Origin of the sequence: uncultured Bradyrhizobium sp. (assembly GCF_947648125.1) — a bacterium.
Lineage (GTDB): Bacteria > Pseudomonadota > Alphaproteobacteria > Rhizobiales > Xanthobacteraceae > Bradyrhizobium.
In genome coordinates, this window is the sequence record NZ_CANSMR010000002.1 from 449436 (window position 1) to 505146 (window position 55711).

Here is a 55711-nt window from a genome sequence, read left to right on the forward strand (position 1 = left end):
GCATTGAGCAGTTGCGCCTTGCGCTGCTGGTAGCCGGTCTGCCCGGTGATATCGCGGAGGAATTTCCGGCGGTAGCTCATCTTCGTGATCGGAAACGGCGCCGACAGTACGAGATCCGGATCGTCCTCCTGCTGCGTCCTTGCATGATGCTGCAAATGATAGCGGCGATAGCCGCGGGTTTCCGCGAAGATCGGATAGGCGCAGAACCACTGGCTCAGCGCGAGGTTGGTCTTCTCGTTCGCGGAGAGACAGCCATGCGCACCATCATGCATCAGGATGGCAAGCCCGAGCTGGCGCGAGCCGATGATCGCGACTGCAAGCAGATAGGTCAGCGGATTGGGCCACCACGCGACCAGCGCGATCGCGCCCAGGATCAGCGCCCAAGCGTGCACGATCAGGGCCGCGCCCTTCCATGTCGTGCGTTGCCGGACGGCGACCAGTTCGTCCTCGGTGAGGAAATCCCGGGCACGCATGCGTAGTGCGGTCATGAGCTGGTCTCCCCGTCCGTCGAGGGTGAAGTGTCGCGATCGCCGACCAGGCGCAGCCGCGATCCATCATTCGTCGATGTCGTGGTTGCCTGCTCGCCGAGTGCGCGCAGCAATTCGCGGCACATCTCCTCGGACGCGCGGCCCATCGCAAAACCTTCGACGATCACGCCGATCGCAATCGCCCAGAACCGCCGTGAGCTCTCTTCGGGGGCGCGCAGTGAACGCCAGCCATGCCGCTCGACCTGGCCGGCATAGGCGCGCGCGCCCTCGCTGTGCAGACGCTCGATGGTGCGCTCGACCAAAGGCGCGAGGTCCTGCCGGCGCCGCGTCAGCGTCAGGGCCTCGGCGAAGAAGGCGACTGTGTCGGTCGCGGTCACGGTCTCGGCCAAGGCGTGGGTGTAATCCCGCGGTGTGTGGGCCTTCAGGGCGGCCTGCTCGGTCGCGCGCGCGAGGTAAAGCATGTCGCGGCTGGCGGCTTCGACGAACAGCGCTTCCTTGGTGCGGAAGTAGTAGGTGATCTGGCTCGGAAAGGCGTCTGCGGCGGCGGCGATGTCGGAGATCGACGTGCCCGAGAGCCCGCGCTCCTTGAACAGGCGGCTGGCAGCATCGAGCAGCAGCGAGCGCATCTTGCGCCCCGCCGATCGTGTCGCGCGGACCGCGTGTTTCGGATCGGGCGCAGGCATGCCGCTGGTCTCCGAACCCATAGATCATCCTCCCTGAGATGTTTGTATGACATACAAACAAAGAAATCAACAGGAAATGGCCGAAAGTTGCGCCAAACGGCCTGGAGGGCTACGACCCCTCGCAAATCCGCAAGGCCGAGACCCCTCCGCGGACCCTTGCCTTCGCGACCAAAATCCGTATAAAGCGCCCCATTCGTGGGCTCCGGCCGGGAGCTGAACGGACGGTCTCAGCAAATTCACCCGTTGATTTTGATGTGGCAGGGCCAGTCGGCCCGTCGTCCCGTGCTCCCGCCTTCTGAGCAGCTCGAGTCCTTTCCGAAGGTCTCGAAGGGCTTGTCGCCGGAAACCACGCCAACACAGGAAAGGACAACCATGCCTCTTTATGAGCATGTTTTTCTCGCGCGTCAGGATGCGAGCACCCAGCAGGTGGATGAACTGACGGCCCAGATGACGGGTATCGTCGAACAGGGCGGCGGCAAGGTCACCAAGACCGAGAGCTGGGGCGTGCGCTCCCTCACCTACCGCATGAACAAGAACCGCAAGGCGCATTTCGTGCTGATGAACATCGACGCACCGTCGGCTGTCGTCACCGAGATCGAGCGCCAGGAGCGGATCAGCGAAGACGTTATCCGCTACCTCACCGTGCGCGTCGAAGAGCACGAGGAAGGCCCGTCCGCGATGATGCGCAAGGCCGACCGTGACCGCGAGCGCGATGACCGTGGCGGTGGCTTCCGCGGCGACCGCGAAGGCGGCTTCCGTGGTGATCGCGATGGCGGCGGCTTCCGCGGCGATCGTGGCCCGCGCCGTCCGCGCGAAGAAGAAGCTGCGACCGAGGAGTAATGAATCATGGCTGATGCTGGTGCCCGCCGTCCGTTTTTCCGTCGTCGCAAGTCCTGCCCGTTCACGGGCGCGAATGCGCCGAAGATCGACTACAAGGATTCCAAGCTGCTGATGCGTTACGTGTCCGAGCGCGGCAAGATCGTGCCGAGCCGCATCACGGCCGTGTCCGCCAAGAAGCAGCGTGAGCTCGCCCGCGCCATCAAGCGCGCGCGCTTCCTCGGCCTGCTGCCCTACGTCATTCGCTAACCGTTTCCGGCCGGCGGCACGCGCCGCCGGCCGCTCATTCTCATAAGGCTTCCGGGTCGTCCGGTCGCCGATGGTTGGGGTTCTCGAAGTAGAACCCCTAACCGCTCAAAGGGGGCGGGACAGCTGATGATCGCGATACTCATTGTTGCACTTGCCGCCGGCGCCGCGTCGGCGCTGATGTTCGCCTCGATCAGTTCGGGCGCGTTGATCTCGTTGCTGCTGTACTCTCTTGCGCCGCTGCCGTTGATGGTGTCGGCACTCGCTTGGGGACCGCTTGCCGCCGCCATCGGCGGCGTCGCTGCCGCCTCCGTTCTCGGCGCGATCTTCGGGCTTCCCTATGGCATCGCGTTTGCCATGATGGTCGCCCTGCCCGGCTGGTGGCTCGGCCACCTCGCGCTGCTCGGACGGCCGATCGCAGGCGCAGCCGGTGAAAGCGCTCCCCAGCAGCCACCTGCGCTCGAATGGTATCCCGTCGGCCGTATCCTGCTTTGGATCGCAACCTTCGCCATCATCACCACGACCGCGGCGCTGCTCACGCTCGGCTCGGATGCCGACACAGTCACCGGTGCTTTGCGGCGCGGTCTGCTAAAGGTGCTGAGCGCCGGCGAAGGGCTGCCCAGCAGTGAGATCGAACGATTGGTCGACATGCTGGTGATCCTTGCGCCCCTCGCCGCAACGATCCTCGCGATGGTCACGCTGACGCTGAACCTGTGGCTCGCCGGCAAGATCACGCAAACCTCGGGGCGGTTGAACCGACCGTGGCCGGATTTCCGCACCACCGCGCTCCCCGCCATGACGCTGGTCGCGTTGCTGGTGGCGGTCGCCGTCAGCTTCGTCGGCGGCATGCTTGCGCTGCTGGCGCAGATCGTCACCGCGGCGCTCGTCATCGCCTATGCGCTGGTCGGCTTCGCCGTGCTGCACACCCTGACGCTGTCGCTCGCCAATCGCGGCTTCTGGCTCGGCGGCATCTACGCCGTCGTTGTCATGTTCGGCTGGCCGATCATCGCAATCTTCGCGCTCGGCATTGCGGACGCCGTGTTCGGATTGCGCCAGCGCTATCTGCAAACCAGACCGCCGCCTTTGCCTGCGGCCTGACATTCAATCCAACCACTCAACCCGATACTTAGCCTCTAAAGGAGAACGAAGATGGAAGTCATTCTGTTGGAACGCGTTGCCAAGCTTGGTCAGATGGGCGAAGTCGTGCGCGTCAAGGACGGGTTCGCCCGCAACTTCTTGCTGAAGCGCGGCAAGGCGCTGCGCGCCACCGAGGCGAACCGCGCCAAGTATGACGGCATGAAGGCCGAGCTCGAGGCCAACAACATCAAGGCCAAGGGCGAGGCAGCCGTGGTCGCCGAGAAGATCGACGGCCGCGACATCATCATCATCCGCCAGGCCTCCGAGTCCGGCCAGCTGTTCGGCTCGGTCACGGTGCGCGACATCGTCGTTGCGCTGGCCGCCGACGGCATCACGGTTGCCCGTCCGCAGGTCTGGCTCGACTCGCCGATCAAGGTGATCGGCCAGCAGAAGGTGACCATCGCCGTTCACCCCGAAGTCGAGACCAGCGTCACCGTGACGGTCGCCCGTTCCGCTGAAGAGGCCGAGCGGATCAAGCGCGGCGAGGACATCTCGACCCGCCAGGAAGACCAGGACGCTGCCGCCGAGGCGCTCGCCGCCGCCGGCGAATTCTTCGATCCGGAAGCGCAGCACGACGACGAGGCTGCGCCGGCTCCGGCTGCCGAAGAGAAGTAAGCTTCTCGCCATCGTCCAACCGACTAGACGCTACGAAGCCCGGCCCCATCAGGCCGGGCTTTGGATTCGTGCCGCCGCCTGATCGTCGAGCATCGCGATCGACGCCAGTGCGGTTGCGGTATGCTTCTCCTTGCCGTCGATGATGCAGAACACGTCGGCCGCAACGACGGCGACCTGACGCCCCGGCTTGATCACGCGGGCGCGACAGATCAAGCGATCGCCCGACGCCGGTGACAGCAGGTTCAGCTTGTACTCGGCCGTCAGCGCCGGCTGGCCACGCGACGTCGCCGCCGCAATCGTGGTGGCGTTGTCGACCAGAAACGCCGTCACCCCGCCGTGGAACAGGCCGTGCTGCTGCAATAGTTCAGGCCGGCGGTCGACCGCGAGCGTGCACGCGCCGCGCGACAGCTCGGCCACTTCGGCGCCGACAAGACCCATGAAGCCCTGACGGCCGACATTGTCGCGAATTCGCGTCGCGATCGGCGCAAAGTCCGGATCGGCCTCGTTCATGACATCTCTCCTGCTCGCTCCGGCGCCACCACCGCGCGGATCGCGCAGGCGATCAGCGTCTCGACCTGTTCGCGCGGATCGCCGTGATGGCGGCCCGACAGATAGGCGCGGCAAAAGATCTGCGCCGGCCCGATGATCTGGCTGAAGAACAGTGTCGCGCTCATCGGCAGCAACTCGCCGCGCGCAAGCAGTGGCGCGCGCCAGCGCTCGATGCCGTCGGTGAGCCGCGCGTTCTCGGTGCGCTGCGCGCCACGCACCTCCTCGCCCCATTCGCTGCGCGAAATCTCGAACAGGAAGCGCGCCTCGCGCCTGAAGGTCACGACCCAATCGAGATGGGCGCGGATCAGCCGCGCAACGCCCTCACCGGCGCCGTGCGTCTCGTTGACCGCGGTGATGATCGCGGCGTGATAGGCCTGCAGGATCTCCAGGAACAGGGTTCCGGCGAGCTCTTTCTTCGAGGTGAAGAAATGGAAGAAGCTGCCGTTCGACGCGCGAGCGCGGGAGCGGATCTCGGCCACCGTCGCGCCCTCGAAACCGTCGCGGTCGAACACCGCCAGTCCCGCCGCCAACAGGTCTTCGCGCGCCGTGCTCACCCTTGCTCCCTTCGTGACTAGATCAATACTCTAGAGCTACACTCTAGCGCCAGTCAAACGATAACGCCGGACCTCACGGCCCGGCGTTGACGATTACTTCGAGGTCGGCGCTTCCGGCGGACCGGAGCCCGGTGTCGTCGGGGGCGGCGGAGGTGGCACGGCCGCAGTTACCGGTGGCGCGGCGGGCGTCGGTGCGGGAGATGCGGCAGCAGCGGGCTCAGGCGCCGGCGAAGCGGCCGGAGCCGCGGGTGTGACTTGTGGAACCGGGTCCGATCGCACGGCAACCGGCTCGCTGCCTGAGCTGCTCTTAGGCGCATCGACCTTGGCGGTGTCGGGCTGCTGCCCCTTCTCTTCGCGCTTGACGGTTGTCTGAGCTTTGGAGTCGTCGCCCGCCGCCTCGCCCTTGGGCGCCTCGTCCGACTTCGGCTCCTCGACCGGCTTGCCGCGACGGCCGTGCTTCTGGCGCGCCGGCCTGCCTTCGCCCGCGGCCTGCGGGGTCTGGCCGTCGTCCGGCCTGGCACCATCAGGCGCCTCGCTCGGACGCGCCATGCGCCGGACGCGGTGGGCCGGACGCGCTTCGGGATTCAAACCGTCGGCATCTGGCTTTGCAGCTTCCTTGGCCCCTTCCTGTGGCGCCGCACCCTGACGCTGCCGGCGCGACGGGCGCTCGGCCGGCTGCTCCGGAGACTGGTTCGCCTCCTGCCTGGCGTCCCGGCCCTTGGCCCCTCGGGGGTTATCCTTGGCCTGGTAGCGCGGATCGTTGGCGCCGTTCGAGATCAGATAGGACGCCAGCACGCCGGCCATGTCGCTCGACGTCGTGTAGTGCTGGCGCAGGAAGCCCGGCAGCGAACCGGCCGGCACGGTCTTCAAAAGACCGCGCGGGCTCTTGTGGCAGGCCGTGCAGGTATTGGCGAAGATCTGGGAGGGGCTTTTGCCGGCCTCGAGGTTTTGCGCCTGCGCTGATACGGCCGACAGGCAGCCAATCAGAAGCGTCACCGTCGCCAGACTGAGGGCTCGGCTCAACATTCCTTAAGTCTCCAGATTCCGGAAAAATCGCCGCCAGCGCCTGATGGATCGGCCGCGGCGGTCACCTTTTAGCCGATTATCGCGCGAATGGAAGCGCGCGCGTGACGCATCCACGCAATTGTCACATTTTGGAATATCGGCTTTGAGCACAACGCAATAGCGTGATCCAATTCCCTGCCTATCTTTAGGTCGGGGACACATTGGAGTGATCAGCTCCGGTGGTGTCAGTGTGCAGCTTGCCGTTCCGTTGGTGCTTCGATGGACCGATTGTTGCGATTTTTCTTGGGGCGCTTCATCCGCCGCGGTTCGATCACGTTCACGACCGCGAGCGGCGCCAAATTCACCTGTGGTGACGGCACGGGCATTCCGGTCGCCGCACGGTTCATGACCAGGGCCGCAGAACTGCGCATTCTGGTCGATCCCGAGCTTTACCTCGGCGAAGCCTTCATGGACGGCACGTTCGTGGTGGAGCAAGGCACCATCGCCGATGTGCTGGCTGTCCTGATGGGCCAGGCGGCCATGTTACCGAACTTTGCCAGGCTGCAGGCCTGGGTTCGCTTCCTCGGGCGGCGCGCCCAGCAGCTCAATGTGCGCGGCCGGTCCCGGAGCAATGTCGCCCGCCATTACGACCTCGACGGCCGCCTGTATTCCCTGTTCCTCGATGCGGACAAGCAATACAGCTGCGCCTATTTCGAGACGCCGGACGCCACGCTGGACGACGCCCAGCTCGCCAAGAAGCGCCACCTCGCCGCAAAACTCCTGATCAAGCCCGGCCACCGCGTCCTCGACATCGGTTCCGGCTGGGGCGGGCTCGGGCTTTATCTCGCCGAGATGAGCGGCGCCGACGTCACCGGCGTCACGCTGTCGACCGAGCAGCTGCAGATCGCCAACGCCCGGGCGGCGGAGAAGAACCTGACGCATTCGGCGCGCTTCCTGCTGCAGGACTACCGCGACATCCCCGGCCCGTTCGACCGCATCGTCTCGGTCGGCATGTTCGAGCATGTCGGGGTCGCGTTTTACGAAACCTTCTTCAAGCGCTGCGCCGAACTCCTGAGCGATGACGGCGTCATGCTGCTGCATTCGATCGGCCGCTCGACCGGCCCCGACGTCACCAGCCCCTGGATCCGGAAATACATCTTCCCCGGCGGCTACATTCCGGCGCTCTCCGAAGTCATGCCGGCGATCGAGAAGGCCGGATTGCTGATCTGCGACATGGAGATCCTGCGCCTGCACTATGCGGAGACCCTGAAGGCGTGGCGAGACCGCTTCATGGCGCGACGCGAGGAGGCCGTGCGGCTCTACGACGAGGCCTTTGCCCGGATGTGGGAATTCTATCTGGCGGCCTCGGAGATGTCGTTCCGCGTGCAGAACATGATGAACTTCCAGCTGCAACTGACCAAGCGCCAAGGCATCGTGCCGATGACCCGCGACTATATCGGCCGTGAGGAAGGTCGCCTCCGGCTCAAGGAAGCCGGCGCCACAAAACCCCGGCTGCAACTCGCCGGCGAATAGCTCTGAAAGCGCGGGACCGCTAGTTGCACAGGCTGTAGGCCGAGCCGCAATGGGCGAAGGTCGGCGCCGGGCGCGCCAAGTGAGCCGCGACGGCCGAAATCAGGCTGATATCGCAGGGAACGTTCCGGACCTCCGGACGCGCCGCCTGCTCCATGGCATCGACAAGCGACGCCAGCCAGCGGCGGTCCATGCCACCTGCCCGGCCAATCCTTGGTCGCGCTGTCTGAAACTCCCGAGCCATCGTCGCCGTATCTTTCCTGAGCGGAGACAACCCGGAATCCGCCGGGTCGTTCCCGCGAACCTGCCGCAAAGAAAATGCGCCAGATGTGATCTGCTTCACAGAGGTCTGTTCCGGGCTGTCGTAGTGGTCCGGAATGACCCGAGAACCGCACCAGACGATGTTGGACCCGCAGCGCGACCTCGTGACCGACTACGCCCTGATCGCAACCGGCGTGGCGGCCGCCTTGATCGCGCTGGCTTTCCTCATCCTGGTCTGAGGAACCGAGGCCAGCACCGACCTCGCTGCTGGTTGGGCGCGGCAGCCCGGAAAAAGGTTCAGGCCGCGTCAGATTTTTGCCAACGACATCGCTGACCGGCCGGACGACGCCGGTTTTCGACCGAATCCCCGTCAAGCGGAATGCATCCGGCGGTGGCGGATTCACACCTCGTGTTGTGTGAATCGTGCATAAGAAACATCCGTCCTTTCGCTTCGTGCCGGGCTGGCGCTTGATCGCGGCCCCACAGCCGAAAATCTCAGTAACGACGAAATCAGAAGAATAAGCTCGTCCATGGCCTTGATTGATTCGAACGTTCACAAGCTCGCGCCCGACGCCGCGTCCCCGACCTATCGGAACGCGCCGCACAACATCGAAGCGGAACAGGGGCTGCTGGGCGCGATACTGGTCAACAACGACGCCTTCTACCGGGTCTCCGATTTCCTGGAGCCGAAGCACTTCTTCGAAGCCATCCACCAGCAGATCTATGAAACCGCCGGCAGTCTGATCCGGATGGGCAAGGTCGCGAATCCCGTGACCTTGAAGACGTTCCTGCCTGCCGAGCTCGACCTGGGCGGCATGACGGTCAGCCAATACCTCGCTCGCCTCGCCGCCGAAGCGACCACCATCATCAATGCGCAGGATTACGGGCGTACCGTCTATGATCTCAGCCTGCGCCGCAACCTGATCCAGATCGGCGAGGAGATCGTCAACGTCGCCTACGACGCACCGGTCGATTTTGCCCCGCGCGCGCAGATCGAGGACGCCGAACGGCAGCTCTACAGCCTGGCCGAAACCGGCCGCTACGACGGTGGCTTCCAGCGCTTTGCGGATGCACTCACGGTCGCCGTCGACATGGCGGCCAAGGCGTTCCAGCGCGACGGCAAACTGTCCGGCATTTCGACGGGGCTGCGCGACCTAGACACCAAGATGGGGGGATTGCAGCCAAGCGACCTGATCGTGCTCGCCGGCCGTCCCGGCATGGGCAAGACCTCGCTCGCCACCAACATCGCCTACAATATTGCCAGGGCCTATGTCCCCGAGGTGCAGGCCGATGGCACCACCAAGGCGATCAACGGCGGCGCGGTCGGCTTCTTCTCCTGCGAAATGAGCGGTGAACAGCTCGCCACCCGTATTCTCGCCGAACGTACCGGCATCCCCTCCAGCCACATCCGCCGCGGCGGCATTTCCGAGCTCGATTTCGAGAAGATCCGCGACTGCTCGATCGAGTTGCAGTCGCTGCCGTTCTACGTCGACGAAACCGGTGGTCTCTCGATCTCGCAGCTCACCGCGCGCGCCCGCCGCCTCAAGCGGCAGAAGGGGCTCGACCTGATCGTGATCGACTACATCCAGCTGTTGCAGGGCTCGGGCAAGCGCGGCAACGACAACCGCGTGCAGGAAATCACCGAGATCACCACCAATCTGAAAGCGCTGGCGAAGGAGCTCAACGTCCCCGTGATCGCGCTGTCGCAGCTGTCGCGCCAGGTCGAAAACCGCGACGACAAGCGGCCGCAACTTTCCGACCTGCGTGAATCCGGTTCGATCGAGCAGGACGCCGACGTCGTGATGTTCGTGTACCGCGAGGAATACTATCTCGCGAACAAGGAACCGCGGCCCGGCACCCCGGAGCACGCGACCTGGCAAGCCGAAATGGAGCGCGCGCTCGGCAAGGCCGAAGTCATCATCGGCAAGCAGCGCCACGGTCCGACCGGCACCGTCGAACTACACTTCGAAGCCAGCGTCACCCGGTTCGGCGACCTCGCATCGGACGGATTGGTCCCGGATCGCCCGCCCTCCTACTAATGGCGGGGCACGGTTGAAGGCCGCTGGTCCCGCTTGTACAACTGAGCCATGAACATCGTGACCGACGCGAAATCGCAGCTGACGCCCGAAGCCAGTTTGCTGGCGGCCCATCCGGCCGCCACCGGCATCCTCACCGTCGACCTCGACGCCATCATCGCCAACTGGCGCAAGCTCGAGAAGACCGCGGTCCCGGCGGAATGCGCCGCCGTGGTCAAGGCCAACGCCTATGGTTGCGGCGCCGAGCAGGTGTCGCGGGCGCTGGCCAAGGCCGGCTGCAAGACCTTCTTCGTCGCCACCGTCGAGGAGGCCGCCGTTGTGCGCGCGGCTGTTCCGCAGGCGACCGTGTATGCGCTCGGCGGCTTCTTCCAGCAGACCGGCGACGCCTACGCCAAAATCGACTGCAAGCCTGTGATCGGCGATCTGAACGAACTCGCCGAATGGGACGTGTTCTGCCGCCGCTCCGGCTGGTCCGGCGGCGCCGCCATCCATATCGACACCGGCATGAACCGGCTCGGGCTGACGGTCAGCGAAGCGCAGGGCATCATCCCGCGGATCAATGCCGGCGATCACGGCATCACGCTGGTGATGAGCCACCTGGTCTCCGCCGAACTGCTCAACAATCCCGCCAACGCCAGACAGCTTGCGAGTTTCCGGGAGATCGCGAGCCTGTTCACCGGCGTGCCGGCCTCGCTCGCGAACTCCTCCGGCGTGTTCCTCGGCGCGCAATTCCAGTTCGAGATGGTGCGGCCGGGCTGCGCGCTCTATGGCGTCAACCCGACGCCGGAGGCCGACAACCCGATGCAGCAGGTGGTCGACCTCAAGGCGCGCATCGTGCAGATCCGCAACATCGATCGCGGCGAGACCGTCGGCTATGGCGGCACCTGGACCGCGCGCCGGCCGACTCGGCTCGCGATCGTCTCCGCCGGTTATGCCGACGGCTATTTCCGCGCCGCCAGCGCCAATGACGGCACCCGCGGTGCCGAGGTCGTGGTCGCCGGCAAGCGCTGCCCGATCGCCGGCCGCGTCTCGATGGATCTGATCGCGGTCGACGTCACCGATCTCGACAAGAATGCCGTGCGGCGCGGCCACATGGTGACGCTGATCGGCGAAGGCATCACAGTCGACGAGGTCGCGCATCATTTCGGCACCATCGGCTATGAGGTGCTGACCAGCCTCGGCCGCCGTTTCGTGCGCATCTACAAGGGCGGCGATGCCGTCGCGGCGAGCAGCGAGACCGTCGCCGAGAAGAGCGAGCCGGCCGCGGCGCAAGCGGAGCCGCCGACCTTGCCGACGGCGCCCGCTGCGCCACCGCCTTTGCCCTCCGCACCGTCCGCTTGACGCAATGCATCGTCGCGATTGCGCATGAAGATCGCGACCTTCAACATCAACAACGTCAATCGCCGGCTACCGAACCTGCTGCGCTGGCTGAAGACCGCGAAGCCCGACGTCGTCAGCCTGCAGGAGCTCAAGGCCAGCGACGCCGAGTTTCCCGCGGCCGCGATCGAGAAGGCCGGTTACAGTGCCGTGTGGCAGGGACAGAAGACCTGGAACGGCGTCGCCATCCTCGCGCGCAAGGCCGAGCCGGTCTTGATCCGCACCGCCCTGCCCGGAGATCGGGACGACCATGAGGCGCGCTACATCGAGGCCGCGGTGCGCGGCATCGTCGTCACCAGCCTTTACCTGCCGAACGGCAATCCGCAGCCCGGCCCGAAATTCGACTACAAGCTGGCTTGGTTCAAGCGGCTGCGCGCCCACGCCGCCAAGCTGCTCAAGCAGCACGTCCCCGTGGTACTCGCCGGCGACTACAACGTCGCGCCGACGCCCTTCGACATCTATCCGACCCGCTCCTGGGACAAGGACGCGCTGATCCAGCCGAAGAGCCGCGCCGCGTTCAAGGCGCTGGTCGATCAGGGCTGGTGCGATGCGCTCCGCACGCTGCATCCGGATCGTCAGATGTTCACCTTCTGGGACTACAAGCGCCAGCGCTGGCCGCGCGATGCAGGCCTCCGGCTCGATCACCTGCTGCTCAGCCCCGACGTCGCGGCGCGGCTCGCGAAGGCCGGCGTCGACCGGGACGTTCGTGGCGAGGAAGGCGCCAGCGATCATGCGCCGGCGTGGGTGGTTTTGAAGTGATGGGCCGGTCTCACACCTCTTAACAATCAGCACAGGTGGTCGCGACCCGGATCGAATGATGCCGCATACACCACCGTCGTCCTGGCGAAAGCCAGGACCCATAACCACCGAATTTGATTGTGAACGGGATCGTGGCCCCGGCGTCGTGCAACAATTGAGATTTGGGGTAATGGGTCCTGGCTTTCGCCAGGACGACGTCGAATTTGTTGCACGGCGTGCGAGTCAAACATCCGCATTCTCGTGACACGGGAGCCTGCGGTACAAGCGAATGCGGCGGGATGTGGCGGACCGGGTACAGCCGGAGCTGGTGCAAATCGACTAGCCTCACATCGATTTGATTCATGCATTGGGGCTGCCCATGAAGACATATTTCGTCGCCGCATCCATGCTCATGCTCGGCATTGCAAGCGCGTCCGCCGCCGACCTCGCCGCCCGCCCGTACACCAAGGCGCCCCCGATCGTCGCCGCCACCACCGACTGGAGCGGCTTCTATGTCGGCGCCAATGGCGGCGGCGGCTGGAGCCGGAAGTGCTGGGACATCGTGCCCTTCGCCATCACCAATCCGGCGCTTGGCGTCGTGAATTTCACCGGCTCGGAAGGTTGCCACACCGCAAGCGGGGCGACCGCCGGCGGCCAGATCGGTTATCGCTGGCAGCAGGCAGCCTGGGTATTCGGCGTCGAAGCGCAGGGCAATTGGGCCGACCTCTCCGGCTCGAACCCATCCGTCGCCCCGTTGTTCGCAGGCTTCGCCAACCGCTCGAAGATCGATGCCATCGGCCTGTTCACCGGACAGATCGGCTATTCCTGGGGCGCCTTCCTGCTCTACGCAAAGGGCGGAGCGGCCGTCGTGCACGATCGGTACGAGAGCTTCATCACGCCGGCTTTCGGACCCGGCGTGCCGGTCGGATTCATCGCCGACCGCGGCAGCGAGACGCGCTGGGGCGGCGCGATCGGCGCCGGCGCCGAATATGCGATCGCACACAACTGGTCGCTGGCGGTCGAATACGATCATCTGTTCATGGGAACCGACAATGTTCACATGACCTACGATCCTGTTTTCATCGCCCAGCTCAACCATGACGAACGCATCCGCCAGGACGTCGACATGGTGACGGTGCGCGTCAACTACCGCTTCGGCGGCCCGGTCGTCGCGAAGTACTGACGGGCACGCGACGACACGTCCCTGGTTCGAGGCGCCCTTGCGCCGTCTCGAACCATGAGGTCACACTGAGCCTTCGTTGTCGAGACACGCATCCGGCGTGGCTCGGGATCACGTCTCGGAGTGCGCGTGGGCTTCCTGTTCGTCCTCATCGTCGGCCTGGTCGCCGGCACCATCTCAGGCATCGTCGGCACCGGCTCGTCGATCATGCTGATGCCGGTGCTGGTCTATCAGTACGGGCCGAAGCAGGCGGTGCCGATCATGGCGGTCGCCGCCGTGATGGCCAATCTGTCGCGGATCCTGGCCTGGTGGCGCGAGGTCGACTGGCGCGCCTGTGCCGCCTACTCGGTCACGGGCATTCCGGCCGCAGCGCTCGGCGCGCGCACCCTGCTCGCTCTGCCCTCGCGCGCGGTCGATATCGCGATCGGCGTGTTCCTGATCGCGATGGTGCCGGTGCGGCACTGGCTGGCGCAGCACAGACTGAAGGCCAATCTCTGGCATCTCGCAATCGGCGGCGCGCTGATCGGCTATCTCACCGGCATCGTGGTCTCGACCGGCCCGCTCAGCGTGCCGCTGTTCTTGTTTTACGGCCTCAGCAAGGGCGCGTTCCTCGCCACCGAAGCGGCAAGCTCGCTCGGGCTCTATGTCAGCAAGTCGGTGACGTTCGAGCGGTTCGGCGCGCTGACACCTGACATCGCGCTCAAGGGCCTGATCGCCGGCGCCTCGCTCATGGCCGGCGCCTTCATCGCCAAACGCTTCGTGCTGCAGATGAAGCCGGAGTCATTCCGCCTGATCATGGACGGCATCATGCTGGCGGCGGGCACGGCGTTGCTGTGGTCGGCTGCGCTCCACTGACGCCCGCATTTCGTCGAAACAAACCGGCACCATCAAACACGAAGCGGTTTGCGTCCCGGCGACATCCAGGCCGATGCTTCAACATCGGCCTGATCGCGCAACAGCCTAGGCTGTGTATTCGACCCAAGACGAATCGACGAGCACGTAGTCAGCCGGGAACCAATAGTAGTAGTCGGTCAGGTCGTCGTAGACCCAGTAGCCGTAGTAATAGGTGTCAGCTTGCGCGACCTGCATGCCGACAAGGGTTATGCCCGGAGCCGTCTCAGCCAACTTCTGACGCGACCGGACTTTCTTTACTTGCATCCCGACGGCGCTGATGCCCGTGACCTTGCCGTTGTTCACCTCGGCAAGGACGTCGACCTTTTTTCCGGTCGAATGGATCTTGTGCTTGCCATTCTTCTTGATGTTTTCGCCAAGCAGGTCTTTTCCGTTGAGTTGGTGCTTCTCCTTCGCGAAGGCGATGCCAGACGCGCCTGCCGTGGTGGCTGCCGCGATCACTCCGAGTACGTGACGCCGACTAATCATAAACTTGCTCCGTTTGGGAATGGCTCTACGCCGACAACGTCGTCAGGATGCTCCTGCGGGTATTGCGACCCAAGTCACTTTGGTCATTTGCACTGAACCCGCGATGAACCGATCGACCACAGATAAGCTGCAAGGTTTTCAAATTTCCGACGCCGAATCGTGGGGCCTCCCGCACTTTGGCCCGCGCCCCACCACGCGTCGCGCAAACGGACTTCTACGTGACGAATACGAAGATCTTCGCAAGGACGTCGTAATTCTACGGGGGCTTGCGCATCTTGCATTGTGTACTCCGAAAGAGTTTTGTTGAGCGCTCGCCTCCCGTTGTTATCCGGATTGCCTCCATCCGGCGACTGCGCTTATGACAACTTCATTACTTGCACTCGACCGTTTGCGGACAAGAACTTTGCTCCAGCAAGCATCACGGGGTTGATCGACGACCCGGATGCGAATCCCGAGAGTCAGGCGACACATGGTGCGCAATGGAGCGCGCACCTCAGCGGCTGATGTCGGCCTGACGGATTCGGGATCGCAAGTCGAAGCATTGGCAGTCGCGGGTTGTCAGAACCTGCGACAGGCGGGAAAGGCAGGCGCGCGATGCGCAAGATGATGATCACGACCGCGGCGGCCGTCACGTTCGCCATTGCTGGTGCGGCCTTGTGGCCGACAGCAAGGCCCGATGTCGAGCACCTCGGGGACAGCGTTTACGAGACGATCTGGGTCTGGCGAATTCCGGCCTACACGAACAATCCATCCTGGCGCGTTCGCTGGAGCTGGACCGATCCGCTGCGCGCGCAGGCAAGATGCTGCCGAGCTTTGCCGACGGGCTTGGCGCCGCGCGAGAATTCGCCGCTGCTGCTGTCGGGGCGAGACATCCGCGCTTAGCGGCCGGAAAATCGGGCCGCCGCGCATTTGATTCAAATTCGCGCTGTAGTTGAACTTACTTTTTATCCTTAACCAGAAACCCGATCTTTAATTTACATCTGCAAGATGCGGTTTACCTTGTCTCCGCGAACACAGCGGATTCAGGGACAACAACAAGATGCGCCAGTTAAGCCTCACGCTGTCATTGGCCTTCTTTCTCGCAGCACCAGCCTTGAGCGTCGCCGCCGACGATGCGAAACCGAACCAACCGGGTTCGGCTGTCGCCGTTGACCGCGTCGCGTGTTCCCTGCAACCAAAAGCTGAGGAACCGTCCGATCCGTCGTCGACCTCGGCGATCCCTCGCCCAGAAAAATTCGTCGCACGGGACCATTTCAAGGAGAACATCGCCTCGAGCGCGCCGGTGAAAATCTCCTGGCTGGGTGCGACCTTCGCGCAACGCTTCACGAACAAGGTCGAGGACGAGACCGGCGGCGCATCGTTGCAGACCTACGTTCTGAGCGCAGCCTCGAGCGACAAGGAGATCCTGGCCAAACTGGGTCCGAGCCACGAGAGCCGGTTGGCCGACGTCTGGTGCAGGTTGCAGCAGCAACCCAACGGCAACGGCGGCCCGCTCGAGATCAGCGCCAAGCCGAATGTGTTTTATGTTCGCGATATCGCAGGCGAGCTTGGTGCCGTCGACGTGCTCTGGGGCGGCGTCGGATGGGAGATCGGCGCAAGCCCGGTCGGAGACAAGCCGCGATGGCCGGCCGGAACGCGGGTCTTCTCTCGCTGATTCCGTGGTGCCGTCAGGCGTCCTCCGATCATGGACAGCATCCTGGCGGCCAGCGACCCTGCCGCTCGATGTATTCTGAGGCGGCGCGCGGCACTGAGATATTCTGCAACAGAACGTGTTGCCCGCTTGGCGGCCTGGTCCTGCTAGGACTTCGTCGTCTGCTGGGGGCTGCGATCTTGGGCGCTTTGATCTTCGATTTCGACGGCGTGATCGCCGACAGCGAGGCCATCGCCAACACCGTGCTGGCGGAGACCGTCAGCGATCTCGGACACGCCACCACGCTCGATCAGGCGCTCACCCGCTACTCCGGCAAGCGGTGGACCGACGTGATGACCGAAATCGAGGCGGCGATCGGGCGGCCCCTGCCCGCCGACTTCTCCAGCGCGCTCAAGCGCGCCACGCTGGACCGGTTCCGAACCGACCTGAAGGAGGTCGGCGGCGCCAGCGACTTCATCCTGCAGTTTGCTCACATCCCGCGCTGCATTGCGTCGTCCAGCTCGATGGACCGCCTGCAATTGTGCCTTTCGGTGCTGGGACTGGAAGCGGAATTCGACGGCCGCGTCTTCAGCGCCGACATGGTCGCGCGGGGCAAGCCGCATCCGGATATCTTCCTGCTTGCCGCCGCGAAGCTCGGCGCGAAGCCCGGCGAATGCCTGGTCATAGAGGACAGCGCCGGCGGCATCAGGGCGGCCGTCGCAGCCGGCATGACGGCAATCGGCCTGTGCGCCGCGAGCCATATCCGCGACGGTCACCACGCAACGCTGCGTTCGGCGGGCGCGGTGCATCTGGCGAATTCGTGGCGCGAGGTCGAGCACATCGCCCGGCAATTCTTCCAGATGTCGAGGTGATCGATCGAGCATGTCGCTCGTGTCCGGCTTTCCGTGCTAAGCAGCCGTGCATCGTCGACCACGCGACTCACCTGCTCCATGGCCAAATCCACCCTCTCCTTCGTCTGCCAGAACTGCGGCGCGGCGTATAATCGCTGGCAGGGCAAGTGCGACTCCTGCGGCGAGTGGAACACGCTGGCCGAGGAAGACACCACGGGCTCGGTGCCGGTCTCGATCCGCAGCAAGCGCAAGGGGCGGACGTTCGCGCTGGAATCGCTGTCCGGCAAGACCCAGGACGCGCCGCGGCTGTCGTCCGGGGTGGCCGAGCTCGACCGCGTCACCGGCGGTGGCTTTGTCCGCGGCTCGGTGCTGCTGGTCGGCGGCGATCCCGGCATCGGAAAATCAACGCTTCTGACCCAGGCCACCAGCATGATGGCGCGGGCCGGCCACCGCGCGGTCTACATCTCGGGCGAAGAAGCGGTCGCCCAAGTGCGGCTCCGCGCCGAGCGGCTCGGGCTTGCGGACGCGCCGGTGCAGCTCGCCTCCGAGACCTCGGTCGAGGACATCGTCTCGACGCTGTCGGAAGGCGCGGTGCCGCGGCTGATCGTGATCGACTCGATCCAGACCATGTGGACCGACACGGTAGAATCCGCGCCTGGCACGGTGACCCAGGTCCGCGCCTCGGCGCAGGCCCTCATTCGCTTCGCCAAGAAGACAGGGGCAACGATCATCCTGGTCGGGCATGTGACCAAGGACGGCCAGATCGCCGGCCCCCGCGTGGTCGAGCACATGGTCGATGCGGTGCTGTCGTTCGAGGGCGAAGGCTCGCAGCAGTTCCGCATCCTGCGCTCGGCGAAGAACCGCTTTGGCGCGACCGACGAGATCGGCGTGTTCGAGATGACCGGGCTCGGCCTGCGCGAAGTCACCAACCCCTCGGAATTGTTCCTCTCCGAACGCGAACTCGGCAGCCCCGGCACGGCGGTGTTCGCCGGGATCGAGGGCACCCGCCCGGTGCTGGTCGAGTTGCAGGCGCTGGTGGCGCCGACCTCGCTTGGCACCCCGCGCCGTGCCGTGGTCGGCTGGGACCCGAGCCGGCTCTCGATGGTGCTGGCGGTGCTTGAAGCGCATTGCGGCGTCAAATTGTCCGGACATGACGTCTATCTCAATGTCGCGGGCGGCCTGCGCATCCAGGAGCCGGCCGCGGACCTCGCCGCGGCGGCCGCGCTGGTCTCCTCGCTGGTGAATGCGCCCTTGCCGACGGACGCGGTTTATTTCGGCGAAATTTCGCTCTCCGGGGCGATCCGGCCGGTGGCGCAGACCCCGGCCCGGCTGAAGGAGGCCCTCAAGCTCGGTTTCGGCCGCGCCATCCTGCCCGAATCGGCCCGCGGCGATGGTGGCGGAGATAGCGGGCTGGCGCTGAACAGCGTCGGCAATCTGACCACGCTGGTCGCCGAAATTGCGGCGCGCGGGACGCCCAGAGGCGGCCGGGCTGCGCCACGGGACGACCAAGGCGGCTCCAGGGGCGCTGATGCGGTTGAGAAAAATGCCACACCGGCCCGATTCCGTCGCGAGACCAGCTAAAGCAGGCGTGACGTATCAGCCCCCCGCCGCTATACATCCGCCGCGCGGGACAGGTGGTGTTGCGGCCTTGCCGAATGCCCCCGACGCGCCTCAGTTAGGACGGCACCGACTTTGCCGATTCGCGAGCCCTTAACAGCGGACCCAAACGTACCAGCGGACCTGACCAGCCGATGCCCATAACGATACTTGATCTCGTCCTGCTCGGCGTGATGCTGATCTCGGGCCTGCTTGCCATGGTGCGCGGCTTCATGCGCGAGATCCTGTCGATCGCGGCCTGGGGCGCCGCCGCGCTGGTCACGCTGTATGCTTTCTCGAAGCTGCTGCCGACCGCCAAAACTTACTTCAATAACGACACGGTTGCGGCCGTGGTGGTGGTGGCCGGCGTCTTCATCGGCACGCTGATCGTGGTCTCAATCATCACGGTGCGGATCTCAGACATGATCCTGGATTCCCGGATCGGCGCGCTCGACCGCACCCTCGGCTTCCTGTTCGGGCTCGCCCGCGGCCTCCTGATCGTGGTCGTGGCGTTCATGTTCTTCACCTGGCTGGTTCCCGACAAGCAGCGGCCCGATTGGGTCACTGGCGCGAAGTCCCGGGTGGTGCTGCAGGGAACCGGGGATTGGCTGATGTCGCTCTTGCCTGACGACCCCGAGAACACCATCTTAAAGAAGTTCAAGAAGAATAAGCCGGACGACGATTCTGCGGCTGATACCAACGATCAGGCAACGCCGGCGTCGGGCGATGGCTATAGCAAACCTGCGCGTGACAGCTTGAAAAAGCTGATCGAGAAACCCGCGGGCCGATAACTTATTGGGCCCCTTGCGAGAGGCGATGAACGAGATGCAAACCCCTTCCGATCACGCCGCCCAAATGGATCTCGACCTCGGCCCGATCGAAATGCAGGACCATCTTCGACAAGACCATCTCCCACAGGACCACCGGGACGACGATCCCAGATACCACCCCGATCTCGATGGCGACACGCTCCGCGAGGAATGCGGCGTGTTCGGCGTCTTCGGCCACCCTGAGGCCGCCGCGATCACCGCGCTCGGCCTGCACGCCCTGCAACACCGCGGCCAGGAGGCCGCCGGCATCGTCTCCTTCGACGGTGGCCGCTTCCACAGTGAACGTCGCCTCGGCCTGGTCGGCGACGCCTTCTCCCGCCGCGAGGTGATCGAGCGCCTGCCCGGCAATGCCGCGGTCGGCCATGTCCGCTACTCCACCACCGGCGGCACCATCCTGCGCAACGTGCAGCCGCTGTTCGCTGAGCTCAGCGCCGGCGGCTTTGCGGTCGGCCACAACGGCAACCTGACCAACGGCCTGACCCTACGCCGCGAGCTGGTCAAGGGCGGCGCGATGATGCAGTCGACCACCGACACCGAGGTGATCCTGCATCTCGTCGCGCAGTCGAAGCGCACCCACTTCATCGACCGTTTCATCGAGGCGCTGCGCACCATCGAGGGCGCCTATGCGCTGGTCGCGCTGACCAACAAGAAGCTGGTCGGCGCCCGCGATCCGCTCGGCATCCGGCCGTTGGTGCTCGGCGATCTCGACGGCCATCCGATCCTGACCTCGGAGACCTGCGCGCTCGACATGATCGGCGCGAAATATGTCCGCGACATCGAGCCCGGCGAGATCATCGTGTTCGACGAGCGCGGCGCGCACAGCCACAAGCCGTTCCCGCCGAAGCCGGCGCGGCCCTGCATCTTCGAGTACATCTATTTCGCGCGGCCGGATTCGATCGTCGGCGGCCGCTCGGTGTACGACGTGCGCAAGGCGTTCGGCGCCCAGCTCGCGCGCGAAAGCCACCCCGAGGTCGACGTCGTGGTGCCGGTGCCGGATTCCGGCGTGCCCGCCGCGGTTGGCTACAGCCAGTATTCCGGCGTGCCGTTCGAACTCGGCATCATCCGCAACCACTATGTCGGCCGCACCTTCATCCAGCCGACCCAGACCGTGCGCGAGCTCGGCGTGCGCATGAAGCACTCGGCCAACCGCGCCGCGATCGAAGGCAAGCGCATCATCCTGATCGACGACTCGCTGGTGCGCGGCACCACTTCGAAGAAGATCGTGCGCATGATGCGCGATGCCGGCGCCCGCGAGGTCCATTTCCGCCTCGCCTCGCCGCCGATCCTCTATCCCGACTATTACGGCATCGACCTGCCCGACCGTGGCGGCCTGCTCGCCGCGACCCACTCGCTCGAGGAGATGCGCGACATCATCGGCGCCGACTCGCTCGCCTTCCTGTCGATCGACGGTATGTACCGCGCGATGGGCTATGAAGGGCGCGACCCGGCCAGTCCGAGATTCGCCGACCATTGCTTCACCGGCGCCTATCCGACCCATCTCACCGACCAGAGCGAAACCGAGGCCCCGCCGCGCCAGCTCTCACTGCTGGCCGAGGCGAGCTGACGGAGCACACCATGCAGCTGATCATGGGCATCCTCTGTGGGGTGCTGCTGGTCGGCTTCATCGTGTTTGCCTTCCGCCAGGGCATGAAGGTGACGCCCGACAATTCGGGCAACGGCACCAACAGCAGCAATATGGACCAGGGGCCCGGCCCCTAGCCGAAAGCGCAGGAATTCGTCATGGCCGGGCTTGTCCCGGCCATTTCCGTCTGTAATACCCGCCGCAAGATATGGACGGACAGACATGACAGAACCCCTCGCCTCCCGTATTGCCCTCGTGACCGGCGCCTCGCGCGGCATCGGTTATGCGACCGCGGTCGCGCTGGCCAAGGCCGGCGCGCATGTCGTGGCGGTGGCGCGCACGCAGGGCGGGCTGGAAGAGCTCGACGACGAGATCCGCAAGGACGGCGGCAGCGCCACGCTGGTGCCGCTCTCGCTCACCGATTACGACGGCATCGCGCGGCTCGGGCTCGCGCTGCATGAGCGCCACGGCAAGCTCGACATCCTGGTCGGCAACGCCGGCACTGCCGGCCCGTCCTCGCCGCTCGGCCACATCGAACTGAAGCCGTGGAACGACGTGTTCGCGATCAACGTCACCGCCAACTTCCAGCTGATCCGCTGCATGGACCCGCTGCTGCGCCAGTCCGACGCCGGCCGTGCGGTGTTCGTCACATCAGGCGTGGCGCACAAGGCCAACGCCTATCTCGGCCCTTATGCGGCCTCGAAGGCCGCCCTCGATGCGCTGGTGCGCTCCTGGGCCAACGAGACCGCCAATACGGCGCTGCGTGTCAATCTGTTCAGCCCGGGCCCGATCCGCACCCGGATGCGCGCGCAGGTGTTTCCCGGCGAAGACCCGATGACGCTGGATACGCCCGGCATGGCCGCCGAATTCATCGTGCCGATGTGTTCGCCGGAGTGGAGCGAAACCGGCAAGCTCTACGACTACAAGGCGCGCACGTTGCGGAGCTTTCAGCCGCCGGCGTGACCGTATCCCGCCGCCGTCATTGCGAGGAGCGACAGCGACGAAGCAATCCATGCGTCCGCATCCGCGGAAGAATGGATTGCTTCGCTGCGCTCGCAATGACGGTGGTACCCGTTGACACCCTCCGCTCCCCGCGATTGACTGCCCTCCCAGCGGGACGCCCCGCCAAGAAAAATCTCGGGAGGCAACATGACGCCGACGTTCAATCGCGCGCGCTCCATTCTGTCCGGATTGTTTCTCTCCGCCGGCATCGCATCATCAGCCCTTTTCGCTCAGCCAACGCCCGCCAAGGCCGGTGACGTCCCGACCTTCGCGGTCGATGCGTCGTGGCCCAAGCAGCTGCCGAACAACTGGACCATCGGCCAGGTCGGCGGCATCACCGTCGACTGGCAGGGACATATCTGGGTGGTGCACCGCCCGCGCTCGCTGACCGATGGCGAGAAGGCGGCGAGCCTCACCCCGCCGCGCGCGAAATGCTGCGTGGCAGCGCCTCCGGTGCTCGAATTCGATGTCGACGGCAATCTGCTGCGGGCCTGGGGCGGCCCCGGCGACGGCTATCAATGGGTCGGCCGCGAGCACGGCATCGAGGTCGACGAGCGCGGCTTCGTCTGGATCGGCGGCAATGCCGACGACGACAGCGAGATCCTGAAGTTCTCGCTCGACGGCAAATATCTCGGCCAGATCGGCAAGATCGCAGCCCGCACCAACAGCAACGACACCACCCAGCTCGGCCGCCCCGCCGAGATGGCGATCGACAAGGCTGCCAACGAGCTCTACATCGCCGACGGCTACGGCAACCGCCGCGTCATCGTGTACGACGCCACAACGCTGGCCTACAAGCGGCACTGGGGCGGCTATGGCAAGCTGCCCACCGACGACAAGCAGCCGCCTTATGATCCGAGCGCCGCGGTGCAGGAGCAGTTCGGCAATCCCGTGCATTGCATCAAGATCGCCAATGACGGACTGGTCTATGTCTGCGACCGCAGCCAGGACCGCATCCAGGTCTTTCAGAAGAACGGCACCTTCGTGAAGGAATGGTTCTACGAGAAGAACACCCGCGGCGACGGCGCGGTGTTCGATCTCGCGCTGTGGCCCGATCCGAAGCAGACCTATCTGCTCAACGCCGACGGCGCCAACAATGAGATCCGCGTGCTGAAGCGCGACGACGGCAGCGTGGTCGGCACCTTCGGCCATAGCGGCCGCAATGCCGGACAGTTCGCCCTGCTCCACGTCATGGCAGTCGACCAGAAGGGCAACGTCTACACCGGCGAGGTCGAGGGCAAGCGGATCCAGAAATTCAGGCTGACCTCGGATGCGCTCAAGTAAGGATGACGGCCGGATGACGCTTCGACGCAGCTCATCCGGCTTTATGCGGATTGCCGCTCACCAAAGGAAAGGGTAAGCGGGAACGCGAACGACCGGCACAAGGCTCCACAAGAGGGCCGTCCGGAAAAAATTGACAGTGGAGGGAATGTCTCATGACGACGACGCTCGCACGGCGCCACGCCGTGCTTCTCGCTTGCGCTGCACTCGGCCTTGCTACCCCTGCCTTTGCTCAGGACAAGAACGTCAAGATCGGCGTGCTGAACGACATGTCCGGCCTCTATGCCGACATCGGCGGGCCCAATTCGGTGGCCGCGGCCAACATGGCGGTGGAAGATTCCCGCCTGCGCGCCAAGGGCTGGAAGATCGAGGTGGTCAGCGGCGACCACCAGAACAAGCCTGACGTTGGCGTCAACATCGCGCGCAACTGGATCGACAACGAGAAGGTCGACATCATCACCGATACGCCGAACTCCGGCGTCGCGCTGGCGGTGAGCAACCTTGCCAAGGAGAAGAACTCGATCGTGCTCAACTCGGGCGCGGCGACCGCCGATCTCACCGGCAAGGCCTGCAATGCCAACACGATCTCCTACACGTTCGACACCTACATGCTCGCCAACGGCACCGGCAAGGCGCTGACCAAGGCGGGTGGCGACACCTGGTTCTTCCTCACCGCCGATTACGCCTTCGGCCATGCGCTGGAGCGCGACACCTCGGCGGTCGTCACCGCCAACGGCGGCAAGGTGCTCGGCGGCGTCAAGCACCCGCTCAACACTGCGGACTTCTCCTCGTTCCTGCTGCAGGCGCAGGCCTCCAAGGCCAAGATCATCGGCCTCGCCAATGCCGGCGGCGACACCACCAACGCGATCAAGCAGGCATCCGAATTCGGCATCACCGCGGGCGGACAGAAGCTCGCGGCGCTGTTGCTGTTCGTCAACGACGTTCATGCGCTCGGCTTGAAGATCGCCCAGGGCCTCACCTTCACCGAGTCGTTCTACTGGGACATGAACGACCAGACCCGCGCCTGGTCGAAGCGCTTCCAGAAGGTCTCGCCGAAGAACGCGATGCCCTCGATGACGGTCGCCGGCGTCTATGCCGGCGTGCTGCATTACCTGAAGGCGCTGGACGCGATGGGCAGCAATCCGCATGACGGCGCCAAGGTCGTCGCCAAGATGAAGGAAATCCCGACCGACGATCCGCTGTTCGGCAAGGGTCCCTTACGGATCGACGGCCGCCGCATCATCCCGGCCTATCTGTTCGAGGTGAAGAAGCCGGAAGAGTCCAAATACCCCTGGGACTATTACAAGCTGATCGCCACCATCTCGCCGGAAGACGCCGCCAAGCCGCTCGAGGCCAGCGATTGTCCGCTGGTGAAGAAATAAGCGAGCTCTGTAGGGTGGATTAGCCGACTACGTCCGTCGTAGCTCAACGAGCGAAGGCGGAAGGCGTAATCCACCATCTTTTCACGGAACGAAGTCGGCGGGTTACGCCTTCGGCTAACCCGCCCTACTCTTCTTCACTTCGCCGCCGATTTTGCCTTCGCAGCCGTCGGCAGCGATGCCCATTCCCTGTCGGCACGCGGGCCGCCGGGATCGCCGGTCAGGCCGACGAGCTGTCCGGGCTGAACGTCCGACGTCTGCGTCCAGGTCTGGGTCTGGCACAGCAGCTTGAGCAGGCACCCCTTGAGCTTCAGCCGGTCGGACGCGTCGCGCCACAGCGAGACCGAATAGGACTTGCCGTCCTCGGCATTGTAGATGTCGCCATCGAACCGGCCCTCCGGCGACAGCTTCAATCCCAGGATCAGCTGGTGGCCGAGCAGCGCACGCGTTCGCTTGTCGGGATCGGGGTTGAAGCTGTCGCGGAACGGCTGGCCGCGTGGATCGAGCGGATCCTTCATCCACACGATGAAGCCGCAGATGCGGTCGCGCGCAGCACCGCAACGCTCGAGGCGGATGCGTGCGCGCCCGTCTTCGGTCAGCCAAGTGCCGCTCGGATCGCTCGACGCAATCACTTCGGCATGGCCGGTTGAACTCATCAGAATGGCGGCGACCAGGCTGCGCAAGAACAGGCGAACCATGTAATTCATTCGACAGCACCTCTCATTGTCGGGATCGTTGCGGCAGGCGCGACGCGCCTCACTTCAGTTGCGCCATGAAGGCATCGGCGCCCTTGTCGATGCCGGCGGTGGCGGCGGCGAGATCGCCGACGCTGGCCTTGATGTCGTAGGCGTTGGGATATTGCTTGCTGACGTAAGCGCCGAGCAGGCGCGCGGTCGCGCTGTCGAACATCTCGACGGCATAGATCACCGAGCCGGTCATCGTGCCCTCGCCGTCACGCGCGGCCTGCACGCCGTTATAGATCGCGCCGGCCATATCGAAGCGCGACAGCGTGCCGAGCACCGGCGTGTTGGCAACCGCGCCGGTCAGCGTCAGCCGCACGCGAAACGTGTTCGGCCCGCGCGTATTCACCAGCGCGAAGCGGCCGCGCAGCTTGTCGGCGAAGCGGGTCTGCATATAGGCCGCGAGCGTCTCCTTGTCCTTCTCGGACATGTTACCGAACTGATGATCCGCACCGCGATAGATCACGACCGGATCGAGCATCACCTTGTTGTAGCTCCGCCAGTCGACCGGCGGCGCATAGCGATACGGCACACGCCCCGACGAGTCGGACGTGTCAGGCGTCATGTAGGCCGTTGACGCCACCTCCGAATAAGCCACCGGCGTGACGGCGGCACATCCTCCGGCGAGGACGCAAAGCGCCATCGCTCCCAGACCGCGCGCGGCGATCGAGCTCTCCATTCCAATCTCCTCATCCGACCCTAAAGCGGAAGAGCAGCTCGGCCGCAGCCGCGTCCGGGGCTGAAGTGCGGCTGCGGCCGTCACTGCCGATCTGGCTCGCCGTCGCTGGCGCCGCCAGATCTTGCCTCAGTGCGACAACTATAAAACCGACCAGTTGGTTTGTAAAGTTGCAATCGGAGGAACCACGTCAGAAAAATGCGGCGATCGAATTGCCGTGGGAGCTGGTGCGGCCGCTCCGCGAATGGCGGGCTCGCGTTGTCACAAAGCCGCGATATCTCTTGTGCTACCGCACCAATTGCCGGGGGATTTCAGGGGCCCGGTGCCGACCCAACGCCGCTGCCAAGCGATCCATATTCCGCTTGGGCGGCGTTGCGCTTTGGCCCAGCGCCGGAGATTCAGCCGCGCTTGCGCGCCGATGCCGGCTTTGTGGAACGTGCGCCGGCAGGCCGCGGCGATGCCGCGCGGGTCGCCGTCGCCTTGGACGGCTTTGCGGCCGCCGTCGCGCCCTGCTCGATCGCAGTCCACTTGCTGTCGTCGAGCAATCGCTCGAACAGGCGGTCGCGCTCCGCGTCCGTCAGCGACGACAGGCCGAACAACGAGCTCAGCAACAGCCCCCGCGCCGCCGCCCAGCGCAGCAGCGCGAGATCCGGATCGCGCGCCTCGGCCTTCATCAGCGCGATCTTCTTGATGTCGACATCGCGCGGCATCGCCATCAATTCGGGATTCTCGTTCATCGCCGCCAGCAGTGCGAACGCCCCGGCCCGCGGGGTTGAGATCGCTTCCCTGAGCGTTGCGATCTGCGCCGCCAGTTCCGGCTGATCCGTGGTCTCGCGTGCCTTTTCGAGGTAGCGGGTCGAGAACTCCTCGAAATGCGTCATCTGCTGCTCGAGCAAGGCGCGCAGCACCGCTTCCTTGGTGCGGAACTGATGCATCACGCCGCCCTTGCTGAGACCGCTCTCGCGCGCAATCGCGTCCAGCGTCAGGCGTCCCGGACCATCGCGCGTCACGATGGTGATCGCGGCGTCGAGTGCGGCGTTGCGGGAGCGTTCCGAGCGGGAAGGATTATCCATGGGGTACTCAGGAAATGGGAATAGTCAGGAAAGAGTCGCGTGAGAGCACAGTATCTCAGCGGCATCAGTCAATCTCAAGTGTGGCATCCGGTTCTGCCGGGCAGCGCGAACGACGCGCCCGAAATGCCGGCGTCGGCTTCGGGCGGCGTGTCCTAACCAATCGATCATCGGGCTATCCGATCGCTCGCGTGCATGCGCCTTCGGTACCGCGAACCTTCTGCAGCAAGCGGCGGCGCAGGCCGTAGAGGAAACCGTGAGCCATTCGGCCGATCACCCTTTCCCCTCGACCACGCGCGCGGGCGACAGACTCCGCGTCGGCATAACTGGCGGCGACGATCGTGCCGTGCCTGTCACCATCGAGTTTCAGGTCGGTCAGATAGACAAGGCCGCGCGATATCAGCAGCGCCGCCTGCGCGTCGCCGAAGCGGGTCAATTCATCGCAGATATCAACGGCCTCGTCGCTCACCATGCCCTCCTGCCAGAGCGGCCCCGGGCCGAGGCACGCATCCTAATCCTGCATTAGCCTTTATACAAACCAACCGGATGGTTTGTAAATAGGGAAAGATGACGCATGCATGCGGGTCAGGCCGTTTCGGCCACATCAGTCGCCGCCCTGCCCGCACGGAAAACAAACTGGCGTGTCGGATCGGTGCCCTCGCATTCGTCCTCGAAGCATCGATCAGCCAGCACTCGGAGCACGCGAGCGATGACACAGCAGCGCCACACGGCAGAAACCGAAGTCAAAACACTCATTGAGGCCTGGGCGGACGCGGTCCGCAGACACGACTATGCGGGCGTTCTCGCCAATCACGATCAGGACATCGTGATGTTCGACGTGCCGCCGCCGTTCCAGTCACGCGGACTTGATGCGTACAGAAAGACCTGGGACCTGTTCTTCGGCTGCCAACGTTCTTCCTACGCCTTCGATATCGAGGACATCGCGATCACGGCCAGCGATGTCGTGGCCTTTGCCGTTGCGGTGATGCGATGCGGCCCGCCCGACGACACGTTCCAGTTCCGCCTCACGATCGGGTTGCGCAAAGTTGGTGGCGACTGGCGGATCACGCACGAGCACCATTCGGTGCCGGCGACTGATTAAGACGTAGAGTGGGTTAGGCGAAGCCGTAACCCACCGACTTTCTTACCGCGGAGGCAATGGTGGGTTACGCTTCGCTAACCCACCCTACGAAGCTACGCTTTCTTCGCCGCCGTTGCCCGCCAGGCGATGGCGAGCGCGAGCAGCAGCAGCGCGCCCGCCAGATAGAACGGCGCACCGGGCATTTTGATCGGCACGTTGTCGCCGATGAAATACGCAAATGTCAGCGTGAACAGGAACGGGCCGATCAATTCCGACATGCTCTGCACGCTCGATGTCGCGCCCTGCAACTGGCCTTGTTGATCGGCGGCGACGAGCTGCGTCGTCAGTGCCTGCGTCGCGGCGCCCGAGAGGCCCCACAACGCCATCACGGGAATGCCGATCCAGAACAGGTGGCCGGTCGGCGCCGCGCCGAAGATCACAAAGCCCAAGGCGCCGCAGACGAGGCCGAGGAACAGCGCGTTGCGCTCTCCGAGGCGCTGCACGATCGGGCCGATCGCCGCGCCCTGCACGATCATGCCGCAGAGGCCGACCAGCGCGAGCGTCGCGCCGACGGTGCCGGTGTCCCAGCCGTAGCGATAGGTGGCGTAGAGCACGAACACCGAGGGCAGCACGACATGCGCGAGCTGGCCGAAGAACGTCGCCAGCGACAGGCCGGCCAGCGTCGGGTTCGCGCACAGGAAGCGCAGCGCGCCGATCGGATTGGCGCTCTTCCATCTGAACGGCGCGCGCCGCTCGACCGGCAGCGATTCCGGCAGGATGAACAGGCCATAGAGGCCGTTGACGAAGCTCAAACCCGCCGCCGCCCAGAACGGCAGTCGCGGATCGATCTCGCCGAGCAGGCCGCCCAGGGCCGGTCCCATGATGAAGCCCGCGCCGAACGCGACGCCGATCTTGCCGAACATCGCGGCGCGCTGCTCGGGCGCGGTGACGTCGGCGATATAGGCGAACACGGTCGAGATGCTCGACGAAGTGATGCCCGAGATCGCCCGACCGATGAACAGCCAGATCAGGTTCGGCGCCAGCGCCATCAGCACGTAGTCCGCGGCAAGGCCGAAATTTGACAGCAGCACCACCGGCCGGCGGCCGAAGCGATCGGATAGCGCGCCCAGGATCGGCGAGCAGACGAACTGCATCAAGGCCCAGATCGAGCCAAACACGCCGAAGATGCGTGCCGCGTTGGCGGTGTTGTTGTTGACGAAGCCTTCGATCAGCTTGGGCAGGATCGGGATGATGATCCCGAGCGCAAGCATGTCGAGCAGCAGCGTGATGAAGATGAAGATCACGGCGCCGCTGCGTGCCTGCGGAACGGACGCAGGGTCAACTTCAGCGCTCCCGCTCATGACGGGCGCTTGCGCTTGTAGGCGAACGGATTGGCCTTCTCGCGCAGCGTGATCCGGATCGGCGTGCCCGGTAGATCGAAGGTCTCGCGCAGCGAGTTGGTGAGGTAACGCAGATAGGATCTCGGGATCGCGTCGGCGCGCGAGCAGAACAAAACGAAGCTCGGCGGGCGCGCCTTGACTTGCGTGATGTAGTTCAGCTTCAGCCGGCGGCCCGAGACGGCCGGCGGCGGGCTCGCCTGGATCGCCTGCTCGAACCAACGATTGAGCGCCGCGGTCGGCAAGCGCCGGTTCCAGACCGCATAGGCCTCCTGGATCGCCATCATCAGGCGGTCGATGCCCTCGCCCATCAAGCCGGAGACGGCGACGATCGGCGCGCCCTTGACCTGCGGCAGCCAATGGTCGGCATCGGTGCGCAGCTGCGAGATCTGGTTGGGCTTGCGCTCGACGAGGTCCCATTTGTTGACCGCGAGCACGATGGCGCGGCCCTCACGCTCGATCAGGTCGGCGATCCGCAGATCCTGCTCCTCGAACTTGTTCTGCGAGTCCATCATCATCACGACGACTTCGGCGAAGCGCACCGCACGCAACGCATCCGCGACCGAGAGCTTTTCCAGCTTCTCCTCAATCCGCGAGCGGCGGCGCAGGCCGGCGGTATCGAACACGCGGAACTGGCGGCCCTGCCAGGTGATCTCGACCGCGATGGAATCCCGCGTGGTGCCGGCCTCGGGACTGGTCAGCAGCCGCTCCTCGCCGAGCAGATGATTGATCAGCGTCGACTTGCCGGCGTTGGGCCGGCCGACGATGGCAACGCGGATCGGGCGCTGCGCGGCCTCCTCCTCCGAAATGTCCTCGTCATCCTCGACTTCGTCGTCTTCCTCTGACGTCGCGGGCACCAGCGCGCTCAGCGCCTCGTGGAGGTCGCCCATGCCCTCGCCGTGCTCGGCTGAGATCTGCACGGGATCGCCGAGGCCGAGCGCGTAGGATTCCATCGCGCCGATCTCGCCATGCTTGCCCTCGGCCTTGTTGGCGACCAGCACCACCGGCTTGTTGGCCTTGCGGGCGAAGTCGGCGAAGGCACGATCGGTCGGCGTCAGGCCGACGCGGGCGTCGATCACGAACATCAGGGCGTCGGCGAGCTCGATCGCGGTTTCGGTCTGCTCCTGCATCCGCGCCGTCAGCGAGCCCTTGGCGCCCTCGTCGAGCCCCGCGGTGTCGATGATGGTGAAGTCGAGATCGTAAAGCCGCGCCTGACCCTCGCGGCGGTCGCGGGTCACGCCGGGCTCGTCGTCCACCAGCGCGAGCTTCTGGCCGACCAGCCGGTTGAACAGCGTCGACTTTCCGACATTGGGCCGGCCGATAATGGCGATGGTAAAAGACATGGATCATCCCGGCGCCGCGGCGCGGCGCGCGTCTAATGAATTGAAGCAGGAGCCTAAAGCGCGATGCGATTGGGTTGAATAGTCATCGCGCTTTAGGTTCTGGTTTTAGCATGATCTTTCCGGAAAACCGCTTCGCACTTTTCCGGATCATGCTAGCGGCTAAATCCGCCGCTCGGTAGCGGCGCGGGGAACGCGCCGCCGGATTGTTGACTGGTCTGGGTCTGCTGCGCCGGCGCCGCAGGCTGTGCCTGCTGGTCGTCGGCGGGCGGCGCGGTGGTGCGGCGGCGGACGATCTTCTTCGGCTTCGGCTCGGGCGGCAGCGCGGCAGGCGCGCCCTCGTCCGGCGCCGCGGCGTCGGGAGCAGCCGCCTGATCCGCGGCCGGCGCGGCCCGCTTGGTGTGCTTCTTGGCGCCCTTCGGCGCCTCCGGCGGCGGAGCCGGCTGGGCGGCGGCCGCCGCGGCGTTCTGCTGGTCGAGCTGCTCCTGCTGCGAGCCCTTGTACAATTCCTTGGGCACGCCCTGCTCGAGGCCGGGCACGCCTTCCGGGAACACCGGCTTGCGGTCACCGGCCAGCTTCTTCTTGGTGTCGAGGAAGTCGAGCAGGTCGCTCGGGTCGAAATTGGACATGCCGCCACCGCCACAGCCCGCCAGCACGCTGCAAAGCGCTGTCAGAACTGCGGCTGCGATCAGGCGTTGCGAGCGGCGCATGGTCGATCTCTCACTCAAACTCGGGTTTCGCGCCAGATCAGCTTTTAGCGACCGGCGGCAACAGCGCCTGCAGCGCTTCGGCGCGCGACCGCAGGCTCGGCGGCGTCTCGCCGTCATTGGCAATCTGGTCGAGCCACTGCCGCGCGGCGGTGGCATCGTTGGCGCGCCAGGCCGACAGCGCCAGCAGCTCGCGCGCGGAGTGGCGGAACGTCGAGTCCTTCGACGTCGCCATCGCCTCGAGCCGTTGCACCATGTTCGGATAGGTCGTGGTGTCCATCACCATCTGCGCGGCACGGATCCGCGCCAGATCCTGATCGGGGCCACCGACGCTGCGGTCGGCTGCGATCTCGTCATAGAGCTTCGCAGCGGCCGGCTGATCGCGGGTCGCGACCTCGGCGGCCATGCGCAGCCGCGCCAGATTGCGGTAGCCGGACGGCGCCTTGGTGATCAGGTCGGCAAACGCGGCCTCGGCCTCGGCGTGCTTGTTCTGGTCCGACAGTTCGACGGCGCGGTCGAACGCCGCACCGGCCACGGCGGCCTTCTTGCCCTCGAGATATTGGTAGCCACGCCAGCCACCGACGCCCGCGACCACCAGGATCGCCAGCGCGATGATGAAAAGCGAGTACTTGTCCCACAGCTTCTTGAGCTGATCGCGACGGACTTCCTCGTCGACTTCGTCAAATAATTCAGACACTTAAGGCTATCCCATCCCCTCGGGACCGCGAATCTCGGCGGAGCCTGGCCCCTACCTGATCCCCACATCGCGGCGGCGTTACCCTAACGGTGTGGCGGAGGCAAGGCAAAGCAAGGCGGATCAAAGCGTTAACCGGGGAAGTTTGCCATGGGCCGCAACGGGACTGCGTGGGCTCCCTCTCCCGCTTGCGGGGGAGGGTTGGGGTGGGGGTGTCTCCAAGAGTCGGATCAGCGTTAGAACCCCTGCGCCGGGCGAGCCCCCACCCGGATCGCATCTAGCGATGCGATCCAACCTCCCCCGCAAGGGGGAGAGGTGGATCAAGTTCGTGGAAAGCTACGCGCCTAAGTCCGAACTTCGACCAAGCTCTCCCGCAGCTGACGCTTGATCACCTTGCCGTTGGCGTTGCGCGGCAGCGGCTCTGCGGTCAGCGCCATCGTCTCCGGCACCTTGTAGTCCGAGAGACGCTCGGCGCACCAGGCGCGCAGACTCTCCGCATTGACCTCGCCGCGGGTCACGATCACAGCGTGCACGCGCTCGCCGAGCACCGGGCACGGCTTTGCGATGATCGCGCTCTCGACCACGGCCGGATGGCCTGAAAGCACGGACTCGACCTCGGCGGAATAGATCTTCAGGCCGCCGCGGTTGATCATGTCCTTCTGGCGGTCGAACACACGGACGAAGTTGTCGCCATCGACCGACCCGAGATCGCCGGAATGCCAGAACCCGGCGGTAAAGCTCTCGGCGGTCGCGGTCGGATTGTTCCAGTAGCCCTTGATGACGGAAGCGCTGCGGATCCAGAGCTCGCCGATCTCGCCGCGCGGCACCTCGTGGCCATCGGCGCCCATCACCACGATCTCGGCACCGGGACACGGCAGGCCGACGCTGTCGATATGCGCCGCAGTCAATTCACCCGGCATCAAGGTCGAGGGCGACGTGGTCTCGGTCGCGCCGTAGCAATTGGCGAGCTTGAGCCCGGGAATCTTGGCGTCGAGCTTTTCGATGGTCGCAACCGGCATCGGCGCGCCGCCGAACCCGCCGATGCGCCAGCTCGACAGATCGGTGCTGTCGAAATCCGGCTGCATCAGGCAGAGATTGTACATCGCCGGCACCATCACCGTGTAGCTGACCCGCTCGCGCGCCGCGACCTTCAGATATTCCGACGCCTTGAACTCCGGCATGATGATCAGCGCGCCGGCGCAGCGGGCCATGGTGGTGACGTTGGCGACCGCGCCTGTGACATGCGCGAGCGGCACCGCGGCGATCGAGCGATCGGCCCTGGTCAGCTTCAGGCAGGAGGCGAACACCATCGAGGAGTGGATGATGTTGCAATGGGCGAGCATCGCGCCCTTCGGCCGACCGGTGGTGCCTGAGGTATAGAGGATCATCGCGGTGTCCTCTTCCCTCACCTCCGCCGGCGCCTTCGCCGGCGCATTGTCGCGCAAGGCAGCGAATTGCGATGTGCCGTCGTCGCTGACCGGGATGCGATGTGCGAGGTCGGGAATTTCGGCGGCGTCAGGGATGCGGTCGGCAAGCGTGGCCTCGTGGACCAGCAGCTTCGCGCCGCAATCGTTCAGCACATAGGCGATCTCGGGCTTCTGCTGGCGCGTCGAGAGCAGCACCGTGACGAGGCCAGCATGGGCGGCGGCAAACATCGTCAGCACGAACTCGATGCGGTTGCCGAGCAGGATCGCGACGCGGTCGCCGGGGGCAAGGCCGAGCCTGGCAAAGCCCGCCGCGACCTTCGCGGATTGCTCGGCGACCTCGCGCCAGCTCAGGCGCGTCGCGCCGCAAACCAGCGCCTCGCCATCGCCATTCTGTGCGACGGCCTCTGCGATCATCGCCCACAGGCTGGCCGGCCGCTCGGCGAAGACAGGAACGACGCGGTCGCCGAAGCGCGGCTCGAGCCGCATCAGCGGCAATGCGTGTTGCGACCAGTCCATGCGTGCCTCGTCAGCTCTTCTTCATGCCGTAGACGTGCTCCGGCCCCGGAAAGGCGCGGCTCTTCACGTCGCGCGCATAGCCCGCGATCGCTTCCTCGATCGCGGGGCCGAGATTGCCGTAGCGGCGTACGAATTTCGGCGCACGCGGCGACAGGCCGAGCATGTCTTCCAGCACCAGCACCTGGCCGTCGCAGGCAGCGCTGGCGCCGATGCCGATGGTGGGAACAGTGATCGATTGCGTGATCTTGCGCGCCAGCGGCTCGGCGACCGCCTCGACCACGATCGAGAAGGCGCCCGCTTCCGCGATGGCCTTGGCGTCGTTCTCGATCGGCGCCCAGGTCTCCTCCTCGCGGCCCTGCGCGCGGAACGAGCCGAGCGTGTTGATCGATTGCGGCGTCAGGCCGATATGGCCCATCACGGGAATGCCGCGCTCCGACAGGAACGCCACCGTCTCCGCCATCCGCGCGCCGCCCTCGAGCTTGACCGCGCCGCACAGCGTCTCCTTCATGATCCGCACCGCGGACTGGAACGCCTGTTCCTTCGAGCCCTCATAGGAGCCGAACGGCATGTCGACCACGACCAGCGCCTGCTGCGAGCCACGCATCACGGCGCGGCCCTGCAGGATCATCATGTCGAGCGTGACCGGCACCGTGGTCTCGAAGCCATGCATCACGTTGCCGAGGGAATCGCCGACCAGGATGGCGTCGCAATGCCGGTCGATCAGCGCCGCGGTGTGCGCGTGATACGACGTCAGCATCACGATCGGCTCGCCATTCTTGCGGGCGCGCAGATCGGGTGCGGTCTTGCGCTTGATGGCGGATTGAACAGACATAGTCAGGCTCCCATGACAGGCACGCCGATCACGACCGGGTGGAACGCAAACGCCAGCGCCAGGTAGACGATGACACCGACCGCGATCGCGATCAGGTCGTTGGTCGGGCCGCCCACCGGGATCGGCGGCCCACCGGCATCCGCGCGGCGCTTCAGCGAGATGCGGTCATAGACCGCCCAGCCGAGAAACGAGCCGAACAGGATGATCGAGCCGAGATCGCCATTGGCGAGCAGATGCGCGAACGCCCACAGTTTGACGCCCGCCAGCATCGGATGCTTCAGCGTGGTGTAGATACGGCCGCGGATATAGGCGGCCACCACCAGGATCACGGCCGGCAGCATCAGCGCCACCGTGATGTGCTTCAACGCGGTCGGTGGCGTCCAGACGTCGATCCAACCGGTCGCGCGATAGTGGCCGAAGCCCCAGATGATCAGCGCAAGGCCCGCGAACGACACCAGCGAATAGACGCCCTTGTAGGCCCCTTCGCCCATCGTATTCACGATACCGGCGCGTAGGTCGCGCAGGCTGGTCAGCACATGGATGCCGAGGAACAGCACGAGACCCAGGATCATGACGAGCAGTCCCACGATGTTCCTCCCCTGATTGACTAATGCCCTCGCGTAACATCTTCGCCGGTCGGGTGGCAATGCGCCACGCCGGGGCGCGGGTCACGGATTGTCGGCCGGCTTGGCCAGCTCGCGATTGTCGACGTAGCGGATCATGATCGGTCGGCCGGCCAGCGCGCCGCCGAGCCCGCCGGTAAATTTCAGCGGCAGGCAGGCGCCGAGCGAGGCGTTGATCGCGTTGAGGTAGGTCGTGCGGGTATCGGGGGGGATGCCTCGCGTCGCGAATGTCAGGCGCGGCGAACCGATCATCTCGCCGGTCCGCTTGAAGCTGAAGCGCACCGACATCTGCATGCCCTCGCGCGCATCGCCCGCCGGCGGCGGCGCCCAGCAGGAACGCAGCGCGGCAAAGAGATCGCCGATGGTATCGAGATCATGATCGGGCTTGCGGTACTTCTCGGCCTGCCCTTCGGGCGGCACGGTCAGGATCGTGAGCTGGAGATTTTCACCGTACGGATAATCGATCTCGGGCAGGCACGGCCCGTGGTTGAAGACGCTGCAATAGGACGGGATGCAAGGCCCGTAGTCGAGCACGCTGCAAGGCGTGTGTGCGAACGGCACAGGGTTTGTCTGCTGCCGTTGTCGCGCGCCAGCCGTGCCGGCGAAGGCAAAGGCCAGCACGGCAAAAGCGAAGAAGATGAGGACGCGTCGGAGCATGCAGGCGGACCCGGATTGCGCTTCCGGGGGAAAATGGTACCGCGGCCGGACCGCGGCAAGCCGGGCAGTGTTCAATTCCCCGCGCTCGCGCACCACTCTCCTCCGTCATCGCCCGGCCTTGACCGGGCGATCCAGTATTCCAGAGGCGATTGTGGGTTACGGAGAAGCCGCGGCGTACTGGGTCCCCCGGTCGAGCCGGGGGACGACACTGAGTATGTGGCGCTATCCGTATGCCGCGCTACGCCTTCTTCTTCACGTCCTTGACGTTGGAGAAGGTGATGCCCTCGGCGCGCTCGCGGGTGTAGCCGAGATAGAACTCGTTCTTGGCCATGAACACCGGATCGCCGTCGACGTCGTCGGCGATGCCGGAATTGTTGGCGGCGACGAAGGCCTCTAACTTCTTGCGGTCGTCGGACGAGATCCAGCGCGCCAGCGAGAATTCGCTGACCTCGAACTCGACCGGCAGCGAATATTCCGCATCGAGCCGCGCCTTCAGCACGTCGAGCTGCAGCGGGCCGACCACGCCGACCAGCGCCGGCGCGCCATCGCGCGGACGGAACACCTGGACGACGCCCTCCTCCGACATCTGCTGCAAGGCTTCCTTCAGCTTCTTGGCCTTCATCGCATCGGTCAGGCGAACGCGGCGGACGATTTCCGGCGCGAAGCTCGGCACGCCGACGAAGGTCAGATCCTCGCCCTCGGTCAGGGTGTCGCCGATCCGCAAGGTGCCGTGGTTGGGAATGCCGACGACGTCGCCGGCAAACGCCTCGTCCGCCACCGAGCGGTCCTGGGCGAAGAAGAATTGCGGGCTCGACAGGCTCATGTTCTTGCCGGTGCGCACCAGCCTGGCCTTCATGCCGCGGCTGAGCTTGCCGGAGCACAGCCGCGCGAACGCGATGCGGTCGCGGTGGTTTGGATCCATGTTGGCCTGGATCTTGAACACGAACGCGCTCATGCGCGGCTCGGCCGCCTCGACCTTGCGCAGATCGGAATCCTGCGCGCGCGGCGCCGGCGCGAACTTGCCGAGGCCCTCGAGCAAGTCACCGACGCCGAAATTGCGCAGTGCGCTGCCGAAATAGACCGGCGTCAGATGGCCCTCGCGGAAGGCCGCGAGCTCGAACGGCTTGCAGGCTTCCGAAGCGAGCGCGAGCTCATCCCTGACCTCGGCGACGTCGAGATTGGGGTTGCGCTTGCCGAGATCGGCGATGTCGATCTGCTCGGTAGCGCCGGTCTTGGCGCCGCCGCCCTCGAGCAGCCGCACGCCGCCATTGACGACGTCATAGGTGCCGAGGAAGTCGCGGCCGCGGCCGACCGGCCAGGTCATCGGCGTGGTGTCGAGCGCCAGCGTCTTCTCGATCTCATCCAGAAGCTCGAACGTGTCGCGGCTCTCGCGGTCCATCTTGTTGATGAAGGTGATGATCGGGATGTCGCGCAGACGGCACACCTCGAACAGCTTTCGCGTGCGCGCCTCGATGCCTTTGGCGGCGTCGATCACCATGACCGCGGAATCGACCGCGGTCAGCGTGCGATAGGTATCTTCCGAAAAGTCCTCGTGGCCCGGCGTGTCCAGCAGGTTGAACACGAGCTCGTTGAACTCGAAGGTCATCACGGAGGTGACGACCGAGATGCCGCGCTCGCGCTCGATCTTCATCCAGTCCGAGCGCGTGTTGCGCCGCTCGCCCTTGGCCTTGACCTGGCCCGCGAGGTTGATGGCGCCGCCGAACAGCAGCAGCTTTTCCGTCAGCGTGGTCTTGCCGGCGTCCGGGTGCGAGATGATCGCAAAGGTGCGCCGTCGCGCCACTTCCTCTGAAAGCGGCGAGCGGGGCGGCGATTCGGTTGAAACAGCGGTATCAGACATGGCGGGGCAGCGTTTGGCAGGGAAAACGGGCGCAATCAAGGGCGTTTTGTCGCAATGCGGAAGAGCCGCACCACCCACATATAGGCACGGGAAGGACGACCTTCTCCTCACCATACCATCCGCGGGGACGACCCTGCCTTATCCGGAGGGTTCGTTATGGCTTGGGCCATTCTGTTCACCGCAGGCCTGCTCGAGATCGGCTGGGCGATCGGGCTGAAATATACCGAGGGCTTCTCCCGGCTGATGCCGTCGGTGCTGACGCTCGCGGCGATGGCCGGCAGCGTGATCCTGCTCGGCATCGCGCTGAAGACGCTGCCGATTGGAACCGCTTACGCGGTCTGGACCGGGATCGGCGCGGTCGGCACCGCGGCGCTCGGCATCATCCTGCTCGGCGAGCCCGCGACCGCGATGCGGCTTGCCAGCATCGGGCTGATCGTGTCCGGCATCGTCGGGCTGAAGCTGGTCGGTTGATCACTTCTTTTGGACGCGTTTTCTTGACGCGAACCGGCTTCCACTTCGCTCGAAAACGCTATTTGAGAACCTGCACCGCCCAATAGGTCGCGGCCGCGACTGCCGCTGATGCGGGGATCGTGATCACCCAGGCGTAGACGATCGAGCTCGCCACGTTCCAGCGCACGGCGGACAGCCGCCGTGCGGCGCCGACGCCGACGATGGCGCCGGTGATGGTGTGGGTGGTCGATACCGGCACCCCGAGATAGGTCGCGATGAACAGCGTGGCAGCGCCGCCGGTTTCGGCGCAAAAGCCCTGCATCGGCGTCAGCTTGGTGATCCGCAGCCCCATGGTGCGCACGATCCGCCAGCCGCCCATCAGGGTGCCCAGCGCCATCGCGCTTTGGCAGGCCAGCACGACCCAGAACGGAATCTCGAACTTGTCGCCGAGATGACCCTGCGAGTAGAGCAGCACGGCGATAATGCCCATGGTCTTCTGCGCGTCGTTGCCGCCATGGCCGAGCGAATAGAGCGACGCGGAGGCGAATTGCAGGATGCGGAAGGCGCGATCGACCGCGAACGGCGTCGAGCGCACCGAGAGCCAGGACACGATCGCAACCAGCACCAGCGCCAGCAGGAATCCGACCAGCGGCGACAGCACGATGGCGAGCAAGGTCTTGGTGAGCCCGCTCCACACCGCCGCCGAGATCCCTGCTTTCGCCATGCCGGCGCCGACCAGGCCGCCGATCAGCGCGTGCGAGCTCGACGAGGGAATGCCCAGCGCCCAGGTGATCACGTTCCACACGATCGCGCCGACCAGCGCGGCGAAGATCACGGTCGCGTCCACCACCGACGGGTCGATGATCCCGGTACCGATGGTGTTGGCGACGTGCAGGCCGAACACCGCGAAGGCGACGAAGTTGAAGAACGCCGCCCAGAACACCGCATATTGCGGCCGCAGCACGCGGGTCGAGACGATGGTCGCGATCGAGTTCGCGGCATCGTGCAGGCCGTTCAGGAAGTCGAACAGCAGCGCGACCGCAATCAAGATGGTCAGGACTGGAAGACCCAGCGTGGCGTCCACGTGATGTCCCTGCCCTAAACCTGTTCAATCACGATCGAGTTGATCTCGTTGGCGACGTCGTCGAAGCGGTCGGCCACCTTCTCGAGGTGATCGTAGATCTCCGCGCCGACGATGAAGTCCATCGCGTTGGCGTTGCGGTGCTTCAGGAACAATTCCTTGAGCCCGATATCGTGGAGATCGTCGACCCGGCCTTCGAGCTTAGTCAGTTCCTCGGTGATCTGGGTCAGCATCGAGACGTTCCGGCCGATCGCCTGCAACAAAGGCAGTGCGCGGACGACCAGATTGGCGCATTCGACGATCAGCGTGCCGATCTCGCGCATCGGCGGCTCGAACTCGCGCACCTCGAACAGCATCACGGCCTTGGCGGTCGCCTGCATCTGGTCGACCGCGTCGTCCATCGCGGTGATCAGGTTCTTGATGTCGCCGCGGTCGAACGGAGTGATGAAGGTGCGGCGAACCGCGGTCAGGACCTCGCGGGTAACGCTATCGGCGTCGTTCTCGAACTGGTTGACGCGCTGGCAGAAGACCGGGGTCTCCTCGCCGCCCTTCAGCATGTCCTGCAGCGCCAGCGAGCACTTTACCGAGGTCTGGGCGTGTCGGGCGAATAGCTCGAAGAACCGCTCTTCCTTGGGCAGAAAGGCGCGAAACCAGCGCAGCATGTCTCAATTCCATCGTTCCGGGACAGCCCTTTTAGCGACTGTCACAGAACTGTCATAGAGCATCTGGCGGGGAAAATACCCGGAGCGACCGCCCGAATGGGCGGTCGTCCACCGCTAAAGTCGGCCGAAGATCGCGTGCCCTGCCCTACAGCGACCGGCGCAGCAGGTGGGCCAGCTCGCCGACCAGGCCGCGCCGGAACAGCAGCACGCAGGCCACGAAGATCACGCCCTGGATCACCGTCACCCACTGGCCGAAACCGGCGAGATATTGCTGCATAGCGATGATCACGAAGGCGCCGACCACCGGGCCGAAGATGGTGCCGAGGCCGCCGACCAGCGTCATCAGCACGATTTCGCCGGACATCGACCAGTGCACGTCGGTGAGCGAGGCATTCTGCGCCACGAACACCTTCAGCGAGCCGGCAAAGCCCGCCAGCGTGCCCGACAGGATGTAGGCCAGCATCTTGTACTGGTCGGTCTTGTAGCCGAGCGAGATCGCGCGCGGCTCGTTCTCGCGGATCGACTTCAGCACCTCGCCGAACGGCGAGTTGATGGTGCGGTAGATCAGCAGGAAGCCGGCAAGGAATCCGACCAGCACGACATAGTAGAGCACCGTCGGCTTCGACAGGTCGAAGATCCCGAACAAATGGCCCTGCGGAATGCCCTGGATGCCGTCTTCACCGTGGGTGAACGGCGCCTGCAGATAGAGGAAGTAAAGCAGCTGCGACAGCGCCAGCGTGATCATCGAGAAATAGATGCCCTGCCGCTTGATCGAGATGAAGCCGGTGACGAGGCCGAGCAAGGCCGCTGCGGCGGTGCCGACCACGATGCCGAGCTCCGGCGGCAGCCCCCACACCTTCAGCGCATGCGCCGAAACGTAGCCGGCGGTGCCGAGGAACATGGCGTGGCCGAACGACAGCAGGCCGCCATAGCCGATCAGCAAGTTGAAGGCGCAGGCGAGCAGCGCAAAGCACAGCGCCTGCATCACGAAGAAAGGATAGATCCCCGTGAACGGCACCGCGGCCAGCAGCACCGCCATCACGGCGAATACGATCATCTCGTCGCGCATCGCGCGCGGCGTCATCGGAAGTGTATCGTCGGTCAATGCTGACATATCAGGCCGCCCGTCCAGTCAGTCCCGTTGGCTTCACCAGCAACACCACCACCATCAGAACAAACACCACGGTGTTGGAGGCCTCGGGATAAAAATACTTGGTCAGTCCCTCGATCACGCCGAGCGCGAAGCCGGTGATGATCGAGCCCATGATCGAGCCCATGCCGCCGATCACGACCACCGCGAACACCACGATGATGAGATCGGCACCCATCAGCGGGCGGACCTGGTTGATCGGCGCCGACAGCACGCCGGCGAGCGCGGCAAGACCGACGCCGAGCCCGTAGGTCAGCGTGATCATGCGCGGCACGTTGATGCCGAAGGCCCGCACCAGCGTCGGGTTCTCGGTGGCCGCGCGCAAGTAGGCGCCGAGTTGCGTCTTCTCGATCAGGAACCAGGTGGCAAGGCACACCACCAGCGAGAAGATCACGACCCAGCCGCGATAGATCGGCAGGAACATGAAGCCGAGATTGACGCCGCCCTTGAGCTGATCCGGGATCGAGTAAGGCAGCCCCGAGGAGCCGAAATAGTTCTGGAATACGCCCTGCACGATCAGCGCGATGCCGAACGTCAGCAGCAGTCCATAGAGATGGTCGAGGCCGGCGAGCCATTGCAGCATGGTCCGCTCGAGGATCATGCCGAAGATGCCGACGATGACGGGCGCGATGAGCAGCGCCCACCAGTAGTTGATGCCGCCCAGGTTGAGCAGGAAATACGCCACGAAGGCGCCCATCATGTAGAGTGCGCCGTGCGCGAAATTGATGATGTTGAGCATGCCGAAGATGACGGCGAGCCCCAGACTGAGCAGCGCGTAGAACGAGCCGTTGATCAGTCCCACCAGAAGCTGTGCGTAGAGAGCCTGCATCGAATGAGCTTTCGCTAGATAGATGAAGCCCGCCGGCCACGCGCATGGCCGGCGGGCATGATCGTCACTTCTTCAGAAGCGCACAGGTGCTCTTGTCGAGCGGCGTGAAGGCCTGGTTGCCCGGCACGGTGCCGACCAGCTTGTAGAAGTCCCACGGCCCCTTGGACTCCGAAGGCTTCTTCACTTCGAACAGATAGGCGTCGTGGGTGACGCGGCCGTTGGCCTCGACCTCGCCCTTGCCGAACAGCGGATCGTCGGTCGGGATCGTCTTCATCTTCGCGACCACCTTGGCGCCGTCATGCGGATTGCCGCCGAGCGCTTCCAGCGCCTTGAAGTAATGCAGCAGACCCGCATAGACGCCGGCCTGCACCATGGTCGGGGGAGCGCCGCTCTTCATCTTCTCCGAGAACCGCTTGGAGAAGGCGCGGGTCTTGTCGTTGAGGTCCCAGTAGAACGTCTCGGTGAAGTTGAGGCCCTGCGCGGTCTCGAGCCCGATCGCCTTGACGTCGGTGAGGAACAGCAACAGCGCCGCGAGCTTCTGGCCGCCCTTGACGATGCCGAACTCGGCCGCCTGCTTGATCGAGTTGGTGGTGTCGCCGCCGGCATTGGCGAGACCGATGATCTTGGCCTTGGAGGCCTGCGCCTGCAGCAGGAACGAGGAGAAGTCAGCAGTGTTGAGCGGATGCTTGACGCCGCCGACCACCTTGCCGCCATTGGCAGTAACGACCGCCGCGGTATCGCGCTCCAGCGCCGCACCGAAGGCGTAGTCCGCGGTCAGGAAGAACCAGGTGTCCCCGCCCGCCTTCACCAGCGCCTGGCCGGTGGCGTGGGCCAGCATGTAGGTGTCGTAGGTCCAGTGCACCGTGTTCGGCGAGCACTGCGCGTTGGTGAGATCGGAAGTCGCGGCGCCCGAATTGATGTAGACGCCGTTCTTCTCCTTGACGATGTTGTTCACCGCGAGCGCGACGCCGGAATTCGGCACGTCGACGATGGTGTCGACCTTGTCGACGTCGAACCACTGGCGCGCGATGGTGGTGCCGATATCGGGCTTGTTCTGGTGATCGCCGGAGATCAGGTCGATGGTCCAGCCCTTGGCCTTGAGGCCGGAGTCCTCGATTGCCATCTGCGCCGCCAGCGTCGAGCCGGGGCCGGCAAGGTCGGCATAGAGGCCGGACTGATCCGACAACACGCCGATCTTGACCGTCTTGTCGTCAGCGGAGGCGACGCCTGCGACGGAGAGCACCATCGCGGTGCCGAGCAGAAGCGCTGAAATCGTATTCCTCATGGCGTATTCCCTCAGTTCTTAAATTTTCTGGCTCCGGCGACTTCAAACGCCGAGATAGGTATGCAGCTTGTCCATGTTGGCCGACAGCTCCGAATTGGCGAAGCCATCGATCACCTTGCCGTGCTCGACGATGTAGTAGCGGTCGGCAACGGTCGAGGCGAAGCGGAAATTCTGTTCGACCAACAGGATGGTGAAGCCCTGCGACTTCAGGCGCGCAATGGTGTGCCCGATCTGCTGAATGATGACCGGCGCCAACCCTTCGGTCGGCTCGTCCAGCATCAGGAAGCGTGCGCCGGTGCGCAGGATGCGCGCAATCGCCAGCATCTGCTGCTCGCCGCCCGAAAGCTTGGTGCCCTGGCTGGTGAGCCGCTCCTTCAGATTCGGAAACAGCGTGAAGATCTGGTCGAGCGGCAGGCCGCCCGGGCGCACCACCGGCGGCAGCAGCAAGTTCTCGCGCACGTCGAGGCTCGAGAAGATGCCGCGCTCCTCGGGGCAGAATGCGATGCCGAGCCGCGCGATCTTGTCGGAGGTGGCGCGGATGATCTCCTTGTTGTCGAACCGGATCGAGCCGGAGCGCTTGCCGATCACGCCCATGATCGACTTCAACGTCGTGGTCTTGCCGGCGCCGTTGCGGCCGAGCAGCGTCACCACCTCGCCGGCCTTCACGTTGAAATTGATCCCGTGAAGAATGTGGGATTCGCCGTACCAGGCCTGCAGATCGTTGACCGTCAGCACCTCGGCACCAGCCGCAGCCACGGGCCTCTCCGCCAGTTTTGCCTCAGCCATGACCCGCTCCCAGATAGGCTTCCTTCACGCGCTCGTCCTTGGAGAGGTCGGCGTAGTTGCCCTCCGCCAGCACCTGCCCGCGCGTCAGCACGGTGATGATGTCGGAGAGGTTGGCCACCACCGAGAGGTTATGTTCGACCATCAGGATGGTGTATTTGGCGGAGATCCGCTTGATCAGCGCCGCGATCTTGTCGATGTCCTCGTGGCCCATGCCGGCCATCGGTTCGTCGAGCAGCATCATCTCGGGGTCGAGCGCAAGCGTCGTTGCAATTTCAAGTGCGCGCTTGCGGCCGTACGGCATCTCGACCGCCGGCGTATTGGCGAATTCGCTCAAGCCGACGTCGTTCAGCAGTTCATGGGCGCGCGGATTGAAGCGGTCGAGCACGGTTTTCGAACGCCAGAAATCGAATGACGAACCGTGCTGGCGCTGCAGCGCCACGCGGACGTTTTCGAGCGCGGTCAGATGCGGAAATACCGCCGAAATCTGGAACGAGCGGACCAGCCCGAGGCGCGCCACGTCGGCCGGCGGCATCGCGGTGATGTCATGGCCCTTGTAGCGAATCTGCCCGCCCGTCGGCTTCAGGAATTTGGTCAGCAGATTGAAACAGGTCGTCTTGCCGGCGCCGTTCGGCCCGATCAACGCATGGATACTGCCGCGACGCACCTTCAGCGCAACGTCGCGAACGGCAAAGAAACCCGCGAATTCCTTGGTCAATCCGCTGGTTTCGAGAATGAACTCATCGGCCAAAAAGATTCCCCCATACGCCATCGCCGCGAAGCCCGTCGCCCGCGTGGCCAGCCTTTTTCATGTTCGACAGGTTGTCCGTACGTCTTGGAAACCGTCCGGGGGCCTGTCGCCTCCGGGCCGGAATATGCCGTCATCTGCGGCGGTTACGCAAGGTGGAAAGCTGTGCAGTGCAGTATTGGCACGACCAGTTCCAGTTGATCCTTAGTCGAATGGCCTTCGAGCGCGCTTTGCGCCTCGGAAAGCCGTCATTAAGGGTGTTTTGCTCCGGACTTTCCTTTTCATAGAATATTTCCGCCTCTCGTCGAAACTCCCGCCTATTGCATTGTGAACGGCCAGAGCCTTGCATTTCGAGCGCGCCAATTCCTCCATCGTCAAATCGATCCGGCACCGTGACTTCCTGAACACGTTGCTGCGGCGTCATGCCCGCTGTCAGACCGTCGACACGGCAGCACAGCCGCCGCAGCCACTTGAATTCGATTAGCCCATGCCATTCAGGAGTGCCGATCCATCGGTGATCAAATCGATCACGCAGCGGGTGCTGCTGAACGACTGGCTGCGCGCGAGACGCATGCCGGACGCCCTTCCCTTGCTGTGCGATTTCCACACCGACGGGACCGCCGACGAGCGGGCCGAAATGACGGGTTTTGACGTGGTCGGCAGCGGTGACGCCGCACGCTTCCTGATCACGCAGGAAGGCGCGCGACTGACGACGGCCTATGGCAACGAGCATGTCGAGCCGCGGCTGCGCACCAACCGCTACCTCGACGACGCGATCGGCCCCGAGCGCTATGCCGGCGTGATCCTGTCCTATCGTGCCTGCCTCGCGCGCAAGCGTCCGACCTATACGGTTGCGGAGCTCACCGACGCCGACGGCAAGGACGTGTCCTATGAGCGGCTGCTGCTGCCGTTCGGACGCGGCGACGCCGTCGAGCACATCATCGGCTCCTACAAGGCGATCAGTATCGAGGGCGGATTTCGGCTGCACAATCTGATGGGCGTGAAGGCGAAGGCCGTGCCTGTTGTCACCGTGCGGGCGGTGATCGACCGCAGGTTCATGCCCGCAGATCACCGGCCGAGTCAGGATTCAGTCGAGCTGATCTAGGCCGTGTACTTATAAACCGCGCGCGATGTCCGCTTTGCGCCGATACCGACCACCTTTGCGCAGCCGCAGCAAATGACGCGATGGGCCAACAGCTGTCCGTATCAGCGTGTCATCGCCGCCTGAAGACGGGCTTCAAAACGATCTGCCAGTGCACCAAGTGCTCCGACCGTGTCTCCCTGAAAAGACGAACCATGCATAAGGGCAAGCGTGGCTGGTCTTACCTCCGTAAGCTTCCGTATGTTGGGTGCGGTCGTGGGGCCGAGGCTGGTCAACTCAAAGAAGTCCTCCGCCTCCATTGCCGGGCCGACGATGTCGTTCTCGGTCACGGGTGGGCCGCCACCAAGTCTTGTAAAGAGGTCGCCGCAGAGAAGGGTGGCAGTGGTCTCTTCGAACACCACGCCAGCATCCCATCCATGCGGGACGTGGGGAGTATCAATATAACGAACTCGCTTGCCCCCAAGATCGACAACCTCGCCATCAGCGAGCACACGCGGTGGCCGGTCCGCCATGTCTCCAATGGACACTCGACACCCGACCGCGCCATGCATCACCTCTGCATGAGGGGAAGCAGCAAGCCATTCATTCATTGAACCACACTCGTCAGCTTCGAAGTGACCGAAACCTAACCAGCGCAATTTCTTGATAGGGATTATTCTTCCGACGGCTTCCGAGACCAATGGAAACATCTTCCTCAATCCACAATGGAAGAGCATCGGCTCGTCCCCGACCATCAGGAAATGATTGAACATGAACCCGGCCCCGCCTTGGGCTTGGGGCAAAAACACCGACACCCGATAAATTCCTGCCGCGACTTCGTCAGTCCTGATGTCCATGGTCGATCCTGTCATGCATGGAGGTCGAGACGAGCTTAACGAAAGCAAGAAACTATCATCTAACGACCCAACGCCATAGTGGCGCCAAGCGGTCGTTCGGCGCGCGGAGGCGCGACTGAAGGCCGCTTTGGGTCACTTCGACGATCTCGGCGGGGACTATTGGCAAGTTGACGTCCGCTTCTGCCCGTAAGCGCCGGGGAGCCCGGTTGGAAGCGTTGCGATTGCCCCCCGGGATTCAAATCCGCGAACCGAGGTTCGCGCGGAACGCGTCAGCCCTTCTTGCGTGCCTTGGCCGGCACTTCCTTGGCGTAGATATCCGGCTTGAAGCCGACGACGCGCTTCGGCCCGAGATCGAGCACCGGGCGCTTGATCATCGAGGGCTGCTCGGCCATCAGCGCCAACGCCTTGCGCTCGTTCAACCCTTCCTTGTCGGCATCGGGCAGCTTCTTGAAGGTCGTGCCGGCGCGGTTGAGCAGCGTCTCCCAGCCGACCTCGTCGCTCCACTGCTTGAGCTTGTCCTTGGCGATCCCGGCGGTCTTGTAGTCGTGGAAGTCGTAGCCGACGCCGTGATCGTCGAGCCAGGCGCGCGCCTTCTTCATGGTGTCGCAGTTCTTGATGCCGTAGATGGTGATGGTCAAAGCCGTTCCCCGCATGCGATTGCTGCGGGGAAACTAGCCCCGCAGCCATCACTGCGCCAGATCGGACCGCGCCGGTCTCCACAACCGATCTCGATGGCACTCAATGCGCATAACGCGTGAAGACGAAATCGTGATCGCTGGCATGGGCCTCGTGGCAGGCGAAACACGTCTCGTGCTGGGCGGCATCGACCGGCTTGCCGTCGATGAAGCGGCCAAAGCCCCAGCCGCCGGTCGAAGCATATTTGGTGGAGTCCTTGACCATGACCTGGACGGTCGTCGCCGGTCCGGTGATGAAGGCGCCGTTGAGGCCCACGACCGGCTTGCGCTTCCAGGCGAGCTTGACCAGCACGGTGCCGTCGGGGAAACGCGCGGCGCCGTCCTGATAGGCCTTCACGGCGGTGGCGTTGCCGAGCACGCTGCGCAGTTCGTCGAGCCCGGTCTCCTCGCCGACCGCGATCAGCTTCCAGTCGCGATAGCCGTCGGGAATTTTCACGCCGAAGATCGGCGATGCCGGCGCCGCGTCATCGGCGTGCCCGACTGCAAACGGCAATGACGCACTGATGCAGGCTGCCGCGATCGCGGCAGCTGCCCATTTCACAACTTGCTTCATGATCCCTAGTCCGCGCTCGCTCAGGCCTTGCTGACGTCGATGATGGCCTGGACGAAGGCCTGCGGCGCTTCCTGCGGCAGATTGTGACCGATGCCGCCGGGTAGCTGGCGATGCTCGTAATGCCCGGAGAACTTCTTGGCATAGGCCGCGGCCTCCGGATGCGGCGCGCCGTTGGCATCGCCCTCCATCGTGATGGTCGGGATCGCGATGACCGGCGCCTGGGCCAGCGTCTTCTCGAAGGCATCGTACTTCGCCTCGCCTTCGGCGAGACCAAGCCGCCAGCGATAGTTGTGGATCACGATATCGACATGATCAGGATTCTCGAAGGCAACGGCGCTGCGGTCATAGGTGGCGTCGTCGAACTTCCACTGCGGCGAGGCGAGCTGCCAGATCAGCTTGTTAAAATCGTGCCGGTTCTTGGCATAGCCCTCGCGGCCACGCTCGGTCGCGAAATAGAACTGGTACCACCATTGCAGCTCGGCCTTCGGCGGCAGCGGCATCTTGCCGGCCGCCTGGCTGCCGATCAGATAGCCGCTGACCGACACCATGGCCTTGCAGCGCTCGGGCCAGAGCGCTGCCATGATGTTGGCGGTGCGTGCACCCCAATCGTAGCCGCCGAGCACCGCCTTCTCGATCTTCAACGCGTCCATCAGCGCAATGATGTCGGCGGCGACCGCGACCGGCTGGCCGCTGCGCATCGTGTCGCTCGCGAGGAAGCGCGTGGTGCCGTAGCCGCGCAGATGCGGCACGATCACCCGGTAGCCGGCCTCGGCCAGCGCCGGCGCGACGTCGGCATAGCTGTGGATATCGTAGGGCCAGCCGTGCAGCAGGATCACCGCAGGACCCGACGCCGGGCCCATCTCGACATAACCGGTATCGAGCACGCCGGCATTGATCTGCTTGACCGGACCGATCGTGGTGTGGCTACCGGCCTTGACCGCCGGCAGCGCCGCCTTGGTCTGAGCCTGGGCCGATCCGATGAAGCCGAGCCTGGAAACGGCGAGGATTCCGCCGGCGATGCCAAGGAAGCGGCGGCGATGCTGATTGATGGATTGGGACATGGCGATCTCCTTAAGTCTGGTGTCGGGATTGAATATTGCAGAGACCGACCCCGCCCGCTTTCAGAGGACGTGGATTTGTCCTTCAGACCGTCGTGATTTTGGCCCCACGCTGCCTGTGCTAGGTTCCGCCCCGCATTCAGCCGCCGGCCGCCGGACTCTTCGATTTGACCTACCATTTCAACGACTTGACCCTCGATTCCGGGCGCCGGGAGCTGCGCCGCGGCGACGCCTTGGTGGCCGTCGAGCCGCAGGTCTTCGACCTGCTCGAGTTCCTGATCCGCGCCCGTGACCGCGTGGTCAGCCGCGACGAGGTGCTGGCGGCGGTCTGGCACGGGCGGATCGTCTCGGAAGCGACGCTGAGCAGCCGGGTCAATGCGGCACGGACCGCGATCGGCGACAATGGCGAGGAGCAGCGGCTGATCCGCACCCTGCCCCGCAAAGGCCTCCGCTTTGTCGGCGATGTCAGGGAGCACAGCGCGGGCGATCATCCGGTTGCGGACAAGGCCGCCTCGCCGCGGCCGAGCGAGGGTCCGTCGATCGCGGTGCTGCCCTTCACCAATATGAGCGGCGACCCCGAGCAGGATTATTTCGCCGACGGGATCGCCGAGGACATCACCACCGCGCTGGCGCGTTGCAGCCGCCTCACCGTGATCGCGCGCAACTCCGCCTTCACCTACAAGGGCAAGGCGGTCGATATCCGCCAGGTCGGGCGCGATCTCGGCGTCGGCTACGTGCTCGAAGGCAGCGTCCGCCGCGGCGGCGACCGCCTGCGCATCACCGGACAGTTGATCGACGCCGTCTCAGGCGCGCATCTGTGGGCCGACCGCTTCGACGGCGCGGCGACCGACGTGTTCGACCTGCAGGACCGCATCACCGAGAACGTGGTCGGCGCGATCGAGCCGACCCTGCTGGTCGCGGAAGCCGAGCGGGTGCGGACGGCGCCACCGGACAGGCTCGACGCCTACGACCTGCTACTGCGCGCCTACAGTCTGAGGTACGAGTTCACGCCCGAGAGCATGGAAGCCGCGCTCGATTGCCTCGACCAGGCGCTGGCGCTCGACCCGGCCTACGCGCCGGCGCTGGCGGCGTCGGCCTATTGCCATGCGATGCGCAATGTCCAGGGTTGGCTGAAGCCGAACGACGCCTACCGGGACCGTGCGGTCACGCAGGCCTGGCGCGCGGTCGAGCTCACGCCTGGTGACCCGCAGGTGCTGTGGATGGCGGCATTCGCGATCTGGAACATGGCCGACGAGATCGAGCCCGCGCGCGACTTGTTCGAGCGGTCGCTTGCGATCAATCCGAACTCGGCGATGGCGCTCGTCCTCTGCGGCTGGATCGAGGCGATGCGCGGCAACCAGCAGGCCGGCCGCGCCATGATCGAGCGCGCGCAGAGGCTGAACCCGCGCGACCCCCGTGGCTGGTTCGCCTCCGCGGCGCTGGCGATCTGCGCGGTGCTCGACGAGAATTTTGCCGAAGCGGTGATATGGGCCGACAAGGCGCTGGCACAGAACCGCCGCTTCGCGGTCGCCCTGCGCGTCTTGATCGTGGCGCTGGTGAAGACCGGCGAGACCGAGCGCGCGACCCAGATGGCGCGCGAACTGCTCAAGGTCGACCCGGAGTTTTCGATTTCCGGATTCCTGTCGCGAATCCCCTTCCCCGTGGAAGCGATGTCCGCGACCTATCGTGAAACCCTCAGGGCGGCCGGCGTCCCGGATTGATGCCGCTCGGAGGACGCGACGATCATTCACCGGTGGCGCGCCGGGCGGCTTGTTTGGCAGCATCGGCCTGATGCCCCAATGCGGAAGTCCTGAACTTGCCGCACCTGTCATCAGGCAGAAAGCTGTGCAAGCAATTCTTCTGTCGTGACGATGGCGTGGGCGTAGGTCGGCCCGTTGATGGCGTGGGCGGCGTGCATCGCCTCGGGGCTGAAGGCCGCGGTGGCGTCCTTGACCAACGTGACGTGATAGCCGAGCTCCATGCCGAAGCGGCCGGTCGCTTCGATACAGGTGTTGGCGATCATGCCGATTAGGATCACGCGTCTGATGCCATGCTGCTTGAGCTGAAGATCGAGATCGGTATTTGCGAATCCGCTCGATCCCCAGTGTTCGCCGACCACGACATCGCCCGGTTGCGGCTGGAAGTCGTCGTGGAAAGTGCCGCCCCAACTGTCCTTGGCAAACACCTGCGCCTTGGCCGAGCCAAGCTGGTACGGCGACGGATTGTCAAAGGACACATAATCGCCCGGTGTCCAGCGGTGATGCGGCACGAAGACGATTTTCAGTCCACGCGCGCGCGCCGCGGCGACCACTTCGCGCAAGTGGTCGAGCAGCTTGACGTCCTCCGCGATCACCTTGACGCGCGGCCAGAGCTTGCCGCCCTCGGCCAGAAAATCGTTGTACGGGTCTACCAGCAGGATCGCGGTGCTTGAAGGATCGTAACCCATGACGACCTCCCGGGCGGAGTAACCTCGACCACAAGATGTCACATCACCGCTTTCGCGGCTTCGCGGATCACCTCAAGCACGGCTTTCGGCTGGGACAGCATCGGGACATGGCTCGATTTGAGCTCGACGGTCTTCGCACCCATGCGCTTCGCGGCGAAGCGCTCCAGCTCGGGGTTGACGGTGCGGTCCTCCGTCGCCACGATCGACCAGCTCGGCTTCGAGCGCCAGGCGACGCCGTCGAACTTCTGCGTGAAGAGATCGAGCGCCGGCGCAAAGTGCGTCGCATAGACGATGCCCTGCTCCTCGGCGGACAGGTCGCCGGCGAAGCAGGACACGCCTTCCGGTTTCACCCAGACGCGCCCATCCGCAACTTCGATGTGGCTGAAGACGTCCGTTTTTGGAAACTGGTCCTGCTGGCCCTGCGAAGTCTCGGTCTCGTCAGGTCCGAGCGCCGCGATGTAGACCAGCGCGGCAACACGCTTGTCCATGCCGGCGTGCGTGATGACGGTGCCACCATACGAATGGCCGACAAGGACGATCGGCCCCTTTACCCGCCCGAGCGTGCGGATCGTCGCGTCCACATCGCCCTTGAGCGTGTCGAGGCCATACTGTGCAGCCATCACGTCGTGGCCTTCGGCCCGCAGGGCTGGGATCAACTTCTGGAAGCAAGAGCCGTCGGCCCAGATTCCGTGAGCGAAGACGATGCTTGGTTTGGCCATTGCAATCTCCTGGTCTGTTGCGTCACCGCAGATGCTGATTGAGAAATTCGCGTGTTCGACCGTTCGCCAGCACGGCCGCTGTTGCGTTGTAGTGAGTCCCGTTGTGTCGGGAGAACGCGTGACGCTGGCCCGGATAGCTGTAAACGGTTGCGTTCGGCTTCCTCGATAGTGCGGCCTTGATCTGCGCCTGCGCCGGCTTCGAGATGAACTCGTCTTCTTCGCCGAGGTGCATCAGCAAGGGAGCACGCAAGCCGCCGACCTCGCCGAGGTATTTTTCCGTGTCGCCGCCATGGTAGGCAACGGCGGCGGAGACCTCATGGCGGGCGGCCGTGATGAACGCCATCAGCGCACCGAGGCAGTAGCCTTGCAGGGCGACCTTCCCGGTGGACTCGGGCAGGTTGGCCGCAGCGCGGATGGTTTGCGCGACGTCGCGTACCCCGGCGTCGCGATCATACCCACTGTAGAGCCGCAGGCCGTGTTGCCAGTCGGCTTCCGATCTCACGTCGAGATCGACGCCAGGCTCCTGTCGCCAGAACAGATCCGGCGCAACTGCGATGAACCCCTGTGACGCCAGCTCATCGCAGGTCGCCCTGACGTCGGCGTTGACGCCAAACAACTCCTGGAGCACGACCACAGCAGGCGCCGGTTGGCTTGCGGGCCGCGCGATGTAAGCGTGGAACGATCCGTCCGGAGAGTTGATGAGGAGTTGATTGTCCATGAGCTCGGCCTAAAGGTTTCCGATGTGACGTCCGAGGTTCAGCTCGAAATCGCCGGGCTGTCCGATTCCCCGCTCGCACAGCTTCGGCAATCGTTCCTTCGCGCCATCCCATGCGAAGGTTTGGAAGAAGATATCCTGCGTTGCCATCAGCGCGACCGGATCTGGCAAGCCGGCCTGGTTGACGATCGACTTCGCAGCCTGCAACGCCTGCCGATCGAACGAGAGCACACGGTGGACGAAATCGGCGACGAAGGCGTCGAGTTCGGCGTCGGGTACGGCGCGATTGATCCAGCCGTAGCGTTCGGCGATATCGGCGTCGAAATCGTTCGCGCCCATGACTATCTCGAGGGCGCGGGACCGGCCGACAAGGGGCGGCAGCCGTTCGAGCGCTCCGCCTCCCGGTATCAATCCAGTGCCGACCTCCGGCTGCCCGAAAATCGCCTTCTCGCGGCTGGCGAAGCGGATATCGCACGCAAGGGTGAATTCACTTCCGCCGCCGCGAACCCTTCCTCGTATCACAGCGATGCTCAGCACGCCGCTTCTTGCCAGCCGCGTCGCGGCGTCAATCCAGGGGGGCGCGCCGAAGCGGCTGCGCGGCCCCGCCGTGCCGTAATGTGCGATGAAAAAATCGGGATTCGCGCTTTCGAACGTCACGACCTTGAGCGCCGCATCGACCTCGATCTCTCCGACGAGGTCGTAGAACGCATCATACATGCTGTCGTCGATCACGTTGATCGGCGGGTTATCCAGCGTGACGCGCCAATGGCCCGGTGTTGATTTATCGACAAGCAATGTCTGCTTTGCGTTGCTCATTCGCGTCTCGCCCTTCGCCTGCACAATATGTCCGGCGGCGCCCGCAAAATTGTACGGATTTGACCGCATTGAAAAAATCAGTCGAAAAAAACCCGGCGATCGATGGCACCGGTGACGATTTGCTGCTGTTTTTATGACGGCCGACAGATTATCCTGTTCCTGCCGGGACGGTGATGCTCGCGCTGAGGCCGCGAGAACGTTCGTCACTTTGCAACTGTAATGGAGGCAATGATGGCTGCGGATGCAATCGAGGACGACCTTTCCCGACGCTTCCGGATAGAACGACCAGCGACCCTTCTGGCGCGCAACTCCTCGAAAGTACGCGTCGTGTTTTCGCGCATGCGGAGCAATCATCCGATGCGTGGCCGTTCGCTGGCCGCCTCACCGCAAGAAGCTTTTGCGTTCCACGTCCCGTTATCGGTGCCGTTCTTCTCGAACTTATGGACGGCGGGGCGGCGAAGGGAGGTGCCGGATTGGCGTCTCGGCGACGCGCAGCTCGTTGACCTCGGCGACGGTCCGGTCGTCAGTCTTGATACGTCCTTCGATTCGATCCGCTTTGGCATCACGCAGGTCGCGCTTGACGAGATGGCCAACGAAGCAGGGATCTCCCGTGTGAAAGGGCTCTACGCACCGAATTTCGGCGCCCGCGATGCGGTCATGTACGGCCTGGCGCAAGCGCTCGCCGGCGCAATGGAGCAACCGGGTGGGGGCACCGCGATGTTTGCCGACTGCATCGCGTTGGCTTTTTTCGCTCACATCGTGCGCGCTTATGGCAGTGTCCCGATCGGGGGACGGAACGCCCGCGGCGGGCTTGCGGCGTGGCAACTGAAACGCGCGCGCGACCTCATCAATGTCAATCTGGTCCACGACCCTTCGATCGCGGAGATCGCGCATGAGTGCGGGCTGTCGAGCAGCTACTTTGCGCGGGCGTTTAAACAGTCGACGGGCGTTCCACCCAGCCGATGGTTGACCAAAATGCGCGTCGAGCGCGCCAAAGAACTCTTGAAGGACCCGCGCTGCGAGCTCGCCGAAATTGCCCTTCAATGCGGCTTCGTCGACCAAAGCCATTTCACGCGCGTGTTTTCCAAGAGCGAGGGTTACAGCCCCGGCCGGTGGCGACGTCTTCACCGTCTATAGTGTCGAGCTTGAGGAATGTCGGCTTCTGACCCTTCGGCGATCTCGGGAGATGTCCGCTTTTCCGCCGCTGTTGCGGTTAAGCGGACATCAGGCGCCGGCCGCTCAATGGGTACACGGCTTGCGCAGTACTACCCCCGTTGCTTGGCCGCCCCGATGAAGCGAGCGCTACAACCCCGGTGATCTCGCCGCCCAAGCCTTGGTGGCCTGGCAGCTTTCCATCGCTCGGACGTAGGCAGGGCGCGCCGTCGTGCGGGCGAGATA

62 protein-coding genes (2 of these 62 only partly in view) are annotated in these 55711 nt (G+C 64.7%); 26 read left to right on the forward strand and 36 right to left on the reverse strand.

The annotated features are described in order from the left end of the window. Positions 1-488, reverse strand: partial view of a fatty acid desaturase family protein gene (locus tag Q0030_RS05730; RefSeq protein WP_298363857.1) — the start only. 538 nt of this gene lie to the left of the window's left edge; the window shows 488 of its 1026 coding nt (coding positions 1-488); the start codon lies at positions 486-488; the stop codon falls past the left edge of the window. Beyond that, positions 485-1192 carry a TetR/AcrR family transcriptional regulator C-terminal domain-containing protein gene (locus Q0030_RS05735; protein ID WP_298363860.1) on the reverse strand — a complete coding sequence of 236 codons (708 nt, stop codon included), beginning with the start codon at positions 1190-1192 and terminating at the stop codon, positions 485-487. The genes Q0030_RS05730 and Q0030_RS05735 overlap by 4 nt, the downstream gene beginning before the upstream one ends. 351 nt (positions 1193-1543) lie before the next feature. Between Q0030_RS05735 and rpsF the strand changes: the two genes are divergently transcribed. The 4 genes from rpsF to rplI all read left to right on the forward strand — a co-directional run bounded on the left by rpsF (position 1544) and on the right by rplI (position 4006). Continuing rightward, positions 1544-2011 carry a 30S ribosomal protein S6 gene (gene rpsF / locus Q0030_RS05740; RefSeq protein ID WP_092113431.1) on the forward strand — a complete coding sequence of 156 codons (468 nt, stop codon included), beginning with the start codon at positions 1544-1546 and terminating at the stop codon, positions 2009-2011. Between the two features lie 6 nt (positions 2012-2017). Continuing rightward, positions 2018-2257, forward strand: coding sequence for a 30S ribosomal protein S18 (gene rpsR, locus Q0030_RS05745; protein ID WP_016844287.1), 240 nt, complete (start codon positions 2018-2020; stop codon positions 2255-2257). A gap of 126 nt (positions 2258-2383) precedes the next feature. After that, a complete protein-coding gene (locus tag Q0030_RS05750; protein ID WP_298363862.1) occupies positions 2384-3352 on the forward strand; it encodes a DUF2232 domain-containing protein in 969 nt (322 codons plus the stop codon). A gap of 51 nt (positions 3353-3403) precedes the next feature. Then, positions 3404-4006 carry a 50S ribosomal protein L9 gene (rplI, locus tag Q0030_RS05755; RefSeq protein ID WP_298363863.1) on the forward strand — a complete coding sequence of 201 codons (603 nt, stop codon included), beginning with the start codon at positions 3404-3406 and terminating at the stop codon, positions 4004-4006. A 48-nt stretch (positions 4007-4054) separates the two neighbouring features. Here rplI and Q0030_RS05760 read toward each other — a convergent pair whose 3' ends face one another. The 3 genes from Q0030_RS05760 to Q0030_RS05770 all read right to left on the reverse strand — a co-directional run bounded on the left by Q0030_RS05760 (position 4055) and on the right by Q0030_RS05770 (position 6135). Beyond that, on the reverse strand, positions 4055-4516 hold the full coding sequence (locus tag Q0030_RS05760) for a PaaI family thioesterase (RefSeq protein ID WP_223968043.1): 462 nt from the start codon (positions 4514-4516) through the stop codon (positions 4055-4057). Next, positions 4513-5109: a TetR/AcrR family transcriptional regulator gene (locus tag Q0030_RS05765; protein ID WP_298363865.1), complete on the reverse strand. Its 597-nt coding sequence runs from the start codon at positions 5107-5109 to the stop codon at positions 4513-4515. Before Q0030_RS05765 ends, Q0030_RS05760 begins: the two co-directional genes overlap by 4 nt. A 93-nt stretch (positions 5110-5202) precedes the next feature. Beyond that, entirely contained in the window at positions 5203-6135 is a 933-nt protein-coding gene (locus Q0030_RS05770) for a hypothetical protein (protein WP_298363866.1), read from the reverse strand. A gap of 258 nt (positions 6136-6393) precedes the next feature. On the opposite strand from Q0030_RS05770, the gene Q0030_RS05775 reads away from it, so the two are divergent. Continuing rightward, positions 6394-7647 carry a cyclopropane-fatty-acyl-phospholipid synthase family protein gene (locus tag Q0030_RS05775; protein ID WP_298363869.1) on the forward strand — a complete coding sequence of 418 codons (1254 nt, stop codon included), beginning with the start codon at positions 6394-6396 and terminating at the stop codon, positions 7645-7647. A 19-nt stretch (positions 7648-7666) separates the two neighbouring features. Here Q0030_RS05775 and Q0030_RS05780 read toward each other — a convergent pair whose 3' ends face one another. Continuing rightward, positions 7667-7837: a hypothetical protein gene (locus tag Q0030_RS05780; RefSeq protein ID WP_298363871.1), complete on the reverse strand. Its 171-nt coding sequence runs from the start codon at positions 7835-7837 to the stop codon at positions 7667-7669. 184 nt (positions 7838-8021) lie between these two features. On the opposite strand from Q0030_RS05780, the gene Q0030_RS05785 reads away from it, so the two are divergent. From Q0030_RS05785 to Q0030_RS05810, 6 genes are all read left to right on the forward strand, one after another. Next, a complete protein-coding gene (locus Q0030_RS05785; RefSeq protein WP_256437482.1) occupies positions 8022-8144 on the forward strand; it encodes a hypothetical protein in 123 nt (40 codons plus the stop codon). A 291-nt stretch (positions 8145-8435) separates the two neighbouring features. Next, the gene (locus Q0030_RS05790; protein WP_298363875.1) at positions 8436-9944 is read left to right on the forward strand and encodes a replicative DNA helicase; all 1509 of its coding nucleotides are present in this window, start codon (positions 8436-8438) and stop codon (positions 9942-9944) included. A gap of 48 nt (positions 9945-9992) precedes the next feature. Beyond that, the gene (gene alr, locus Q0030_RS05795) at positions 9993-11282 is read left to right on the forward strand and encodes an alanine racemase (RefSeq protein WP_298363876.1); all 1290 of its coding nucleotides are present in this window, start codon (positions 9993-9995) and stop codon (positions 11280-11282) included. A gap of 24 nt (positions 11283-11306) precedes the next feature. Continuing rightward, entirely contained in the window at positions 11307-12077 is a 771-nt protein-coding gene (gene xth, locus Q0030_RS05800; RefSeq protein WP_298363877.1) for an exodeoxyribonuclease III, read from the forward strand. Between the two features lie 358 nt (positions 12078-12435). Continuing rightward, the gene (locus tag Q0030_RS05805; protein WP_298363879.1) at positions 12436-13239 is read left to right on the forward strand and encodes an outer membrane beta-barrel protein; all 804 of its coding nucleotides are present in this window, start codon (positions 12436-12438) and stop codon (positions 13237-13239) included. A 126-nt stretch (positions 13240-13365) separates the two neighbouring features. Next, the gene (locus Q0030_RS05810; RefSeq protein ID WP_298363880.1) at positions 13366-14091 is read left to right on the forward strand and encodes a sulfite exporter TauE/SafE family protein; all 726 of its coding nucleotides are present in this window, start codon (positions 13366-13368) and stop codon (positions 14089-14091) included. 105 nt (positions 14092-14196) lie between these two features. Here the strand turns inward: Q0030_RS05810 and Q0030_RS05815 are convergent, their stop codons facing one another. Next, positions 14197-14589, reverse strand: coding sequence for a hypothetical protein (locus Q0030_RS05815; RefSeq protein WP_298363882.1), 393 nt, complete (start codon positions 14587-14589; stop codon positions 14197-14199). Between the two features lie 621 nt (positions 14590-15210). Between Q0030_RS05815 and Q0030_RS05820 the strand changes: the two genes are divergently transcribed. The 10 genes from Q0030_RS05820 to Q0030_RS05865 all read left to right on the forward strand — a co-directional run bounded on the left by Q0030_RS05820 (position 15211) and on the right by Q0030_RS05865 (position 24770). Continuing rightward, positions 15211-15498 (forward strand): hypothetical protein, encoded by a 288-nt coding sequence (locus tag Q0030_RS05820; protein WP_298363883.1) that lies wholly within the window; start codon positions 15211-15213, stop codon positions 15496-15498. Between the two features lie 157 nt (positions 15499-15655). Continuing rightward, positions 15656-16270, forward strand: coding sequence for a hypothetical protein (locus Q0030_RS05825; protein WP_298363884.1), 615 nt, complete (start codon positions 15656-15658; stop codon positions 16268-16270). Between the two features lie 176 nt (positions 16271-16446). Further along, on the forward strand, positions 16447-17118 hold the full coding sequence (locus Q0030_RS05830) for an HAD family phosphatase (protein ID WP_298363885.1): 672 nt from the start codon (positions 16447-16449) through the stop codon (positions 17116-17118). 78 nt (positions 17119-17196) lie between these two features. Beyond that, positions 17197-18678: a DNA repair protein RadA gene (gene radA, locus Q0030_RS05835; RefSeq protein ID WP_298363887.1), complete on the forward strand. Its 1482-nt coding sequence runs from the start codon at positions 17197-17199 to the stop codon at positions 18676-18678. Between the two features lie 170 nt (positions 18679-18848). After that, positions 18849-19484 carry a CvpA family protein gene (locus Q0030_RS05840; protein ID WP_021079832.1) on the forward strand — a complete coding sequence of 212 codons (636 nt, stop codon included), beginning with the start codon at positions 18849-18851 and terminating at the stop codon, positions 19482-19484. Positions 19485-19509: 25 nt separating this feature from the next. Beyond that, positions 19510-21087 carry an amidophosphoribosyltransferase gene (gene purF / locus Q0030_RS05845; protein ID WP_298363888.1) on the forward strand — a complete coding sequence of 526 codons (1578 nt, stop codon included), beginning with the start codon at positions 19510-19512 and terminating at the stop codon, positions 21085-21087. A gap of 11 nt (positions 21088-21098) precedes the next feature. After that, entirely contained in the window at positions 21099-21242 is a 144-nt protein-coding gene (locus Q0030_RS05850; protein WP_298363889.1) for a hypothetical protein, read from the forward strand. Between the two features lie 85 nt (positions 21243-21327). Beyond that, positions 21328-22068: an SDR family NAD(P)-dependent oxidoreductase gene (locus Q0030_RS05855; protein WP_298363890.1), complete on the forward strand. Its 741-nt coding sequence runs from the start codon at positions 21328-21330 to the stop codon at positions 22066-22068. Positions 22069-22254: 186 nt separating this feature from the next. Continuing rightward, positions 22255-23391, forward strand: a complete 1137-nt coding sequence (locus Q0030_RS05860; protein WP_298363891.1) for a hypothetical protein — start codon at positions 22255-22257, stop codon at positions 23389-23391. A gap of 152 nt (positions 23392-23543) precedes the next feature. Beyond that, positions 23544-24770: an ABC transporter substrate-binding protein gene (locus Q0030_RS05865; RefSeq protein ID WP_298363893.1), complete on the forward strand. Its 1227-nt coding sequence runs from the start codon at positions 23544-23546 to the stop codon at positions 24768-24770. A gap of 134 nt (positions 24771-24904) precedes the next feature. Here Q0030_RS05865 and Q0030_RS05870 read toward each other — a convergent pair whose 3' ends face one another. The 4 genes from Q0030_RS05870 to Q0030_RS05885 form a co-directional block, all read right to left on the reverse strand. Further along, positions 24905-25474 carry a DUF2147 domain-containing protein gene (locus Q0030_RS05870; protein ID WP_298363894.1) on the reverse strand — a complete coding sequence of 190 codons (570 nt, stop codon included), beginning with the start codon at positions 25472-25474 and terminating at the stop codon, positions 24905-24907. Positions 25475-25523: 49 nt separating this feature from the next. Beyond that, positions 25524-26186 (reverse strand): DUF3313 domain-containing protein, encoded by a 663-nt coding sequence (locus Q0030_RS05875; protein WP_298363895.1) that lies wholly within the window; start codon positions 26184-26186, stop codon positions 25524-25526. Between the two features lie 395 nt (positions 26187-26581). After that, complete coding sequence (locus tag Q0030_RS05880; protein ID WP_298363896.1) at positions 26582-27256, reverse strand: TetR/AcrR family transcriptional regulator; 675 nt, start codon at positions 27254-27256, stop codon at positions 26582-26584. 172 nt (positions 27257-27428) lie between these two features. Next, positions 27429-27722: a hypothetical protein gene (locus Q0030_RS05885; protein WP_298363897.1), complete on the reverse strand. Its 294-nt coding sequence runs from the start codon at positions 27720-27722 to the stop codon at positions 27429-27431. Positions 27723-27962: 240 nt separating this feature from the next. Here Q0030_RS05885 and Q0030_RS05890 point away from each other — a divergent pair, with 240 nt between their 5' ends. Beyond that, positions 27963-28355: a nuclear transport factor 2 family protein gene (locus Q0030_RS05890; protein ID WP_298363898.1), complete on the forward strand. Its 393-nt coding sequence runs from the start codon at positions 27963-27965 to the stop codon at positions 28353-28355. 92 nt (positions 28356-28447) lie between these two features. On the opposite strand, the gene Q0030_RS05895 is transcribed toward Q0030_RS05890, so the two are convergent. The 9 genes from Q0030_RS05895 to Q0030_RS05935 all read right to left on the reverse strand — a co-directional run bounded on the left by Q0030_RS05895 (position 28448) and on the right by Q0030_RS05935 (position 38385). Then, on the reverse strand, positions 28448-29695 hold the full coding sequence (locus tag Q0030_RS05895) for a TCR/Tet family MFS transporter (RefSeq protein ID WP_298363900.1): 1248 nt from the start codon (positions 29693-29695) through the stop codon (positions 28448-28450). Then, on the reverse strand, positions 29692-31074 hold the full coding sequence (gene der / locus Q0030_RS05900) for a ribosome biogenesis GTPase Der (RefSeq protein WP_298363901.1): 1383 nt from the start codon (positions 31072-31074) through the stop codon (positions 29692-29694). Before der ends, Q0030_RS05895 begins: the two co-directional genes overlap by 4 nt. Before the next feature lie 152 nt (positions 31075-31226). Continuing rightward, entirely contained in the window at positions 31227-31781 is a 555-nt protein-coding gene (locus Q0030_RS05905) for a hypothetical protein (RefSeq protein ID WP_298363902.1), read from the reverse strand. A 37-nt stretch (positions 31782-31818) separates the two neighbouring features. Then, on the reverse strand, positions 31819-32475 hold the full coding sequence (locus tag Q0030_RS05910; RefSeq protein WP_097675637.1) for a tetratricopeptide repeat protein: 657 nt from the start codon (positions 32473-32475) through the stop codon (positions 31819-31821). Positions 32476-32816: 341 nt separating this feature from the next. Then, positions 32817-34415, reverse strand: coding sequence for a class I adenylate-forming enzyme family protein (locus tag Q0030_RS05915; protein ID WP_298363907.1), 1599 nt, complete (start codon positions 34413-34415; stop codon positions 32817-32819). Positions 34416-34425: 10 nt separating this feature from the next. Then, positions 34426-35247, reverse strand: a complete 822-nt coding sequence (panB, locus tag Q0030_RS05920) for a 3-methyl-2-oxobutanoate hydroxymethyltransferase (RefSeq protein WP_298363909.1) — start codon at positions 35245-35247, stop codon at positions 34426-34428. A 2-nt stretch (positions 35248-35249) separates the two neighbouring features. Next, a complete protein-coding gene (locus tag Q0030_RS05925) occupies positions 35250-35834 on the reverse strand; it encodes an NnrU family protein (protein WP_298363911.1) in 585 nt (194 codons plus the stop codon). Positions 35835-35915: 81 nt separating this feature from the next. Beyond that, positions 35916-36527 carry a hypothetical protein gene (locus Q0030_RS05930; RefSeq protein ID WP_298364595.1) on the reverse strand — a complete coding sequence of 204 codons (612 nt, stop codon included), beginning with the start codon at positions 36525-36527 and terminating at the stop codon, positions 35916-35918. Between the two features lie 238 nt (positions 36528-36765). After that, the gene (locus Q0030_RS05935; protein WP_298363912.1) at positions 36766-38385 is read right to left on the reverse strand and encodes a peptide chain release factor 3; all 1620 of its coding nucleotides are present in this window, start codon (positions 38383-38385) and stop codon (positions 36766-36768) included. A gap of 156 nt (positions 38386-38541) precedes the next feature. Between Q0030_RS05935 and sugE the strand changes: the two genes are divergently transcribed. Next, complete coding sequence (sugE, locus tag Q0030_RS05940; RefSeq protein WP_298363915.1) at positions 38542-38856, forward strand: quaternary ammonium compound efflux SMR transporter SugE; 315 nt, start codon at positions 38542-38544, stop codon at positions 38854-38856. A 58-nt stretch (positions 38857-38914) separates the two neighbouring features. Here the strand turns inward: sugE and Q0030_RS05945 are convergent, their stop codons facing one another. The 7 genes from Q0030_RS05945 to Q0030_RS05975 all read right to left on the reverse strand — a co-directional run bounded on the left by Q0030_RS05945 (position 38915) and on the right by Q0030_RS05975 (position 45376). Continuing rightward, positions 38915-39919, reverse strand: a complete 1005-nt coding sequence (locus tag Q0030_RS05945) for an inorganic phosphate transporter (RefSeq protein WP_298363918.1) — start codon at positions 39917-39919, stop codon at positions 38915-38917. A gap of 14 nt (positions 39920-39933) precedes the next feature. After that, positions 39934-40578, reverse strand: coding sequence for a DUF47 domain-containing protein (locus Q0030_RS05950; RefSeq protein ID WP_298363921.1), 645 nt, complete (start codon positions 40576-40578; stop codon positions 39934-39936). Positions 40579-40723: 145 nt separating this feature from the next. Continuing rightward, entirely contained in the window at positions 40724-41692 is a 969-nt protein-coding gene (locus Q0030_RS05955; protein ID WP_298363925.1) for a branched-chain amino acid ABC transporter permease, read from the reverse strand. Position 41693: 1 nt separating this feature from the next. Continuing rightward, a complete protein-coding gene (locus Q0030_RS05960) occupies positions 41694-42557 on the reverse strand; it encodes a branched-chain amino acid ABC transporter permease (protein ID WP_050406473.1) in 864 nt (287 codons plus the stop codon). Between the two features lie 64 nt (positions 42558-42621). After that, positions 42622-43842, reverse strand: coding sequence for an ABC transporter substrate-binding protein (locus tag Q0030_RS05965; RefSeq protein WP_298363934.1), 1221 nt, complete (start codon positions 43840-43842; stop codon positions 42622-42624). A 42-nt stretch (positions 43843-43884) separates the two neighbouring features. Then, the gene (locus tag Q0030_RS05970) at positions 43885-44628 is read right to left on the reverse strand and encodes an ABC transporter ATP-binding protein (protein WP_298363938.1); all 744 of its coding nucleotides are present in this window, start codon (positions 44626-44628) and stop codon (positions 43885-43887) included. Continuing rightward, complete coding sequence (locus tag Q0030_RS05975; RefSeq protein ID WP_298363940.1) at positions 44621-45376, reverse strand: ABC transporter ATP-binding protein; 756 nt, start codon at positions 45374-45376, stop codon at positions 44621-44623. Before Q0030_RS05975 ends, Q0030_RS05970 begins: the two co-directional genes overlap by 8 nt. A 484-nt stretch (positions 45377-45860) precedes the next feature. Between Q0030_RS05975 and Q0030_RS05980 the strand changes: the two genes are divergently transcribed. Further along, the gene (locus Q0030_RS05980; protein WP_298363943.1) at positions 45861-46478 is read left to right on the forward strand and encodes a hypothetical protein; all 618 of its coding nucleotides are present in this window, start codon (positions 45861-45863) and stop codon (positions 46476-46478) included. Between the two features lie 101 nt (positions 46479-46579). On the opposite strand, the gene Q0030_RS05985 is transcribed toward Q0030_RS05980, so the two are convergent. The 4 genes from Q0030_RS05985 to Q0030_RS06000 all read right to left on the reverse strand — a co-directional run bounded on the left by Q0030_RS05985 (position 46580) and on the right by Q0030_RS06000 (position 49620). Beyond that, positions 46580-47311, reverse strand: coding sequence for an MBL fold metallo-hydrolase (locus Q0030_RS05985; protein ID WP_298363946.1), 732 nt, complete (start codon positions 47309-47311; stop codon positions 46580-46582). A 269-nt stretch (positions 47312-47580) separates the two neighbouring features. Further along, on the reverse strand, positions 47581-47949 hold the full coding sequence (locus Q0030_RS05990; protein ID WP_212317818.1) for an ArsC family reductase: 369 nt from the start codon (positions 47947-47949) through the stop codon (positions 47581-47583). A gap of 100 nt (positions 47950-48049) precedes the next feature. Then, positions 48050-48559, reverse strand: coding sequence for a cytochrome P460 family protein (locus Q0030_RS05995; protein WP_298363950.1), 510 nt, complete (start codon positions 48557-48559; stop codon positions 48050-48052). Between the two features lie 20 nt (positions 48560-48579). After that, a complete protein-coding gene (locus Q0030_RS06000; protein ID WP_298363953.1) occupies positions 48580-49620 on the reverse strand; it encodes an alpha/beta hydrolase in 1041 nt (346 codons plus the stop codon). Positions 49621-49784: 164 nt separating this feature from the next. Between Q0030_RS06000 and Q0030_RS06005 the strand changes: the two genes are divergently transcribed. Then, a complete protein-coding gene (locus Q0030_RS06005) occupies positions 49785-51338 on the forward strand; it encodes a winged helix-turn-helix domain-containing tetratricopeptide repeat protein (RefSeq protein ID WP_298363956.1) in 1554 nt (517 codons plus the stop codon). 110 nt (positions 51339-51448) lie between these two features. Here Q0030_RS06005 and Q0030_RS06010 read toward each other — a convergent pair whose 3' ends face one another. From Q0030_RS06010 to Q0030_RS06025, 4 genes are read right to left on the reverse strand one after another with little or no spacing between them, the layout of a single operon-like run. After that, the gene (locus tag Q0030_RS06010) at positions 51449-52063 is read right to left on the reverse strand and encodes an isochorismatase family cysteine hydrolase (protein ID WP_298363959.1); all 615 of its coding nucleotides are present in this window, start codon (positions 52061-52063) and stop codon (positions 51449-51451) included. A gap of 38 nt (positions 52064-52101) precedes the next feature. Then, a complete protein-coding gene (locus Q0030_RS06015) occupies positions 52102-52782 on the reverse strand; it encodes an alpha/beta hydrolase (RefSeq protein ID WP_298363962.1) in 681 nt (226 codons plus the stop codon). A gap of 22 nt (positions 52783-52804) precedes the next feature. Next, on the reverse strand, positions 52805-53500 hold the full coding sequence (locus Q0030_RS06020; RefSeq protein WP_298363972.1) for a dienelactone hydrolase family protein: 696 nt from the start codon (positions 53498-53500) through the stop codon (positions 52805-52807). 9 nt (positions 53501-53509) lie between these two features. After that, positions 53510-54313, reverse strand: coding sequence for an enoyl-CoA hydratase/isomerase family protein (locus tag Q0030_RS06025; protein ID WP_298363974.1), 804 nt, complete (start codon positions 54311-54313; stop codon positions 53510-53512). 231 nt (positions 54314-54544) lie between these two features. Here Q0030_RS06025 and Q0030_RS06030 point away from each other — a divergent pair, with 231 nt between their 5' ends. Then, positions 54545-55450, forward strand: coding sequence for an AraC family transcriptional regulator (locus Q0030_RS06030; RefSeq protein WP_298363976.1), 906 nt, complete (start codon positions 54545-54547; stop codon positions 55448-55450). A gap of 165 nt (positions 55451-55615) precedes the next feature. Here the strand turns inward: Q0030_RS06030 and Q0030_RS06035 are convergent, their stop codons facing one another. Then, positions 55616-55711: the 3' portion of a glutathione S-transferase family protein gene (locus Q0030_RS06035; protein WP_298363978.1), read on the reverse strand. The gene runs 546 nt beyond the window's last position; the window shows 96 of its 642 coding nt (coding positions 547-642); the start codon falls outside the window, past its right edge; it ends in the stop codon at positions 55616-55618.

Coding starts and splice junctions, on each gene's coding strand:
- rplI (WP_298363863.1), top strand. CDS start 3,404: ATGGAAGTCATTCTGTTGGAACGCGTTGCCAAGCTTGGTCAGATGGGC.
- Q0030_RS06030 (WP_298363976.1), top strand. CDS start 54,545: ATGGCTGCGGATGCAATCGAGGACGACCTTTCCCGACGCTTCCGGATA.
- Q0030_RS05770 (WP_298363866.1), bottom strand. CDS start 6,135: ATGTTGAGCCGAGCCCTCAGTCTGGCGACGGTGACGCTTCTGATTGGC.
- Q0030_RS05890 (WP_298363898.1), top strand. CDS start 27,963: ATGACACAGCAGCGCCACACGGCAGAAACCGAAGTCAAAACACTCATT.
- radA (WP_298363887.1), top strand. CDS start 17,197: ATGGCCAAATCCACCCTCTCCTTCGTCTGCCAGAACTGCGGCGCGGCG.
- Q0030_RS05870 (WP_298363894.1), bottom strand. CDS start 25,474: ATGAATTACATGGTTCGCCTGTTCTTGCGCAGCCTGGTCGCCGCCATT.
- Q0030_RS05825 (WP_298363884.1), top strand. CDS start 15,656: ATGCGCCAGTTAAGCCTCACGCTGTCATTGGCCTTCTTTCTCGCAGCA.
- Q0030_RS06025 (WP_298363974.1), bottom strand. CDS start 54,313: ATGAGCAACGCAAAGCAGACATTGCTTGTCGATAAATCAACACCGGGC.
- Q0030_RS06015 (WP_298363962.1), bottom strand. CDS start 52,782: ATGGCCAAACCAAGCATCGTCTTCGCTCACGGAATCTGGGCCGACGGC.
- Q0030_RS05965 (WP_298363934.1), bottom strand. CDS start 43,842: ATGAGGAATACGATTTCAGCGCTTCTGCTCGGCACCGCGATGGTGCTC.
- Q0030_RS05875 (WP_298363895.1), bottom strand. CDS start 26,186: ATGGAGAGCTCGATCGCCGCGCGCGGTCTGGGAGCGATGGCGCTTTGC.
- Q0030_RS05930 (WP_298364595.1), bottom strand. CDS start 36,527: ATGCTCCGACGCGTCCTCATCTTCTTCGCTTTTGCCGTGCTGGCCTTT.
- Q0030_RS05960 (WP_050406473.1), bottom strand. CDS start 42,557: ATGCAGGCTCTCTACGCACAGCTTCTGGTGGGACTGATCAACGGCTCG.
- Q0030_RS05995 (WP_298363950.1), bottom strand. CDS start 48,559: ATGAAGCAAGTTGTGAAATGGGCAGCTGCCGCGATCGCGGCAGCCTGC.
- Q0030_RS05805 (WP_298363879.1), top strand. CDS start 12,436: ATGAAGACATATTTCGTCGCCGCATCCATGCTCATGCTCGGCATTGCA.
- der (WP_298363901.1), bottom strand. CDS start 31,074: ATGTCTTTTACCATCGCCATTATCGGCCGGCCCAATGTCGGAAAGTCG.
- Q0030_RS05775 (WP_298363869.1), top strand. CDS start 6,394: ATGGACCGATTGTTGCGATTTTTCTTGGGGCGCTTCATCCGCCGCGGT.
- Q0030_RS05935 (WP_298363912.1), bottom strand. CDS start 38,385: ATGTCTGATACCGCTGTTTCAACCGAATCGCCGCCCCGCTCGCCGCTT.
- alr (WP_298363876.1), top strand. CDS start 9,993: ATGAACATCGTGACCGACGCGAAATCGCAGCTGACGCCCGAAGCCAGT.
- rpsF (WP_092113431.1), top strand. CDS start 1,544: ATGCCTCTTTATGAGCATGTTTTTCTCGCGCGTCAGGATGCGAGCACC.
- Q0030_RS05970 (WP_298363938.1), bottom strand. CDS start 44,628: ATGGCTGAGGCAAAACTGGCGGAGAGGCCCGTGGCTGCGGCTGGTGCC.
- Q0030_RS05985 (WP_298363946.1), bottom strand. CDS start 47,311: ATGGACATCAGGACTGACGAAGTCGCGGCAGGAATTTATCGGGTGTCG.
- Q0030_RS05950 (WP_298363921.1), bottom strand. CDS start 40,578: ATGCTGCGCTGGTTTCGCGCCTTTCTGCCCAAGGAAGAGCGGTTCTTC.
- Q0030_RS05955 (WP_298363925.1), bottom strand. CDS start 41,692: ATGTCAGCATTGACCGACGATACACTTCCGATGACGCCGCGCGCGATG.
- purF (WP_298363888.1), top strand. CDS start 19,510: ATGAACGAGATGCAAACCCCTTCCGATCACGCCGCCCAAATGGATCTC.
- Q0030_RS05760 (WP_223968043.1), bottom strand. CDS start 4,516: ATGAACGAGGCCGATCCGGACTTTGCGCCGATCGCGACGCGAATTCGC.
- Q0030_RS05785 (WP_256437482.1), top strand. CDS start 8,022: ATGACCCGAGAACCGCACCAGACGATGTTGGACCCGCAGCGCGACCTC.
- panB (WP_298363909.1), bottom strand. CDS start 35,247: ATGTCTGTTCAATCCGCCATCAAGCGCAAGACCGCACCCGATCTGCGC.
- Q0030_RS05905 (WP_298363902.1), bottom strand. CDS start 31,781: ATGCGCCGCTCGCAACGCCTGATCGCAGCCGCAGTTCTGACAGCGCTT.
- Q0030_RS06000 (WP_298363953.1), bottom strand. CDS start 49,620: ATGTCCCAATCCATCAATCAGCATCGCCGCCGCTTCCTTGGCATCGCC.
- Q0030_RS06010 (WP_298363959.1), bottom strand. CDS start 52,063: ATGGGTTACGATCCTTCAAGCACCGCGATCCTGCTGGTAGACCCGTAC.
- Q0030_RS05980 (WP_298363943.1), top strand. CDS start 45,861: ATGCCATTCAGGAGTGCCGATCCATCGGTGATCAAATCGATCACGCAG.
- sugE (WP_298363915.1), top strand. CDS start 38,542: ATGGCTTGGGCCATTCTGTTCACCGCAGGCCTGCTCGAGATCGGCTGG.
- Q0030_RS05865 (WP_298363893.1), top strand. CDS start 23,544: ATGACGACGACGCTCGCACGGCGCCACGCCGTGCTTCTCGCTTGCGCT.
- Q0030_RS05790 (WP_298363875.1), top strand. CDS start 8,436: ATGGCCTTGATTGATTCGAACGTTCACAAGCTCGCGCCCGACGCCGCG.
- Q0030_RS05780 (WP_298363871.1), bottom strand. CDS start 7,837: ATGGACCGCCGCTGGCTGGCGTCGCTTGTCGATGCCATGGAGCAGGCG.
- rpsR (WP_016844287.1), top strand. CDS start 2,018: ATGGCTGATGCTGGTGCCCGCCGTCCGTTTTTCCGTCGTCGCAAGTCC.
- Q0030_RS05820 (WP_298363883.1), top strand. CDS start 15,211: ATGCGCAAGATGATGATCACGACCGCGGCGGCCGTCACGTTCGCCATT.
- Q0030_RS06020 (WP_298363972.1), bottom strand. CDS start 53,500: ATGGACAATCAACTCCTCATCAACTCTCCGGACGGATCGTTCCACGCT.
- Q0030_RS05735 (WP_298363860.1), bottom strand. CDS start 1,192: ATGGGTTCGGAGACCAGCGGCATGCCTGCGCCCGATCCGAAACACGCG.
- xth (WP_298363877.1), top strand. CDS start 11,307: ATGAAGATCGCGACCTTCAACATCAACAACGTCAATCGCCGGCTACCG.
- Q0030_RS05860 (WP_298363891.1), top strand. CDS start 22,255: ATGACGCCGACGTTCAATCGCGCGCGCTCCATTCTGTCCGGATTGTTT.
- Q0030_RS05915 (WP_298363907.1), bottom strand. CDS start 34,415: ATGGACTGGTCGCAACACGCATTGCCGCTGATGCGGCTCGAGCCGCGC.
- Q0030_RS05850 (WP_298363889.1), top strand. CDS start 21,099: ATGCAGCTGATCATGGGCATCCTCTGTGGGGTGCTGCTGGTCGGCTTC.
- Q0030_RS05895 (WP_298363900.1), bottom strand. CDS start 29,695: ATGAGCGGGAGCGCTGAAGTTGACCCTGCGTCCGTTCCGCAGGCACGC.
- Q0030_RS05750 (WP_298363862.1), top strand. CDS start 2,384: ATGATCGCGATACTCATTGTTGCACTTGCCGCCGGCGCCGCGTCGGCG.
- Q0030_RS05880 (WP_298363896.1), bottom strand. CDS start 27,256: ATGGATAATCCTTCCCGCTCGGAACGCTCCCGCAACGCCGCACTCGAC.
- Q0030_RS05840 (WP_021079832.1), top strand. CDS start 18,849: ATGCCCATAACGATACTTGATCTCGTCCTGCTCGGCGTGATGCTGATC.
- Q0030_RS05855 (WP_298363890.1), top strand. CDS start 21,328: ATGACAGAACCCCTCGCCTCCCGTATTGCCCTCGTGACCGGCGCCTCG.